Source organism: Streptomyces sp. NPDC001714, assembly GCF_042892755.1.
In the GTDB taxonomy this organism is placed as follows: Bacteria; Actinomycetota; Actinomycetes; order Streptomycetales; family Streptomycetaceae; genus Streptomyces.
Window position 1 is genome coordinate 173,015 of sequence record NZ_JBIAUL010000007.1, and the last position, 57,671, is coordinate 230,685.

46 protein-coding genes and 3 pseudogenes (2 of these 49 running past the window's edge) are annotated in these 57,671 nt (G+C 70.4%); 38 read left to right on the top strand and 11 right to left on the bottom strand.

What is annotated here, in order from left to right; translation table 11 throughout:
- A protein-coding gene (locus ACFY0P_RS20115) for an inositol monophosphatase family protein (protein ID WP_388915368.1) crosses the window boundary here: on the top strand, positions 1 to 259 show its end. Its footprint begins 557 nt before the window's first position; the window shows 259 of its 816 coding nt (coding positions 558–816); the start codon falls outside the window, past its left edge; it ends in the stop codon at positions 257 to 259.
- Positions 260 to 834: 575 nt separating this feature from the next.
- Here the strand turns inward: ACFY0P_RS20115 and ACFY0P_RS20120 are convergent.
- Positions 835 to 1,008: a hypothetical protein gene (locus ACFY0P_RS20120; RefSeq protein ID WP_167450044.1), complete on the bottom strand. Its 174-nt coding sequence runs from the start codon at positions 1,006 to 1,008 to the stop codon at positions 835 to 837.
- Between the two features lie 419 nt (positions 1,009 to 1,427).
- On the opposite strand from ACFY0P_RS20120, the gene ACFY0P_RS20125 reads away from it, so the two are divergent.
- The 4 genes from ACFY0P_RS20125 (at position 1,428) to ACFY0P_RS20140 (ending at position 5,002) form a co-directional block, all read left to right on the top strand.
- Complete coding sequence (locus ACFY0P_RS20125) at positions 1,428 to 2,081, top strand: response regulator transcription factor (protein WP_003993508.1); 654 nt, start codon at positions 1,428 to 1,430, stop codon at positions 2,079 to 2,081.
- 5 nt (positions 2,082 to 2,086) lie between these two features.
- Positions 2,087 to 3,337 carry a sensor histidine kinase gene (locus ACFY0P_RS20130; protein ID WP_388915371.1) on the top strand — a complete coding sequence of 417 codons (1,251 nt, stop codon included), beginning with the start codon at positions 2,087 to 2,089 and terminating at the stop codon, positions 3,335 to 3,337.
- 401 nt (positions 3,338 to 3,738) lie between these two features.
- Complete coding sequence (locus ACFY0P_RS20135; RefSeq protein ID WP_003997302.1) at positions 3,739 to 4,035, top strand: DUF4193 domain-containing protein; 297 nt, start codon at positions 3,739 to 3,741, stop codon at positions 4,033 to 4,035.
- Between the two features lie 13 nt (positions 4,036 to 4,048).
- Positions 4,049 to 5,002, top strand: coding sequence for a hypothetical protein (locus ACFY0P_RS20140; RefSeq protein ID WP_388914515.1), 954 nt, complete (start codon positions 4,049 to 4,051; stop codon positions 5,000 to 5,002).
- 145 nt (positions 5,003 to 5,147) lie between these two features.
- Here the strand turns inward: ACFY0P_RS20140 and ACFY0P_RS20145 are convergent, their stop codons facing one another.
- Positions 5,148 to 5,615: a DUF3093 domain-containing protein gene (locus ACFY0P_RS20145; RefSeq protein WP_388914518.1), complete on the bottom strand. Its 468-nt coding sequence runs from the start codon at positions 5,613 to 5,615 to the stop codon at positions 5,148 to 5,150.
- Positions 5,616 to 5,673: 58 nt separating this feature from the next.
- Here ACFY0P_RS20145 and ACFY0P_RS20150 point away from each other — a divergent pair, with 58 nt between their 5' ends.
- The 8 genes from ACFY0P_RS20150 to ACFY0P_RS20185 all read left to right on the top strand — a co-directional run bounded on the left by ACFY0P_RS20150 (position 5,674) and on the right by ACFY0P_RS20185 (position 13,614).
- Complete coding sequence (locus ACFY0P_RS20150) at positions 5,674 to 6,258, top strand: PaaI family thioesterase (RefSeq protein WP_388914522.1); 585 nt, start codon at positions 5,674 to 5,676, stop codon at positions 6,256 to 6,258.
- A complete protein-coding gene (dut, locus tag ACFY0P_RS20155; protein ID WP_388914525.1) occupies positions 6,255 to 6,836 on the top strand; it encodes a dUTP diphosphatase in 582 nt (193 codons plus the stop codon). The genes ACFY0P_RS20150 and dut overlap by 4 nt, the downstream gene beginning before the upstream one ends.
- Position 6,837: 1 nt before the next feature.
- Positions 6,838 to 7,599, top strand: a complete 762-nt coding sequence (locus ACFY0P_RS20160) for a DUF3710 domain-containing protein (protein WP_388914528.1) — start codon at positions 6,838 to 6,840, stop codon at positions 7,597 to 7,599.
- Positions 7,600 to 7,798: 199 nt separating this feature from the next.
- The gene (locus ACFY0P_RS20165; RefSeq protein WP_388914530.1) at positions 7,799 to 8,968 is read left to right on the top strand and encodes an alginate lyase family protein; all 1,170 of its coding nucleotides are present in this window, start codon (positions 7,799 to 7,801) and stop codon (positions 8,966 to 8,968) included.
- Positions 8,969 to 9,119: 151 nt separating this feature from the next.
- Entirely contained in the window at positions 9,120 to 11,678 is a 2,559-nt protein-coding gene (locus ACFY0P_RS20170) for an ATP-binding protein (RefSeq protein WP_388914533.1), read from the top strand.
- Complete coding sequence (locus ACFY0P_RS20175; RefSeq protein ID WP_388914536.1) at positions 11,675 to 12,361, top strand: response regulator; 687 nt, start codon at positions 11,675 to 11,677, stop codon at positions 12,359 to 12,361. Before ACFY0P_RS20170 ends, ACFY0P_RS20175 begins: the two co-directional genes overlap by 4 nt.
- Positions 12,362 to 12,438: 77 nt before the next feature.
- Positions 12,439 to 12,837 carry an OB-fold nucleic acid binding domain-containing protein gene (locus ACFY0P_RS20180; RefSeq protein ID WP_388914539.1) on the top strand — a complete coding sequence of 133 codons (399 nt, stop codon included), beginning with the start codon at positions 12,439 to 12,441 and terminating at the stop codon, positions 12,835 to 12,837.
- 3 nt (positions 12,838 to 12,840) lie between these two features.
- Complete coding sequence (locus ACFY0P_RS20185) at positions 12,841 to 13,614, top strand: DUF3159 domain-containing protein (protein WP_388914542.1); 774 nt, start codon at positions 12,841 to 12,843, stop codon at positions 13,612 to 13,614.
- 95 nt (positions 13,615 to 13,709) lie between these two features.
- On the opposite strand, the gene ACFY0P_RS20190 is transcribed toward ACFY0P_RS20185, so the two are convergent.
- Both ACFY0P_RS20190 and ACFY0P_RS20195 read right to left on the bottom strand, forming a co-directional pair.
- Positions 13,710 to 14,381 (bottom strand): TrkA family potassium uptake protein, encoded by a 672-nt coding sequence (locus ACFY0P_RS20190; RefSeq protein WP_351491936.1) that lies wholly within the window; start codon positions 14,379 to 14,381, stop codon positions 13,710 to 13,712.
- A complete protein-coding gene (locus ACFY0P_RS20195) occupies positions 14,381 to 15,052 on the bottom strand; it encodes a TrkA family potassium uptake protein (RefSeq protein WP_293992737.1) in 672 nt (223 codons plus the stop codon). The genes ACFY0P_RS20190 and ACFY0P_RS20195 overlap by 1 nt, the downstream gene beginning before the upstream one ends.
- Positions 15,053 to 15,415: 363 nt before the next feature.
- Here ACFY0P_RS20195 and ACFY0P_RS20200 point away from each other — a divergent pair, with 363 nt between their 5' ends.
- Together ACFY0P_RS20200 and ACFY0P_RS20205 are read left to right on the top strand one after the other, a co-directional pair.
- Complete coding sequence (locus ACFY0P_RS20200) at positions 15,416 to 17,461, top strand: APC family permease (protein ID WP_388914546.1); 2,046 nt, start codon at positions 15,416 to 15,418, stop codon at positions 17,459 to 17,461.
- 198 nt (positions 17,462 to 17,659) lie between these two features.
- Positions 17,660 to 18,988 (top strand): class I SAM-dependent RNA methyltransferase, encoded by a 1,329-nt coding sequence (locus tag ACFY0P_RS20205; RefSeq protein ID WP_388914549.1) that lies wholly within the window; start codon positions 17,660 to 17,662, stop codon positions 18,986 to 18,988.
- A 587-nt stretch (positions 18,989 to 19,575) separates the two neighbouring features.
- On the opposite strand, the gene ACFY0P_RS20210 is transcribed toward ACFY0P_RS20205, so the two are convergent.
- Positions 19,576 to 21,009, bottom strand: coding sequence for an endo-1,4-beta-xylanase (locus tag ACFY0P_RS20210; protein WP_388914552.1), 1,434 nt, complete (start codon positions 21,007 to 21,009; stop codon positions 19,576 to 19,578).
- Positions 21,010 to 22,086: 1,077 nt separating this feature from the next.
- Here ACFY0P_RS20210 and ACFY0P_RS20215 point away from each other — a divergent pair.
- From ACFY0P_RS20215 to ACFY0P_RS20245, 7 genes are all read left to right on the top strand, one after another.
- Complete coding sequence (locus tag ACFY0P_RS20215) at positions 22,087 to 23,511, top strand: non-reducing end alpha-L-arabinofuranosidase family hydrolase (protein WP_388914555.1); 1,425 nt, start codon at positions 22,087 to 22,089, stop codon at positions 23,509 to 23,511.
- 121 nt (positions 23,512 to 23,632) lie between these two features.
- On the top strand, positions 23,633 to 24,205 hold the full coding sequence (locus ACFY0P_RS20220) for a CHAT domain-containing protein (RefSeq protein WP_388914558.1): 573 nt from the start codon (positions 23,633 to 23,635) through the stop codon (positions 24,203 to 24,205).
- A gap of 994 nt (positions 24,206 to 25,199) precedes the next feature.
- Positions 25,200 to 25,808 carry a hypothetical protein gene (locus ACFY0P_RS20225; RefSeq protein WP_388914561.1) on the top strand — a complete coding sequence of 203 codons (609 nt, stop codon included), beginning with the start codon at positions 25,200 to 25,202 and terminating at the stop codon, positions 25,806 to 25,808.
- A 13-nt stretch (positions 25,809 to 25,821) separates the two neighbouring features.
- A complete protein-coding gene (locus ACFY0P_RS20230; RefSeq protein WP_388914564.1) occupies positions 25,822 to 27,162 on the top strand; it encodes a Dyp-type peroxidase in 1,341 nt (446 codons plus the stop codon).
- 25 nt (positions 27,163 to 27,187) lie between these two features.
- Positions 27,188 to 28,276: a catalase family protein gene (locus ACFY0P_RS20235; RefSeq protein WP_388914567.1), complete on the top strand. Its 1,089-nt coding sequence runs from the start codon at positions 27,188 to 27,190 to the stop codon at positions 28,274 to 28,276.
- Positions 28,277 to 28,387: 111 nt separating this feature from the next.
- On the top strand, positions 28,388 to 29,014 hold the full coding sequence (locus ACFY0P_RS20240; protein WP_388914570.1) for a TetR/AcrR family transcriptional regulator: 627 nt from the start codon (positions 28,388 to 28,390) through the stop codon (positions 29,012 to 29,014).
- Positions 29,015 to 29,116: 102 nt separating this feature from the next.
- A complete protein-coding gene (locus tag ACFY0P_RS20245; RefSeq protein WP_388914573.1) occupies positions 29,117 to 31,036 on the top strand; it encodes a PASTA domain-containing protein in 1,920 nt (639 codons plus the stop codon).
- Positions 31,037 to 31,121: 85 nt separating this feature from the next.
- Here the strand turns inward: ACFY0P_RS20245 and ACFY0P_RS20250 are convergent, their stop codons facing one another.
- Together ACFY0P_RS20250 and ACFY0P_RS20255 are read right to left on the bottom strand one after the other, a co-directional pair.
- Entirely contained in the window at positions 31,122 to 31,898 is a 777-nt protein-coding gene (locus ACFY0P_RS20250; protein ID WP_388914576.1) for a hypothetical protein, read from the bottom strand.
- A gap of 474 nt (positions 31,899 to 32,372) precedes the next feature.
- On the bottom strand, positions 32,373 to 33,986 hold the full coding sequence (locus tag ACFY0P_RS20255; protein WP_388914579.1) for an MFS transporter: 1,614 nt from the start codon (positions 33,984 to 33,986) through the stop codon (positions 32,373 to 32,375).
- 186 nt (positions 33,987 to 34,172) lie between these two features.
- On the opposite strand from ACFY0P_RS20255, the gene ACFY0P_RS20260 reads away from it, so the two are divergent.
- Both ACFY0P_RS20260 and ACFY0P_RS20265 read left to right on the top strand, forming a co-directional pair.
- Entirely contained in the window at positions 34,173 to 34,811 is a 639-nt protein-coding gene (locus tag ACFY0P_RS20260) for a TetR/AcrR family transcriptional regulator (protein ID WP_388914582.1), read from the top strand.
- Positions 34,812 to 34,848: 37 nt separating this feature from the next.
- Positions 34,849 to 35,631, top strand: a complete 783-nt coding sequence (locus ACFY0P_RS20265) for a DUF2993 domain-containing protein (protein ID WP_388914585.1) — start codon at positions 34,849 to 34,851, stop codon at positions 35,629 to 35,631.
- A gap of 2 nt (positions 35,632 to 35,633) precedes the next feature.
- On the opposite strand, the gene ACFY0P_RS20270 is transcribed toward ACFY0P_RS20265, so the two are convergent.
- On the bottom strand, positions 35,634 to 36,269 hold the full coding sequence (locus ACFY0P_RS20270; RefSeq protein ID WP_388914587.1) for a TetR/AcrR family transcriptional regulator: 636 nt from the start codon (positions 36,267 to 36,269) through the stop codon (positions 35,634 to 35,636).
- Between the two features lie 135 nt (positions 36,270 to 36,404).
- Here ACFY0P_RS20270 and ACFY0P_RS20275 point away from each other — a divergent pair, with 135 nt between their 5' ends.
- From ACFY0P_RS20275 to ACFY0P_RS20305, 7 genes and pseudogenes are all read left to right on the top strand, one after another.
- Positions 36,405 to 37,547, top strand: coding sequence for a VOC family protein (locus ACFY0P_RS20275; RefSeq protein WP_388914590.1), 1,143 nt, complete (start codon positions 36,405 to 36,407; stop codon positions 37,545 to 37,547).
- A 35-nt stretch (positions 37,548 to 37,582) separates the two neighbouring features.
- Entirely contained in the window at positions 37,583 to 38,521 is a 939-nt protein-coding gene (locus tag ACFY0P_RS20280) for a fumarylacetoacetate hydrolase family protein (RefSeq protein ID WP_388914593.1), read from the top strand.
- Between the two features lie 19 nt (positions 38,522 to 38,540).
- Complete coding sequence (locus ACFY0P_RS20285; protein WP_388914596.1) at positions 38,541 to 40,121, top strand: bifunctional 3-(3-hydroxy-phenyl)propionate/3-hydroxycinnamic acid hydroxylase; 1,581 nt, start codon at positions 38,541 to 38,543, stop codon at positions 40,119 to 40,121.
- A complete protein-coding gene (locus ACFY0P_RS20290; RefSeq protein WP_388914599.1) occupies positions 40,118 to 42,085 on the top strand; it encodes an acetoacetate--CoA ligase in 1,968 nt (655 codons plus the stop codon). The genes ACFY0P_RS20285 and ACFY0P_RS20290 overlap by 4 nt, the downstream gene beginning before the upstream one ends.
- Positions 42,082 to 42,426 carry a DoxX family protein gene (locus ACFY0P_RS20295; RefSeq protein ID WP_388914602.1) on the top strand — a complete coding sequence of 115 codons (345 nt, stop codon included), beginning with the start codon at positions 42,082 to 42,084 and terminating at the stop codon, positions 42,424 to 42,426. The genes ACFY0P_RS20290 and ACFY0P_RS20295 overlap by 4 nt, the downstream gene beginning before the upstream one ends.
- Before the next feature lie 179 nt (positions 42,427 to 42,605).
- Positions 42,606 to 42,909, top strand: a pseudogene (locus tag ACFY0P_RS20300) (CBS domain-containing protein).
- A gap of 49 nt (positions 42,910 to 42,958) precedes the next feature.
- Positions 42,959 to 43,265 (top strand): annotated as a pseudogene (locus tag ACFY0P_RS20305) (SCO5918 family protein).
- 107 nt (positions 43,266 to 43,372) lie between these two features.
- Here ACFY0P_RS20305 and ACFY0P_RS20310 read toward each other — a convergent pair.
- Both ACFY0P_RS20310 and ACFY0P_RS20315 read right to left on the bottom strand, forming a co-directional pair.
- Complete coding sequence (locus tag ACFY0P_RS20310; RefSeq protein ID WP_388914605.1) at positions 43,373 to 43,732, bottom strand: hypothetical protein; 360 nt, start codon at positions 43,730 to 43,732, stop codon at positions 43,373 to 43,375.
- A gap of 105 nt (positions 43,733 to 43,837) precedes the next feature.
- Positions 43,838 to 43,960 (bottom strand): annotated as a pseudogene (locus ACFY0P_RS20315) (fumarylacetoacetase); the annotation flags it as partial.
- 985 nt (positions 43,961 to 44,945) lie between these two features.
- On the opposite strand from ACFY0P_RS20315, the gene ACFY0P_RS20320 reads away from it, so the two are divergent.
- From ACFY0P_RS20320 to ACFY0P_RS20350, 7 genes are all read left to right on the top strand, one after another.
- Positions 44,946 to 45,290 (top strand): MerR family transcriptional regulator, encoded by a 345-nt coding sequence (locus ACFY0P_RS20320; RefSeq protein WP_388914608.1) that lies wholly within the window; start codon positions 44,946 to 44,948, stop codon positions 45,288 to 45,290.
- Between the two features lie 940 nt (positions 45,291 to 46,230).
- Positions 46,231 to 47,772 carry a TIGR02677 family protein gene (locus ACFY0P_RS20325; RefSeq protein ID WP_388914611.1) on the top strand — a complete coding sequence of 514 codons (1,542 nt, stop codon included), beginning with the start codon at positions 46,231 to 46,233 and terminating at the stop codon, positions 47,770 to 47,772.
- The gene (locus ACFY0P_RS20330; protein ID WP_388914614.1) at positions 47,769 to 48,992 is read left to right on the top strand and encodes a TIGR02678 family protein; all 1,224 of its coding nucleotides are present in this window, start codon (positions 47,769 to 47,771) and stop codon (positions 48,990 to 48,992) included. Before ACFY0P_RS20325 ends, ACFY0P_RS20330 begins: the two co-directional genes overlap by 4 nt.
- 8 nt (positions 48,993 to 49,000) lie before the next feature.
- Positions 49,001 to 53,164, top strand: coding sequence for a TIGR02680 family protein (locus ACFY0P_RS20335; protein ID WP_388914617.1), 4,164 nt, complete (start codon positions 49,001 to 49,003; stop codon positions 53,162 to 53,164).
- Positions 53,155 to 54,414, top strand: a complete 1,260-nt coding sequence (locus tag ACFY0P_RS20340; protein WP_388914620.1) for a TIGR02679 family protein — start codon at positions 53,155 to 53,157, stop codon at positions 54,412 to 54,414. Before ACFY0P_RS20335 ends, ACFY0P_RS20340 begins: the two co-directional genes overlap by 10 nt.
- A 157-nt stretch (positions 54,415 to 54,571) precedes the next feature.
- Positions 54,572 to 54,790 (top strand): hypothetical protein, encoded by a 219-nt coding sequence (locus ACFY0P_RS20345; RefSeq protein WP_388914623.1) that lies wholly within the window; start codon positions 54,572 to 54,574, stop codon positions 54,788 to 54,790.
- Positions 54,791 to 55,005: 215 nt separating this feature from the next.
- The gene (locus tag ACFY0P_RS20350) at positions 55,006 to 56,367 is read left to right on the top strand and encodes a mycothione reductase (protein ID WP_388914625.1); all 1,362 of its coding nucleotides are present in this window, start codon (positions 55,006 to 55,008) and stop codon (positions 56,365 to 56,367) included.
- A 611-nt stretch (positions 56,368 to 56,978) separates the two neighbouring features.
- On the opposite strand, the gene ACFY0P_RS20355 is transcribed toward ACFY0P_RS20350, so the two are convergent.
- Positions 56,979 to 57,671 carry the 3' portion of an alpha/beta fold hydrolase gene (locus ACFY0P_RS20355; protein ID WP_388914628.1) on the bottom strand. The gene runs 78 nt beyond the window's last position, so only the last 693 of its 771 coding nucleotides appear in the window; its start codon lies off the right edge, out of view; it ends in the stop codon at positions 56,979 to 56,981.

Below are 57,671 nucleotides of genomic sequence, written 5' to 3' on the forward strand. Positions count from 1 at the left end.
GCTCCGCGACATCCGGCGCAGCGGGTCGGCCGCGATCGACCTGTGCGACCTGGCCTGCGGCCGGCTGGACGGCTACTACGAGCGCGGCCTCAACGCCTGGGACTGGGGAGCGGGCGACCTCATCGCCCGTGAGGCCGGCGCCCTGACCGGTGGCCGCCCCGGAGAGCGCCCCGCACGCGACCTGACGGTCGCCGGCTCCCCGGGCGTCTTCGAGCCCCTCCAGCGCCTCCTGGAGGACTTCGGAGCCTGGCACGACTGAAACCCGCCGCCCGCCGCGGCCGAGCGCCGCGGCGGTGGGGGAAGTGGTCGGTGACGTGGAAGGAACGGCGGCCCGAAGACCGCGACCGCCGAGTGCTGTCGGGCACCGCCGGACACCACCGTCGTGGCGCGCCGCCGCGGCGGCGCGAAAGGATTCCGGGCACCGGCCTTGCTGAGCGGGTCCGGCGAAGTCCCCTGCGTGGTCCGCGCCCCGCAGGGGCGCTGGGGGTCGGTCCCCCCGGCCGAAGGCTGGGGGAGGAACTGCGCGATCAGCCACGACGGCGCCGTGGTCGACCGAAGCGCGTCTCGCGGCATCTCCAGCGGAGCGCTCAGAGCTCTGGGCATCGGTCTCGCAGCTCAGAGCTCTGGGCATCGGTCTCGCAAGGGTCCGGGAGTCCGGAACACCCGTGCCCGAGAGGTCCGGGCGCCCGGACAGCCGGTCCCGGGAAAAAGATCCCGGGGCTTGGCGGTCGGCAGGAATCGAACGCCGATGCGGGGGAAAGGATCAGGCAAGGGCAGGGCCCCGGCGCTGGATTCGCCGGGGCCCTGTTCTCGCGGTGCTGTGCTGCGGGACTGTCAGACGCTGGTCGCGCCGACTTCCACACCGTGTTCGGCTGCGAGGCGGCGCAGGTCGTCGAGCTCGGCCTGCTCCACTTCGACGAGGAAGTCGTCACCCTCGTCACGAGCCCGGGTGATGTCGGACTCGGTCGCCTTTATGCGCTGCAGAAGTCCTGCGGTGAATGCGTCCATGCTGCGCCCCCTCGTCCTGGGTCGTGGGTCGGTGGCACGGGGGTGTGCCGTTCGGAAGGGGCGATCACGTCTCTCGCGGGTGCCCAGCGCTGCCCTGCTGGGCGGCGACGGCGCCGGACACCCCCATCGTCCACTCTGCTGTAGCGGCGGTGTACGTACCGCATGGTGCTGCGGCACATGCAGAGCGTGATCGCGGGGTGTACATGCCGTCCTCCCCCCGCTCCTCTCCGTGGAAACCTCAACCGCAGGAGAAAATCTCGCATTCCCGCCCCGCGGCCTCGGATCCGGCTGCCCGGCCCCCTGTCTTACTGCCGACTTATGGCCGAAAAGGGCAGGATGGATGTCACACACCCCAAGGAGACCCCTGCCCGGGTGCGCCGGTGCGCGCTACGCGGGTGGACAGAGGAAGGACAAGCGACGTGCGCGTACTCGTCGTCGAGGACGAGCAACTGCTCGCCGATGCGGTGGCCACCGGACTGCGCCGGGAGGCCATGGCCGTCGACGTCGTGTACGACGGCGCGGCCGCCCTGGAGCGCATCGGCGTCAACGACTACGACGTGGTCGTCCTCGACCGTGACCTCCCCCTCGTGCACGGCGACGACGTCTGCCGCAAGATCGTCGAGCTCGGCATGCCCACCCGCGTGCTGATGCTGACGGCCTCCGGTGACGTCAGCGACCGCGTCGAGGGCCTGGAGATCGGCGCCGACGACTACCTCCCCAAGCCCTTCGCGTTCAGCGAGCTCATCGCGCGCGTCCGTGCCCTCGGCCGCCGTACCAGCGTGCCGCTGCCGCCGGTCCTGGAGCGCGCCGGGATCAAGCTGGACCCGAACCGCCGCGAGGTCTTCCGCGACGGCAAGGAGGTCCAGCTCGCGCCGAAGGAGTTCGCGGTGCTGGAGGTGCTGATGCGCAGCGAGGGCGCGGTGGTCTCCGCCGAGCAGCTCCTGGAGAAGGCGTGGGACGAGAACACCGACCCCTTCACCAACGTCGTGCGTGTGACCGTGATGACCCTGCGCCGCAAGCTGGGCGAGCCCCCGGTGATCGTCACCGTCCCCGGCTCGGGTTACCGGATCTGATGACCGTGGCCACCACCCCCGCACCCCCGCAGGCACCCCCCAAGCCCACCTGGGACCCGAGAAGACCACAGCCGGTCCTGCCGTGGCTGCGCCCGACCATCCGGATACGGCTCACCCTGCTGTACGGCGGCATGTTCCTGATCGCCGGCATCCTGCTGCTGTCGATCATCTACCTGCTGGCCGCCCAGGCGATCAGCACCGGCAACCAGCCGTTTTTCAAGATCATCGACGGTGCGAACATCCGGGTCTCCAGCGACAACTGCCCGGCGATCACCGGGACCAACAACCTGCAGATCTCGGACTTCAACGCCGCGATCGCCCAGTGCGTGGACCGCCAGCGCCAGGCGGCCCTGGACAACCTGCTCAGCCGTTCGCTCCTCGCCCTGCTGGGCCTGGCCGTGATCGCCTTCGCGTTCGGTTACGCGATGGCCGGCCGGGTGCTGTCCCCGCTCGGCCGGATCACCCGCACCGCCCGCGCGGTGGCCGGCTCGGACCTGTCCCGCCGGATCGAGCTGGACGGCCCGGACGACGAGCTCAAGGAACTCGCGGACACCTTCGACGACATGCTGGAGCGATTGCAGCGGGCGTTCACGGCCCAGCAGCGCTTCGTCGGCAACGCCTCGCACGAACTGCGCACACCTCTGGCGATCAACCGCACGCTCCTGGAGGTGCACCTCTCGGACCCGGGCGCGCCCGTGGAGCTGCAGCAGCTCGGCAAGACCCTGCTGGCCACCAACGAGCGCAGCGAGCAGCTCGTGGAGGGCCTGCTGCTGCTCGCCCGCAGCGACAACCAGATCGTCGAGCGCAAACCGGTCGACCTGGCCGAGGTGGCCTCCCAGGCCGTCGACCAGGTGCACGCCGAGGCGGAGGCCAAGGGTGTGACGATCCGGGGTGTACGGAACCCCGCCGTGGTCCAGGGCAACGGTGTGCTCCTGGAGCGGATCGCCCTGAACCTGCTGCAGAACGCCGTGCGCTACAACGTGCCCGAGGAAGGATGGGTCGAGGTCAACACCGAGATCCAGCACGGGCAGGCGGTGCTCTACGTCGCGAACACCGGGCCGGTGGTCCCGGCGTATGAGATCGACAACCTCTTCGAGCCCTTCAGACGGCTGCGTACCGAGCGAACGGGCAGCGACAAGGGTGTGGGCCTCGGTCTGTCCATCGTGCGGTCGGTGGCCCGGGCACACGGCGGGCACATCGTGGCCCAGCCCCGGGAGGGCGGCGGACTCGTGATGCGGGTCACGTTGCCGGTCTGATGTCGTTACAAGATCGCGACACACGCGGGGGGTGTTCGCTTTGCGCTGAATTTTCCAGCGGCGCGGCACATTCCCCTCTGTGTGATCGATCACAAGGGCGGATTTCCGGCCATCTACTCTCCGTGATCATGGCTAGGGGAATAAAGCCGGGAAAATCCCTGTTTTCAGGGGTCTTGATCACGGGAAGTACAGGGTGAGGCGCCTTTGGAGTGCCTCGACGGGACCGTGTACGGTCCCCATCGCCATTCAACCCGATCACTCTCGAGGGGTCCGGTTGGGTGTCGATTGAGTAACAGACCTTGATGTGAGGCAAAATCTCCGCCTCGGGTCGGGCACAAGTCCGGCCTCTCACGCGTTACGTGCGCTGGAGACACCGCAGACACCCAGAGGGGGAGAGCGACATGGCAACCGATTACGACACTCCACGCAAGACCGACGACGACGTCGACTCGGACAGCCTTGAAGAGCTGAAGGCACGGCGGAACGACAAGTCCACGTCCTCGGTGGACGTTGACGAGTTCGAGGCCGCCGAGGGCCTGGAGCTGCCCGGCGCGGACCTCTCGAACGAGGAGCTGGCCGTCCGGGTGCTGCCCAAGCAGCAGGACGAGTTCACCTGCATGAGCTGCTTCCTGGTGCACCACCGCAGCCAGCTGGCCCGCGAGAAGAACGGTCAGCCGATCTGCCGCGACTGCGACTGAGGGCGGGTCGGGCATGACTGGCTCGACCCCACCTCGGAAGCGCCGCTTCCCCATGCGGGGAGCGGACTCGGGGCCGTCCGACGGCCCACGTGCGCGTGATGACGAGCGGGGCTCACCCGACCCGGGAGCCTCGCTCGAACCGGCGGCCGGCCGGGGTGACCTCCCGGCGCCGACGGACAGGCCCGCGGGCGTCGCCCGGCTGGGGGTCCCCCCGCTCGAGCGAAGTCGAGAGCGGGGGAGGGCCTCGGCCATCCGCGACAAGGCCGTGGACATGGCCCGGGAAGGCGCCCGTAAGGGCGGCAGCCGGGCGAAAGCGGGGCTGGCGTACCTCGCCGACCGGATCATCGAGATCGCCCCTCGTGTCCCCGTACGTGACCTCGGGACCCTGCGCCGTCAGTTCCCGGGCCTCGGGCCCGAGCAGCTCGCCGACAAGCTGGTGGCGGGCGCGGCGGGCGCGACCTCGGCGGTCGGGGCCGGTGTCGGGGCGGCGGCGATGCTGCCGGTGCCACCGGCGATGCCGACCGAGCTGGCCGCGGAGATCACCGGAGTCGCGGCGATCGAGCTGAAGCTGATCGCCGAGCTCCACGAGGTGTACGGCGTGCGGCCGCCGGGGAACCTGAAAGCCCGCAGCACCGCGTATCTGTCCTCCTGGTCGGGGGAGCGCGGGATCGACGTGATGAAGCCGTCGACGATCAACACGGCCCTCGGGGGCCAGATGAAGCGCGAGCTGCGCCAGCAGATCATGAAGCGGGTGGTGCGGGACCTGCCCAACCTGATGCCGTTCATGGTGGGCGCCGCGGTGGGGGCGGTCATGAACCGCCGGGACACCAGAAAGCTCGCGTCGCGGATCCGGACGGACCTGAGAAAGATCCAGGTGCCGTGGGAGGAACTGCCGGAGCTGCCACCGCTGGAGAAGCCGGCCGAGCCGCTGCCGATCGCCGAGTTGCCGGAGGACTTCGGAGGCTGACGGGGCCGTCCCGGGCGCGCGGGAGGTTCGACACCGCCGGACTCCGCCGCCGTGGCCGAGCGCCGTCACGGCGGACACCGAGCTCCCCGGAGGCCGGCAAGGCCCCCAAAGCCCGACGAGACCCCGTGGCGGGGCGGGTTCGGCGCTATGCCTTCGTGCTGGTCTTCGCCGCCTCGATCGCCGCCGCCAGGGCCTCCGGCTCCCGGGTCGACAGGTACAGGTACGGGGTCGGGTCCTCCGGGTCCGTGACCTCCACGCGAAGGGCCCTCGGGATGTAGGAGCGCAGCAGCAGGAAGGCGCGGACGTCGGCCTTGTACGTGCGCCAGGCGCGCGCCTCGTCCGGGTCCAGGATCTCCGCCGGGCCGAGGGCCGACACCGGGATCTTCGCCTCCCCCGCGATCAGCGAGTCGCCGACGACCCGGATGCGCGGGGAGCCGTACGAGCTGGCCACCACCGCGGCCGCAGCGGTGCCGCCGGCCAGGCCGCCCAGCATCGGCAGGGTGCCGAACGGGAGCAGGATCAGGGCGAACGAGACGCCGACCAGGAAGCTGATGAACCACCAGGACCGGGGGGCGGTGAGGCGTTCTTCGTACGGGGTGGCGGAGAGCTGCATGGAGCCAAGCTTGGCACGGTGTCCGGATTCACCGGACGCGCGGGTAAGGTCTGCGGCTGTGAGTGGTAGTTCCGCAGCTCTTCAGCCCCCTGCCAGTGCCCGGAAACCGGAGCGGCACCCCGACGCGCCCGCGCCCGGTGAGCTCATCGGTGCACACTACGAACACTGTTTCGGGTGTGGGCACGAGCAGTCCCACGGGCTGCACCTGGAGGTACGGGCCGGCGAGGGCGTCTCCCTCACCGCGGAGTTCACCGTGCGCCCCGCCCACCAGGGCGCTCCGGGCCTCGCGCACGGCGGGGTGCTCGCCAGCGCCCTGGACGAGACGCTGGGCTCGCTCAACTGGCTGCTGCGGAAGATCGCCGTGACGGGACGGCTGGAGACCGACTTCGTGCGGCCCGTGCCCGTGGGCGCCACACTCCATCTGGAGGCCGAGGTGGTCGCCGTGGCCGGCCGGAAGATCTACTCGACCGTCACCGGGCGCATGGACGGCCCCGCGGGGCCCGTCGCCGTCCGCGCCGACGCCCTCTTCGTGGAGGTCCCGGTCGAGCACTTCGTCGACCACGGACGCGAGGAAGAGATCCAGGCCGCCATGAAGGACCCCGACCAGGCCCGGCGCGCCCGCGCCTTCGAGGTGAATCCGTGAACCCTGCGAACCCTCTCTCCCCCGCCCGTGCGGCAAGCCCGCTCGGCGTCCTCGTCCGCCGCGTCGACCCGGACGTACCGCTTCCGGCGTACGAGCACCCCGGTGACGCGGGAGCCGATCTGCGCACCACCGAGGCGTGCGAGCTGAGGCCCGGGGAACGGGCCGTACTGCCCACGGGGGTGTCGATCGCCCTCCCGGAGGGGTACGCGGCCTTCGTACACCCTCGATCGGGGCTCGCCGCCCGGTGCGGTGTGGCCCTCGTGAATGCCCCGGGGACGATTGATGCCGGGTACCGTGGAGAGATCAAGGTGATCGTGGTGAATCTCGACCCGCGCGAGGCGGTGCGGTTCGAGCGCTTCGACCGGATCGCCCAACTGGTCGTCCAGCAGGTCGAGAGGGTCCGTTTCCACGAGGTGGCGGAACTTCCCGGCTCGGCGCGGGCCGAGGGGGGCTTGGGGTCCACCGGCGGTCATGCCGCGGTGGGCGATGTGAGCGGCACAAGCGGTCAGGCCGCCGAGGGCGGTCGGACGGGTGGGAATCGATACGCTTCGGTCGTATCCGACCGGGAAGGACAGTGACGTGTTCGGACGTCGCAAGAAGAAGGGTGCCGCCGAGGACGCGGCCGGCGAGGCCGAGCAGGTCGTCGACAGCGTCGACACCGAGGCGGACGGGGAAGAGGGCGAGCGCGAGCGCGTTCGTCTGGAGCCGGAGCCACGGCCCGACGGGCCGTGGGACGACACCGAGGTGCGCGAGGCCGGCGAGGGCCGGGTGGACCTGGGCGGTCTGTTCGTGCCCGGCGTGGACGGCATGGAGCTCCGGGTCGAGGTCGCGGGCGACGCGATCGTCGCGGCGACCGTCGTGCTGCGCGACAGCGCCATCCAGCTGCAGGCCTTCGCCGCGCCCAAGCGCGAGGGCATCTGGGGCGAGGTCCGCGAGGAGATCGCGACCGGCATCACCCAGCAGGGTGGCATCGTCGACGAGGTCGAGGGTCCGCTGGGCTGGGAGCTGCGCGCCCAGGTGCCGGTGCAGCTGCCGGACGGCACGGGCGGCTTCCAGGTCGTGCGGTTCGTCGGTGTGGACGGTCCGCGCTGGTTCCTGCGCGGTGTGATCTCGGGGCAGGGCGCGGTGCAGCCGCAGGCCGCCGGGCTCCTCGAGCAGATCTTCCGGGACACCGTCGTGGTCCGCGGCGAGGGCCCGATGGCGCCCCGCGACCCGATCGTCCTGAAGCTGCCCAACGACGCTCAGATGGTCCCCGAGGGCGTCCAGCAGGAGGAGTCCTCGCGCTTCTCCGGCGGCATGGGCCAGCTCCAGCGCGGACCGGAGATCACCGAGGTCCGATAAGCAGGCAGGCAAGGCGACGAGGGCCGCATCCCGCGCGGGATGCGGCCCTTTCACATGCGCTCGGACCCCGGTGTGAACGGCTCTCGCTTACTTCACACCTTGACGGAAGTCTGGTCCGTACCTACGGTCTCCGTTCAACGCCTATGTTCACAGAGGCGCTCCATGTTCACATACGAGAACGTACGAGAACGGAGTCGCTGTGCGTCGCATCCCCCTGCTCGCGGCCGTGGGAGCACTGCTCCTGGGCGTCTTCACGGCCCCCGCCGCACACTCCGCCCCCAGCACCTTCGTGCATCCCGGAGTCACCGTCTCCAAGAGCCAGCTGGACTTCGCCCGCACCGAGGTGCTGGCCGGCGCCCAGCCCTGGAAGGCGGCCTACGACCAGATGATGGCGAGCAAGTACGCCGACCTGAACCGCACGCCGACCCCCTGGGCGACGGTCGAGTGCGGCTCGTACTCGAACCCCAACTACGGCTGCACCGACGAGCGCGAGGACGCGATCGCCGCCTATACGGACGCCCTGGCCTGGTACATCACCAAGGACGCCCGCTACGCGCAGAAGGCCATCCAGATCATGGACGCCTGGTCGGCCACCATCACCAGCCACACCAACAGCAACGCGCCCCTGCAGACCGGCTGGGCGGGCTCCTCCTGGCCCAAGGCCGCCGAGATCATCAGGTACACGTACACCGGCACCTGGGCCAACGAGGCCCGCTTCGCCACCATGCTGCGCAACGTGTACCTCCCCACCGTCATCAAGGGCTCCAACTCCAACGGCAACTGGGAGCTGTCGATGATGGAGGCCGCCGTCGGCATCTCCGTCTTCCTGGAGGACAGGACGTCGTACGACACGGCCATGGCGAAGTTCCGCACCCGCACCGCCGCCTACGTCTACCTGTCCTCCGACGGATCGGTGCCCAAGACCGTGCCCAGCCAGAACCTGGACACCACGGCCAAGATCGTCTCCTACTGGCAGGGCCAGTCCACCTTCGTCACCGGCCTCACCCAGGAGACCTGCCGGGACTTCACGCACACCGGGTACGGCATCTCCGCGATCTCGCACGTCGCCGAGACCAGCCGGATCCAGGGCGAGGACCTGTACGGCACGGACGTCGGCGAGCGGCTGCGGCAGGCGCTCGGCTTCCAGGCCAAGTACCAGCTGGGTACCACCGTCCCCAGCTGGCTCTGCGGCGGCTCCCTGAACCTGGGGCTCGGGCCCGTCACCGAGGTCGGCTACAACGCGCTCCACAACCGCCTCGGCATCGCCATGACCAACACCCAGACGCTGACCCTGAACAACCGCCCCGCGGGCACCAACAACCTCTTCGTCGCCTGGGAGACCCTCACCCACGGCGACAACCCCAACTGAACCGACGGCACGGGCGCCGGAGCCGCGGCACCGGCGCCCATCAGGGTTGCGTCAAAGATGCCCGCTGCCGGGGTCCGTGCGCCATTCGCCTGGATTGTTGGCCGTAAGGTCGACGCTGCGTTGACGGCAGTTGCAGGAAGACAATAGGACCATGGCACGCGGCAAGCTTCGGATCTATCTCGGTGCGGCACCGGGCGTGGGCAAGACCTACGCCATGCTCTCCGAGGCGCACCGGCGCGTGGAGCGGGGCACCGACTGCGTGGTCGCCTTCGTCGAGCACCACGCCCGGCAGCGCACCGAGGTGATGCTGCACGGCCTGGAGCAGATCCGGCGCAAGGAACTGGACTACCGGGGTGCCGTGTTCACGGAGATGGACGTGGACGCCGTACTGCACCGGGCCCCCGCCGTCGCCCTCGTGGACGAACTCGCCCACACCAACATCCCCGGCTCCCGCAACGCCAAGCGCTGGCAGGACGTGGAAGAGCTGCTGGCGGCCGGGATCGACGTGATCTCCACCGTCAACATCCAGCACCTCGAATCGCTCGGCGACGTCGTCGAGTCCATCACCGGCGTGCGCCAGCGCGAGACGGTGCCCGACGAGGTGGTACGGCGCGCGGACCAGATCGAGCTGGTCGACATGTCGCCCCAGGCGCTGCGCCGGCGCATGGCGCACGGCAACATCTACCAGTCGGACAAGGTCGACGCGGCCCTGTCCAACTACTTCCGGCCGGGCAACCTCACCGCCCTGCGCGAGCTGGCGCTGCTGTGGGTCGCCGACCGGGTCGACGAGTACCTGAAGCAGTACCGCAACGAGCACCGGGTCTCGGCGATCTGGGGCTCGCGGGAGCGGATCGTCGTCGGGCTCACGGGCGGACCGGAGGGACGGACGCTGATCCGGCGGGCCGCGCGGCTCGCCGAGAAGGGCGCAGGCGGCGAGGTGCTCGCCGTCTACATCTCCCGCAGCGACGGCCTGACCTCGGCCTCCCCGAAGGAACTCGCCGTCCAGCGCACCCTGGTCGAGGAGCTCGGCGGCACCTTCCACCACGTCGTCGGCGAGGACATCCCCGCCGCCCTGCTCGACTTCGCACGCGGCGTCAACGCCACCCAGATCGTGCTCGGCTCCTCGCGCCGCAAGGCCTGGCAGTACGTCCTCGGACCGGGCGTCGGCGCCACCGTCGCCCGCGAGTCCGGACCCGACCTGGACGTCCACATCGTCACCCACGGCGAGGCCGGCAAGGGACGCGGGCTGCCGGTGGCCCGGGGCGCCCGGCTCGGAAGGGGCCGGATCATCGCCGGCTGGCTGGTCGGCCTGGTCGGCCCGGCCGTCATGGCGGTGCTGCTCAACACCGTCGACCTCGGCCTCGCCAACGACATGCTGCTCTTCCTGACCCTGACGGTCGCGGCGGCGCTGCTCGGCGGGCTCTTCCCGGCGCTGGCCTCGGCGGCCTTCGGGTCGCTGCTGCTGAACTACTTCTACACCCCGCCCCTGCACCGGCTGACCATCGCCGACCCGAAGAACATCGTGGCCATCGTGATCTTCTTCGGGGTCGCGCTGTCCGTCGCCTCGGTCGTGGACCTCGCCGCCCGCCGCACCCACCAGGCGGCCCGGCTGCGCGCCGAGTCGGAGATCCTCTCCTTCCTGGCCGGCAACGTGCTGCGCGGCGAGACCAGCCTTGAGGAACTGCTCGAACGGGTCCGGGAGACCTTCGGCATGGAGTCCGCCGCCCTCCTGGAGCGGGCGAGCGACGTCGAGCCGTGGAGCTGTGCCGGGCGCGCGGGCTTCGGGCCCGCCCTGGAGCGGCCCGAGGACGGCGACGTGGACATGCCGATAGGCGACCACATGGCCCTCGCCCTGACCGGCCGGGTGCTGCCCGCCGAGGACCGCAGGGTGCTCGCCGCCTTCGCCGCCCAGGCGGTCGTCGTCCTGGACCGCAGGCGCCTCCAGGAGGAGGCCGAGCAGGCCCGCGCGCTCGCCGAGGGCAACCGGATCCGTACCGCCCTGCTGGCCGCCGTCAGCCATGATCTGCGCACCCCGCTCGCCGGCATCAAGGCGGCGGTGTCGTCGCTGCGCTCGGACGACGTGGAGTGGTCCGAGGAGGACCGGGCGGAGCTGCTGGAGGGCATCGAGGAGGGCGCCGACCGGCTGGACCACCTCGTCGGCAACCTGCTCGACATGTCCCGGCTCCAGACCGGCACCGTCACCCCGATCGTCCGCGAGACCGACCTCGACGAGGTGGTCCCGATGGCGCTGGTCGGGGTGCCGGACGCCAGCGTGGACCTCGACGTCCCCGAGACCCTGCCGATGGTCGAGGCCGACGCCGGGCTCCTGGAGCGGTCGGTGGCCAACCTGGTCGAGAACGCCGTCAAGTACAGCCCGGCCGACCGGCCCGTCCTGGTCTCCGCCAGCGCCATCGCGGACCGCGTGGAGGTCCGGATCGTGGACCGCGGGCCCGGCGTGCCCGACGAGGCCAAGGAACGCATATTCGAGCCCTTCCAGCGCTACGGCGACGCTCCGCGCGGCGCCGGGGTCGGCCTCGGGCTCGCGGTCGCCCGGGGCTTCGCGGAGGCGATGGGCGGCACCCTGAACGCCGAGGACACGCCCGGCGGCGGGCTCACCATGGTCCTCAGCCTCCGCGCGGCAGGATCGGTCACCGAAGCGGCGCAGGCCGTGGCAGAACCCTTGGCAGAACCGGAAAGGCAGGCCTCATGACCCGTGTGCTCGTGGTCGACGACGAGCCGCAGATCGTGCGCGCCCTCGTGATCAACCTCAAGGCGCGCAAGTACGAGGTCGACGCGGCCCCCGACGGCCGTACCGCCCTCGAACTGGCCGCCTCCCGCCACCCCGACGTGGTCGTCCTCGACCTCGGCCTGCCCGACATGGACGGCGTCGAGGTGATCAGGGGGCTGCGCGGCTGGACCCGGGTGCCCATCCTGGTCCTCTCCGCCCGGCACTCCTCCGACGAGAAGGTCGAGGCGCTCGACGCGGGCGCCGACGACTACGTCACCAAGCCCTTCGGCATGGACGAGCTGCTGGCCCGGCTGCGGGCCTCCGTACGCCGCGCCGAGCCCGTCGCGGGGGGCGGTGAGGACGACGTCCTGGTGGAGACCGAGGGGTTCGCCGTCGACCTGGCCGCGAAGAAGGTCAACCGGGCCGGCCGGGACGTCCGGCTCACCCCGACCGAGTGGCACCTGCTCGAGGTGCTGGTCCGCAACACCGGGCGGCTGGTCAGCCAGAAGCAGCTGCTGCAGGAGGTGTGGGGACCGTCGTACGGGACGGAGACCAACTACCTGCGCGTGTACATGGCACAGCTGCGCAGGAAGCTGGAGGCGGATCCCTCGCACCCGAAGCACTTCATCACGGAACCCGGAATGGGGTACCGGTTCGAGAAGTGAGCCGGTTCGACAAGTGAGGCGGGTCGCGAAGTGAGCTGGACTACGGCGGTGTCGGTGCGCCCCGGTACGCTTCAGACATGAGTGCTGTTCCTCGTTCCGAGAAGCCGGTCGGCCGGTTCCGGCGCATGCTCGACCGGCTCTCCTCGTCCCAGGAGGACCTGGAGTCGGAGGAGCTGCGCGAGGACGCCGACACCGCGGGCTGCATCCGGATCGGCGACTGCCACGACCGGCAGATCGTCACGGTAACTGGTACCTTGCGCACGGTCACTCTGCGGCCCCGCGCCGGAGTCCCGGCCCTGGAGGCCGAGCTGTTCGACGGCTCCGCCGCGCTGGACGTGGTGTGGCTCGGCAGGCGTTCCATCGTGGGCATAGAACCGGGACGCAGGCTGATCGCATCGGGCCGGATCTCGCTGAGCCGGGGCCGCCGGGTGCTGTTCAATCCCAAGTACGAACTGAGACCCCTCGGTAGGGAGTAGCCGGTGACGTCGCTCGACAAGCCGACCGAAGACACGCAGGCGGAGGACGCCCGGGCGGAGGACGCGCGGGCGGTGACCGAGGCCGCGCTCTTCGAGGCGTTCGGCGGTGTCCGGGGCATGGTCGAGACGGTCCTGCCCGGCCTGCTCTTCGTCACGATCTTCACCATCAACAAGGACCTGCACTGGTCGGCGATCGCCGCCCTCGCGGTCTCCGTGGTGCTGGTCGTGGTCCGCCTCGCCATGCGGGACACCGTCAAGCACGCCTTCAGCGGTGTCTTCGGCGTCGCCTTCGGTGTCGTCTTCGCGATGATGACCGGCAACGCCAAGGACTTCTACCTCCCCGGCATGCTCTACACGCTGGGCCTGGCGCTGGCGTACATCGTCACGACCCTGTGCGGGGTCCCGCTGATCGGCCTGATCCTCGGCCCGGTCTTCAAGGAGAACCTCTCCTGGCGCACCCGCAACCCCGGCCGCAAGAAGGCGTACGCCAAGGCCAGCTGGGCCTGGGGCCTGATCCTGCTCGCCAAGTGCGCGATCCTCTTCCCGCTGTACTGGTGGGCCAACACCGCCCAACTCGGCTGGGTGCTCGTCGCGTTGAAGATCCCGCCGTTCCTGCTCGCGGTCTGGCTCACCTGGGTGTTCCTGGCGAAGGCGCCGGCGCCGATCGACGTGTTCGCGGAGATGGAGGCGGCCGAGAAGGCGGCGGAGGAGAAGGCCGCCGGGGAAAAGGAAGCCGCGGCTGAGACTGCGGGTGCGCGGCACCGCCGCGAGGGGTGACCGCCCCCGGGGTTGTGCCCCCGGACCCTAAGACCTCGCCCGCCCACCACCCGACTCGGTGAGTCGAGAGGCGGGCGGGTTCGTTCCTGTCCGCGTCAGCTGTCCTCGCGCCGTACCGACAGCAGGTCCTCCAGCTGCTCCTCGCGGGCCTGGGCCGCCACGAACAGCAGCTCGTCGCCCGCTTCCAGGGAGTCCTCCTTGGAGGGGGTGAGGACCCGGGTGCCGCGGATGATCGTGACCAGGGAGGTGTCCTCGGGCCACTCCACGTCGCCGACCTGGGTGCCGGCCAGGGCCGACTCCTCGGGCAGCGTCAGCTCCACCAGGTTCGCGTCGCCGTGACTGAAGCGCAGCAGCCGGACCAGGTCGCCGACCGACACCGCCTCCTCCACCAGGGCCGACATCAGGCGCGGGGTGGAGACGGCGACGTCCACGCCCCAGGCCTCGTTGAACAGCCACTCGTTCTTGGGGTTGTTGACCCGGGCGACGACGCGCGGAACGCCGTACTCCGTCTTCGCGAGCAGCGAGACGACCAGGTTCACCTTGTCGTCGCCGGTCGCGGCGATCACGACGTTGCAGCGTTGCAGCGCCGCCTCGTCGAGGGAGGTGATCTCACAGGCGTCGGCCAGCAGCCACTCCGCCTGCGGGACCCGTTCCACCGAGATGGCGGTCGGGGCCTTGTCGATCAGCAGGACCTCGTGGCCGTTCTCCAGCAGCTCGCCCGCGATGGAGCGGCCGACGGCACCGGCCCCGGCAATGGCGACCCTCATCAGTGACCGCCCTCCTCTTCAGGACCCCCGGCGAAGGCGGCCTCGACCTTGTCGACGTCGTCCGTCCGCATCATCACGTGCACCAGGTCGCCCTCCTGCAGGACCGTCTGCGAGGTGGGCAGCATCGCCTCGCCGAGGCGGGTCAGGAACGCGACCCGGACCCCGGTCTCCTCCTGGAGCCTGCTGATCTTGTGGCCGACCCACTTCGGGGAGGCGTGCACCTCGGCGAGCTGGACCCCGCCGGTGGGGTCGCGCCACAGCGGCTCGGCGCCCGAGGGCAGCAGCCGGCGCAGCATCTGGTCGGCGGTCCAGCGGACCGTCGCCACGGTCGGGATGCCGAGGCGCTGGTAGACCTCGGCACGCCGGGGGTCGTAGATCCGGGCCGCCACGTTCTCCACCCCGAACATCTCGCGGGCGACCCGGGCGGAGATGATGTTCGAGTTGTCACCGCTGGAGACGGCGGCGAATGCGCCGGCCTCCTCGATGCCCGCCTCGCGCAGGGTGTCCTGGTCGAAGCCGACTCCGGTGACGCGGCGGCCGCCGAAGCCCGGGCCCAGCCTGCGGAAGGCGGTGGGGTCCTGGTCGATCACGGCGACCGTGTGCCCCTGTTGCTCCAGGGTCTGGGCGAGAGCGGAACCCACTCTGCCGCAGCCCATGATGACGATGTGCACGACCGTCCTTCCGGTGTTCAAAAGTTACTGCTCAGCCCCATCAGGTTCTCAGACCGAGGCCCAAGCTACACACGCACCGTCCCCGCCGGGCACCCCCGTGCCGCGCTCATCGCCGAGTGATGCTGCGCACGCTCCAGGCGGTGAGGATTCCGAGGCCGACGAGGGCGACCGTGGCACCGATCAGCTCTGCGGTCGCGGGCATGGGACCTCCGAAGTGCGAAGACAGGCGGGGTCTGCCATCTAGGCACGGATCGGGCGTAAGCTGCGGAATCCGCAGTTCCAGCCGTCACCTTTTTCACTCGGGAGGCAGATCCCGCACTGCGGCTGGAGACCTGCCAGGTGGAAGGCCTACGATCCTCTCTCGTGTCCAAACTGACCGACGTGCCCAAACGGATTCTGATCGGGCGCGCTCTGCGCAGTGACCGGCTGGGCGAAACGCTCCTGCCGAAGCGCATCGCACTCCCCGTCTTCGCCTCCGACCCGCTGTCCTCCGTCGCCTACGCGCCGGGGGAGGTCCTGCTGGTCCTGTCCATCGCGGGCGTGTCGGCGTACCACTTCAGCCCCTGGATCGCGGTCGCGGTCGTCGTGCTGATGTTCACGGTGGTCGCCTCCTACCGGCAGAACGTGCACGCCTACCCGAGCGGCGGCGGCGACTACGAGGTCGCCACCACCAACCTCGGCCCCAAGGCCGGCCTGACCGTCGCCAGCGCCCTGCTCGTCGACTACGTCCTGACCGTCGCCGTCTCCATCGCCTCCGGCATCGAGAACCTCGGCTCCGCGGTCCCCTTCGTCGTCGAGCACAAGGTGTTCTGCGCGGTCACCGTGATCGTGCTGCTGACGCTGATGAACCTGCGCGGCGTGAAGGAGTCCGGCAAGCTCTTCGCGATCCCGACGTACGTGTTCGTCGGCGGCGTCTTCATCATGATCGCGTGGGGTGCGTTCCGGGGCCTGGCCCTCGGGGACACGATGCGCGCCCCGACCGCGGACTACCACATCAAGGCCGAGCACCAGGGCCTGGCGGGCTTCGCCCTGGTCTTCCTCCTCCTGCGCGCCTTCTCCTCCGGCTGTGCCGCGCTCACCGGTGTCGAGGCGATCTCCAACGGCGTCCCGGCCTTCCGCAAGCCGAAGTCGAAGAACGCGGCGACCACGCTGGCCATGATGGGCCTGCTGGCCGTCACGATGTTCTGCGGCATCATCGCGCTCGCCGCGGTCACCAAGGTCCGCATGGCCGAGAACCCGGCCACCGACCTGCTCCACAACGGCGTCCCGATCGGGTCCGGCTACGTCCAGAACCCGGTGATCTCCCAGGTCGCCGAGGCGGTCTTCGGCAAGGGCAGCTTCCTGTTCATCGTGCTCGCCGCGGCCACCGCGCTCGTCCTCTTCCTGGCCGCGAACACGGCGTACAACGGCTTCCCGCTGCTCGGCTCGATCCTCGCCCAGGACCGCTACCTGCCACGCCAGCTGCACACCCGCGGCGACCGGCTGGCCTTCTCGAACGGCATCGTGCTCCTCGCCGGCGCCGCCGCCCTGCTGACGGTCATCTACGGCGCGGACTCGACCCGCCTGATCCAGCTGTACATCGTCGGCGTGTTCGTGTCCTTCACGCTCAGCCAGACCGGCATGGTCCGGCACTGGAACCGCCACCTTGCGGTGGAGAAGGACCAGGCCAAGCGCAGCCACATGATCCGCTCCCGCGCGATCAACGCGTTCGGCGCGTTCTTCACCGGCCTGGTGCTGGTCGTCGTGCTGGTCACGAAGTTCACCCACGGCGCCTGGGTGGCGCTGCTCGGCATGTGCATCTTCTACGCCACCATGACCGCGATCCGTAAGCACTACGACCGCGTCTCCGAGGAGATCTCCGCCCCCGAGGAGCCCGACGACGACCTCGTCCGTCCCTCCCGGGTCCACTCGGTCGTCCTGATCTCCAAGATCCACCGCCCCACCCTGCGCGCCCTGGCCTACGCCAGGCTGATGCGCTCGGACACCCTGGAGGCGCTCACCGTCAACGTCGACCCGGCCGAGACCAAGGCGCTGCGCGAGGAGTGGGAGCGGCGCGGGATAGACGTACCGCTGAAGGTCCTCGACTCGCCGTACCGCGAGATCACCCGGCCGATCATCGAGTACGTCAAGGGCCTGCGCGCCCAGTCCCCGCGGGACGCGGTCTCCGTGATCATCCCGGAGTACGTGGTCGGCCACTGGTACGAGCACATCCTGCACAACCAGAGCGCACTGCGGCTCAAGGGCCGGCTGCTCTTCACACCCGGCGTGATGGTGACGTCCGTGCCCTACCAGCTGGCCTCCTCCGAGGTGGCGAAGAACCGGGCCCGCAAGCGCCAGGAGTGGAACGCACCGGGTGCGGTCCGGCGTGGTCCGGCCGAGCACCGGCCCAAGGAGCACAGCGGGGGCTGACGGGTCGGGGGAGCGCGGGCGCACGGACGGGGAGGGTGCCGGTCTCCCTGCCCCCTCCGTGCGGCTCCTCCCGTGCGGGCCCCCCTTGCGGACCCCCCGTGTGGACACGGCAGGCATCGGCGACCCCGTAGACTGGTGGGCTGTCGTCGGCCCTCGCCCGGGCCGTTTCCCTCCCCGTTGATCTGGAGTCACCCCGCCATGCAGGCAGAACCGAAGAAATCGCTGGTGGGGACGGAGTACGAGGTCGAGGTCGGCCCGGTCGCGCACGGCGGGCACTGCATCGCCAGGACCGCCGAGGGCCAGGTGCTCTTCGTCCGGCACACGCTGCCCGGCGAGCGGGTCGTGGCCAAGGTGACCGAGGGCGAGGAGGGCGCCCGCTTCCTGCGCGCCGACGCGGTCGAGATCCTCGACGCGTCCAAGGACCGCGTCGAGGCCCCCTGCCCCTACGCCGGCCCCGGCCGCTGCGGCGGCTGCGACTGGCAGCACGCCAAGCCGGGCGCCCAGCGCCGCCTCAAGGGCGAGGTGATCGCCGAACAGCTCCAGCGACTCGCGGGCCTCACTCCCGAGGAGGCCGGCTGGGACGGCACGGTGATGCCCGCCGAGGGCGACAAGCTGCCGGCGGGCGAGGTGCCGCAGTGGCGGACGCGGGTGCAGTACGCCGTCGACGCCGACGGCAACGCGGGACTGCGCCGGCACCGCTCCCACGAGGTGGAGCCGATCGAGCACTGCATGATCGCGGCGCCGGGCGTCAGCGAGCTGGGCATCGAGGAGCGGGACTGGTCCGGCATGGCCGCGGTGGAGGCGATCGCCGCGACGGGCTCCCAGGACCGCATGGTCATCCTGGAACCGCGCCCGGGCGCCCGCCTCCCCCTGGTCGAGCTCGACAGGCCCGTCTCGGTCATGCGCGTCGACGAGCACGACGGGGGCATCCACCGCGTCCACGGCCGCGCCTTCGTCCGCGAGCGCGCCGACGGCCGCACCCACCGGGTCGGCAGCGGCGGCTTCTGGCAGGTCCACCCGAAGGCGGCGGACACCCTGGTCACGGCGGTCATGCAGGGCCTCCTCCCGCGCAAGGGCGAGATGGCGCTGGACCTCTACTGCGGCGTCGGCCTCTTCGCCGGCGCCCTCGCCGACCGCCTCGGCGAGAAGGGCGCGGTCCTCGGCATCGAGTCCGGCAAGCGCGCGGTGGAGGACGCCCGCCACAACCTCGCCGACTTCCCGCGGGTCCGCATCGAGCAGGGCAAGGTCGAGTCGGTCCTCCCGCGCACCGGCATCACGGAGGTCGACCTCATCGTCCTCGACCCACCCCGCGCGGGCGCCGGCCGCAGGACGGTGGAACACCTGGCCTCCCTGGACGCGCGGAGGATCGCCTACGTGGCCTGCGACCCCGCCGCACTGGCACGGGACCTGGCGTACTTCCGGGACGGGGGGTACCGGGTGCGGACGCTGCGGGCGTTCGACCTGTTTCCGATGACGTCGCACGTGGAGTGCGTGGCTATTCTGGAGCCCGCAGCAAAGGGTGTCTGACCTGCTGTTCTTCTGGTTTCCCAGGTTGCGTGCGGGTCGTGCCGACATGTTTCCGTAGGTCCACCGCGTGGAGCATGGTGCAGGTTCCTGCCGCATGTCTCACCTGCGGTTTCGCAGCGGGGGCGCGGGTCGGGAACGCTCTGCCTCAACTCCCTGAGGGCCGGGTTCGGCAAATGTCCTGACGCTCGTTCGACGCTGATTGTGACGGAGCGTGACGGTGTTGTCCCGGATCAGACAGCGCGGGTCAATCGCCAGCCGGCACGTCCTGTCGGGGAAAGGCGACGCGCCCCCGCACTCCGGGATGGCGGCAGCCGAGTGCGAGCCGGTGTCCGAAGCGAGCGAGGGCGGATCCCCGGGTGAGCTGGTTGCCGCAGTCTGCTCAGCCCTGAGCAGGACGGACTCTCGGCCACGGGGTTCGCTCACGCCGCCTCGGCGGGCGTGGGATACACCGCGGCGAGCATCCCGATCGCGAGGTCGCCGCCACCACGGCGGCGACCCGGGACCGTCAACGATGTCCTTGTGGAGGGGCGGGAGAAGCCGCACCGTGGGCTGTCGCGGCTTCACCCCTTCGTTTGTGGCAGGCCCCCTCAGGTACGGGTCCAGCGTTGGTTGTTGCCGTTCGAGCAGGAGTAGAGCTGGATCAGGGTGCCGTTGGCGGTGCCGCCCGAGACGGCGTCGAGGCAGAGGCCGGACTGGACGCCGACGATGGATCCGTCGGAGTTGAGGCGCCATTTCTGGTTGTCGCCGCCCCAGCAGCTGTAGATCTGGACTTTGGAACCGTTGCCTGTGCCGGCGGCGTCCAGGCATTTGTTGCCGTAGACCCTGAGCTCGCCGGCGTCGGTGTACGTCCACTGCTGGTTGGTGCCGCTGTGGCAGTCCCACAGCTGGAGCTGTGTGCCGTCGGTGGTGCCGGCTCCGGGCACGTCCAGGCAACGGCCCGAACCGACGCCCTTGATCTGTCCGCCATCCGCAGGGGGCGTCGTGGAGCCGCCGCCGTTGAGTGCGTTGAGGACGGCCGTGTAGGCAGGCTTCTTGCTGCCGTCGCCGTTGAACAGCAGCGGCGTGTCCCCCGATCGCCAGGAGTCGGTGTCGCGCACACCCCAGACGGTGATGCCGAGGCAGCGCGGGACGGCCAGGCAGTCGTTGGTCACGTTGGCGTAGGTCGAGGCCGAGGCGCCCTGGATGTCGAGTTCGGTGATGGCCACGTCGACGCCGAGGGCGGCGAAATTCTGCAGGGTGGTGCGGAAGTTGCTGTTGTAGGGGCTGCCGCTGTTGAAGTGCGACTGGAACCCGACGCAGTCGATCGGCACGCCGCGCTGCTTGAAGTCCCGGACCATGGCGTACACGGCCTGGGTCTTGGCCCAGGTCCAGTTCTCGATGTTGTAGTCGTTGTAGCAGAGCTTGGCCGCCGGGTCGGCGGCGCGCGCGGTGCGGAAGGCGACCTCGATCCAGTCGTTGCCCGTGCGTTGCAGGTTGGAGTCCCGCCGACCTCCCGAATCGCCGTCGGCGAAGGCCTCGTTCACGACGTCCCACTGGGCGATCTTGCCCTTGTAGTGGCCCATGACGCCGTTGATGTGGTCGATCATCGCTTGGCGCAGTGAGCTGCCGCTGAGGCTCTGCATCCAGCCGGGCTGCTGGGCGTACCAGGCCAGTGTGTGGCCACGCACCCGCTTGCCGTTCTGCACCGCCCAGTTGTAGACGCGGTCGCCGGCGCTGAAGTTGAACTGGCCCCGCTGTGGTTCGGTGGCGTCGATCTTCATCTCGTTCTCGGCCGTCACCATGTTGAACTCACGGCTTGCGATCGTCGTGTACGCCGAGTCGCCCAGCCTGCCTGAGGCGATGGCGGTGCCGAAGTAGCGGCCGCTCTGTGCCGCCGCGGCGCCAAGCGTGTTCTCGGCGGCGTGTGCGGTCGGCGGTGCGGCCAGTGTGGTGACCGCACCGAGGACGCCGACGAACAGCGCCAGCAGCAGGCTGCGGAGCTTCCGGCGGGTAACGGATCTGGGAAGGGCGTACGAGCCCATGACTGTGCCTCCGAGGTAGAAATCGCTGATCGACTGAAGCGCAGGGGATTGCGTCGTCCGGCCTCGTCCGGCAGACGGACGGGGCAGGTCGGAGCCCGGGCAGCACGGAATCACCGGACACCGCAGTCATGGGGACCGGGATGACGCCAACGGCGCGGGCGCCGCACCCGGTCGGCCGTCGGGCGACGTACGGCGGGCGGCGGGCGTGTTCCACGTCCCGATACGGGCATGGGGTTACTCCAGCGCGGCTCAGCCGGGGGACCGTCACACGGCGTCGCATGCCTCTCCAACTGCGGGAAGAGCCAGGATGCGCGGGTGCGAACCTCACCGGAACGAAACGGGATGGCGCGGGTGATCTGGTGCGCGGGTCTGCCGTGCAGCTGGTCGCTGATCTGCCGTGCAACATGGATTGCCCAGGCCCGTGCAGCTCGGAATCTCGAACCAGGTCCGGTTTCTCAGACAGGGATGATTGAGGCGTGACCGTGGATCGTCAATACCCCGAACCGAAGTAATTTCCGACTGTTCCACGAAACTTTCGGTTATCCGGTAAGCGGACGACGGCCCCCGGTGGTGGCGTCGGCGCGCGGATTTCGTTGTCAGGGACGTTTCAGTCAGGGTCGACCGAGTGTCTGCATCGTCCGCACGTCGCTCCCTTCCGGGGGCAAGTCGCTTACGAGCCGGCCATTTGATGATGTGGCGTGCACTGGTCGGCGCGCGGTGGTTGCGAATGTTTCGGCGTTTGAGGCGATGCATGCGAGAGGTATTGACGACGTTCACCGGTTCTCTATCATCGGGTTGCTCGATCGTTCGACCTTTGTTCGGCATGACGAACACTTGGAGCCGCTCCATCGCGCAGTAGGGCCATGCCGGGCTGCACCGCCTGAAGTCGGAATCGCAAGGGCCATGCCGCATGTGCAGGTAACGGTTGCATATGTAACGGTTGCATATGTCATGGACTAATCAACTTCCCGTCCGCTGCGGTGCGCGTGGACTGCTGCACACCGCACCACGCCGACAGTCCGGCCAGCCTCTGGCGAGGCAAACCGGAACCGCCTACTCAGGGTCTAGGGAGTATCCATGCGCAGAGGAAGTTCCAGCCGCAGGCATACGTCAGTGGTGCTCGCCGCCGTGGTCGCGGCCCTGGCCGCGTTGGCGGCGATGCTCGTCGCCGCCCCGGCTCAGGCGGCCTCCAGCGGCGCCTTGCGCGGTGTTGGTTCCGGCCGGTGTCTCGATGTGCCGGGCGCCAGCCAGACCGACGGCACGTATCTGCAGATCTATGACTGCTGGGGCGGGACCAACCAGCAGTGGACGTTGACTGACAGCAACCAGCTCACCGTGTACGGCAACAAGTGCCTGGATGTTCCGGGCCACGCCACCACGGCCGGTACCCGGGTGCAGATCTGGACCTGCTCCGGCGGCGCGAACCAGCAGTGGCGGGTGAACTCCGACGGCACTGTCGTCGGCGTGGAGTCCGGGCTGTGCCTGGAGGTCACGGGCTCCGGTACGGCCAACGGCACAGCGGCGCAGATCTGGACGTGCAACGGGGGCAGCAACCAGAAGTGGACCGGCCTGTCCGGGACGACCCCGCCGGGGGGCGGCACGTGTTCTCTGCCGTCGACGTACCGGTGGACGTCGACGGGTGCGCTGGCGCAGCCGGCGAACGGGTGGGTCTCGCTGAAGGACTTCACCGACGTGACGTACAACGGCAAGCACCTGGTCTACGCGTCGAACGTGTCGGGGTCGTCGTACGGCTCGATGATGTTCAGCCCCTTCACGAACTGGTCGGACATGGCGTCGGCCGGCCAGACCGGGATGAGCCAGTCCGCGGTGGCTCCCACGCTGTTCTACTTCGCACCCAAGAAGATCTGGGTGCTGGCGTACCAGTGGGGTGCATGGCCCTTCATCTACCGCACGTCGAGCGACCCCACCAACCCCAACGGCTGGTCCGCGCCGCAGCCGCTGTTCACCGGCAGCATCCCGGGCGCCGCCCCGATCGACCAGACCCTGATCGCCGACGACCAGAACATGTACCTGTTCTTCGCCGGTGACAACGGCAACATCTATCGGGCGAGCATGCCGATCGGGAACTTCCCGGGCAGCTTCGGCTCGTCGTACACGACGGTCATGAGCGACACAGTGAAGAACCTGTTCGAGGCGCCACAGGTCTACAAGGTCCAGGGCCAGAACCAGTACCTCATGATCGTCGAGGCTCGGGGCGCGAACGAGCAGCGCTACTTCCGCTCCTTCACGGCCTCCAGCCTGAACGGTTCGTGGACCCCGCAGGCGGCCACTGAGAGCAACCCCTTCGCGGGCAAGGCCAACAGCGGCGCCACCTGGACCAACGACATCAGCCACGGTGACCTGGTCCGCAACAACCCCGACCAGACCATGACCATCGACCCCTGCAACCTGCAGCTCCTCTACCAGGGCAAGTCCCCCACCGCGACCGGCCCTTACGACCAACTGCCCTGGCGGCCGGCTGTCCTCACCCTGCAGCGCTGAACCGGCCTGTGTACCTCGCCGACGGCCGGCCTCACCCAGATCGGGCCGGCCGTCGCCTTTGCCGCCATGAAGCAGCGCCGGGGAAGCCGATGAACCGCCAACGAGCGCCGAGCCGGACACGGTGCTCTGCTGGAGGCTCTATGCGTCGACTCCAGCCGGCGGTCCGGGCTGGTGTCGAGCATGTCACCCGCCGCCGTGCTCCGTCTCCACCCATGATGCCGGACTCGCTCTGCACGGCGATTCACCCGGTGCGGCCATGCTCACTTCCAGCGGGGTCCTCGCTGACGGGGTCTTTTCCAGCGTCGACCTGATCATCCTTGACGCTTGCAGAACGGGCACGCATGAAGGCACCGGCCGTACCGTGCAGACCTTGCGCAGCATCGAGTCCGCCTTTCTCGCCCGCGGCGCAAAAGCGGTCATCTCCCCTCTGTGGGAAAACACTGACCTGCAAGGCGTCGTGTTCTCCGCTGTGCTCCACGCACACCTCGGCGTGGGCGCGGACTCCCACACCGCTTACGCCGCCACCATCCGCTGCCCAAGTGAACACCGGTGGCGAGTGTCCTGGGAGGCAGGTCCGGTGCGCGCCGCCGAATCAGCAATCGACGCGATGCTTCCGGACTGGCGAAGCCACTTTGACCAACAGGTCACCGAAAGCCCGCTGTTCTGGGCTGCATTCAAGATCACCGGAGTCTGAGAGAGTCCCGTGGATTGCTCGGCTCACTACCTCGGACCCGCCTCGTCGATGCTGTAGCGCCACCGCGGTTTACGCTCGTCTGACGCTCCGGGGCCGGACGAGCCGTTCAGAGCGCCCCCTGAAACTACGCTGACCTGCAGATATCCAGTTTCCGCGTGCTGGCACGTCTTTCCGATGACGTACCACGTGGAGTACGTCGCGATCCTGGAGCCTGCTGAAAAGGGCCGCTGACCTGCCTTTCTTCGATTTCTTTGGTCTGCTCGACCTGTTTTGCGGCGTGGGAACAGGTGAAACCGCATGACGGCCCGTGACCTGTGCTTTCGTCGGGGTGGCGGCTGCGCGGTGGGAAATGGGGCACCGTTCGTCTTCGCGGAGTGACGCACGAATGACGCACGAGCTGATGTTCCGTCAGGTACTCGTGTGGGTCTGCACCAGCGGTGCTGCGAGGCAAGCGGCCCGGGGAGGAGGAACAAGGAGGCGCTGCTTGCCCCTCCCGGGACGGCAGCGAGTACTGCCCCCGCCTGGGGGTCGTCGAGGCGGGTGCCGCGCCGGCTCAGGTAGTGGACCACTTCGGCACGCGGCGAGGCGCCGGACGCGGTGCGTACCTTCTCCGGAGCAGAGCAGGCGACAGGGGAGGGGCCCGTCTCCAGTGCCGCGAGGCGCAGCTTCTGCGTGGCGTCGGCGGCCAGAACGCCTGCGAGGTCGATGAAGAACGGGTCGAGTCGTGGTCCGGCGAAGATCCTCAGCCCTTCGGCCTCGGCGGGTGTGTCGCCGCCGACGCAGAGATGTTGCGGGTCAATCTGTCCCATAGTTGCGTGCGCCATGTGACTACCTGCGAGTAGCGCGTTGACAAGCTGAAGCGGCTAACTGATGATGTAATCAGTTATGCGGAAGTGGTCAGGAATTGGGTTTCGTCCCGTTTGTCCACCACCCTGCAATGGCCTGTTTGTGGCGGTATGTGAAGTGTTGCCGCCCACGCCCAAGGAGAGGCGCCATGAGCGAGAACGCCCTGCATGCGAAGTTCCAGCAGTTCCCCGATGCGGTCCGTGAGAAGGTCGAGACCGCACTGTCGGACGCCAAGATCGCCCTCAAGCTCAAGGCCGCCGAGATCCTCGCCGACAAGGAGGAGATGGCCGAACACGCCGTCACCACCGCCGGCCGGATCGGCGCCAAGAGCGGTGAGGTGTCCGAGCTGACGACGATCCTGCCGCTGAAGCCGAACGGCGCCGAGCGGCTGCGGAAATTCTTCGGCCTGGTCGGCGGGAACCTGGCGGGCGCCGGCCAGGTCGGCACCCTTCACAACATGCGGTTCGTGTTCCTCGACAACGACACGAAGCTGCTGTTCGCGACCGCCTTCGACGGCGAGTGGGATCCCTACATCGACGACTTCGCCACCAAGATTCCCGAGTTCATGGACTACCTGTTCAGCAACGTCGAGGGCTGGCCCGGCATCACCTCGCCGGACGTGAAGGACTTCATCGTCAAGTACCAGATCCCGGCCGAGGCGTGGTTCGTCGCCCACCCGGGCCTCACCGTCGCGGAGGGCCACCGGCTCAAGCGGCAGGAGGCCGCCGTGCAGCGTTTCCTGTCGGACCTCAACTGAAGGCAGGCACGCCATGCCTTCCCCGCTGTTCCGGTGGCTGCGTCGCCCGCCCACCCTGGACCTCGACGACATCCAGGCGACCCTGCTGCGGGCCCGGCCCGAGCCCTACTTCGGCACCCACGCGATCCTGGAGATCACCGAACCGGCCGCGGGCAGGGAACTGCTGCGCCGACTGGCGCCGAGGGTGACCTCGGCGGCGCGCTGGGACAAACCGCAGCCGTCCTGGCTGGCCCTCGCCCTCAGCTACCAGGGTCTGGTCGCACTGGGGCTGCCGGAAGCCTCACTTGCCTCCTTCCCGGCCAACTTCCGCGCCGGGATGGCCGCCCGCGCCGAGCGGCTGCGGGACACCGGCGTGAACGCGCCGGACCGCTGGGAGTTCCCCTTCGGCACCCCGCGGGTGCATGTCGCCGTCACGGTGTTTGCCGCGAGCGAGGACGACTGGCGGGCCGAAGTCGCCGCCTACGAGAAGGAACTGGGTGAGGTACCGGGCGTCCGGCTGCTGTCGCACCAGGACTTCGCGGCCGACGGGTTCAACGTCTTCGGATACCGGGACGGCTTCAGCCAGCCGGCGGTCGAGGGCAGTGGCGCCGAACCTCTGCCGGGCGACGGACGGCCCATCAAGGCCGGTGAGTTCGTCCTCGGCTACCCGAGCGAGACCGGTGTGCCGCTGCCCGTGCCGGCTCCGGATGTCCTGGGCCGCAACGGCACGTACGTCGTCTTCCGCAAGTACCACTCCCACGTCGCCGCCTTCAACAAGTGGCTGCACGACAACGCCTCCACCGAGGCCGAACGCGAGCTGCTGGCCGCCAAGCTGGTCGGCCGCTGGCGCAGCGGCGCACCTCTCGCCCTCTCGCCCGACCGCGACACCCCGGCCATCGGCGAAGACCCGAACCGAATCAACGACTTCGACTACTCCGCCGACCCGCGCGGACTGCGCACCCCGCTCGGCTCCCACATCCGCCGGATGAACCCGCGCGACACCAAGCTGACGGTCCTCAGCGACGTCAACATCCGCCGCATCATCCGGCGCGGCACCTCCTACGGCACCCCGCTGCCCCCGGACCGCCTCAAGGACGACGGCACACCGCGCGGCCTGGACTTCATCGCCCTCGGCGCCCGAGCCATCGACAACGTCGAGTTCCTCCAGAGCGAATGGGTCGGCTCCGGCAACTTCATGGGCCTGGGCAAGGAGAAGGACCCGATGATCTCGCTCCAGGACAAGGGCGCCTACTTCACCGTGCCCGGGACCCCGCCTCGCCGGGTGCAGAACATCCAGTCCTTCAACACCCTCCTCGGCGGCGAGTACTTCTTCATGCCCAGCCTGTCCGCCATCCGCTGGCTCGGCAGCAACTGACCCCCACCTCGCGCGGAGATCCCCCATGACCTCGTACGTCCGCTACAGCCCCGACCTCGAACAGCCCTTTCCGAACGAGGACGAACTCGTCCGCCAGGTCGTCGCGGCCATGGGCAAGGCCAACCAGCAGGTCGCCGACAAACACCGCCACGGCCTGCGCGACGCCCACGCCAAGAGCCACGGCGTCCTCGCCGGCGAGCTGCGCATCCAGCCCGGCCTCCCGGCCCACCTCGCCCAGGGCCTCTTCGCCGAACCGGTCACCTACCCGGTGATCGTCCGCTTCTCCTCCGCCCCCGGCGACCTGCGCTCCGACCAGGTACCCGTCCAGCGCGGCCTCGCGATGAAGGTGATCGGCGCCCCCGGGTCCCGTGCCCTCGACGACGGCTTCACCACCCAGGACTTCCTCCTCGTCAACCACCCCACCCTGCCCTTCGGCAACATCGCCGAATACGCCAAACTCCAGGGCCTCCTGGAGAAACAGCCCCGGCAGAGCGACCAGCAGCTCCAGCTCACCGGCGCGGCCGCCCGAGTGGCCGCCAAGGCCCTCACCCGGGTCGGACGCCCGCTTCCGCCCGCCGTCGAGACCCTGGCCGCCGCCAACGACCACATCCTCGGCGAGACGTTCCACTCCATGGCCGCGCTGCGCTACGGCGACCACGTCGCGAAGATGTCCGCCGCGCCCCGCTCGGCGAACGTCAGGGCCCTCACGGGCAGCCACGTCGACAAGAAGGCCGGCGAGTCGGCCCTGCGCGACCTCGTCATCGACTTCTTCGCACACAACAGCGCCGAGTACGACATCCGTGCCCAGCTCTGCACGGACATCGACCGGATGCCGGTGGAGGACGCCTCGGTCCTGTGGCTCGAGGAACTGTCACCGCACCAGACCGTGGCCGTGCTGCATCTGCCCGCCCAGGACGCCTACAGCGACGCCCGCCGCCGCTACGCCGACGACGTCCTTTCCTTCAGCCCCTGGCACGCCCTGGAGGCCCACCGGCCGCTGGGCTCGATCATGCGCTCCCGCCGCGCCGCGTACCCCGCCTCCAGTGACTTCCGGCACCACTTCAACGGAATCGAGCCGCAGGAGCCCTCCGACATCAAGGAACTGCCCGCCTGATTCCCGCCTGTCCAGGCCGACCGATCCCGGATGCAGCCGCGGATCGGTCGGGGCCTGCATGCCAGAATGGAGAAGTCCGTTCTCCGTTCCGGCTTCTTCGAGGTTCCTTTCGTGTCCCAGCCCGTCGGCCGCGTGCCCCAGCGACGCAACGCACGGTCCAACCGGGCGCGCATCCTGGCCACCGCGCGTCAGGAGCTGGGGCGGAATCCCGACATCACCCTGGAGGAGCTGGCGCGCGCCTCCGGTGTCGTACGGCGCACTCTGTTCGGGCACTTCCCCGGGCGGACGGCACTGCTGGACGCGCTGGCCGAGGAGGCTGCGGAGACGCTCCAGGCCGCCGTTGCGGTCGGAGCGGGCACAACGGAACCTGCCGATCGGGCGCTCGCACACTTCACGTTGTCGCTGTGGCCCGTGGGCGATCGTTACCGGATGCTCCTGGCGCTGGCCCGACGGGACCTCGGCATGGACCGTGTCGCCGGGATCCTGGAGCCCGCTCGGGTCAGAGTCACGGCCATCGTGGAGCGGGGGCAGCGGGACGGCGTCTTCCACTCCCACCTACCGGCCCCGGTGCTGAGCGCCGGTCTTGAAGCGATGACGGTCGCCCTGCTGGAAGAGGTCAACACCGGCGCGCTGGAGGACGACGGCACCCGGGTGGCCGTCACCACGCTCATCGCGGCCGGTGTGCCGGAGAAGCGGGCACAGATCGTCGTCGACGAGGTGGCCGCCGCCGAGGGGTGAGATCGCCCCCGCAGTCCGACGTGACCCCGGTGCGAAGCGCCGGGGTCTTTCCGTGTCCGCCCCGACCTCTTTAGTTACCCCTAGATGTGCAATTATCTTGGCATGAACTTCGGCGGACCAGACGATCTGGCCTTCTCCCACCCCGCGCCGGTGGCGGTCCTCGGCGACAGGTACGAACTGCGGCTACTGCTCGGCTCCGGAGGCATGGCCGAGGTGCATCTCGCGCACGATCTCCGGCTCGACCGCATCGTCGCGGTGAAGACTCCGCGCATCGACCTCGCCCACGATCCAGCACTCCAGGAGCGGTTCCGGCGGGAGGCCCAGTCCACCGCCTCGCTCAACCACCCGGCCATCGCCGCCGTCTACGACACGGGCGAGCACTTCTCGTACGGGGCGCAGTTGCCGTACCTCGTGATGGAGTACGTCGACGGCACGACCTTGCGCGAGGCCCTGTACTCCGGACCGCCGCTGACCGTCGAACGCGCCTTGGAGATGACGGCCGGCGTCCTGGAGGCGCTCGCCCATTCCCACCAGCACGGCATCGTGCACCGGGACATCAAGCCGGCCAACGTCATGGTGACCTGGTCCGGTCAGGTCAAGGTCATGGACTTCGGCATCGCCCGTGACGCACGGGACGTCGGCATGACCCAGACCTCCCTGGTGATCGGCACCGCGCAATACCTCTCCCCGGAGCAGGCGATGGGACACGCCGTCGACGCCCGTTCCGACCTGTACTCGGTGGGCTGTCTTCTGTACGAACTCCTCACCCTGCGCACGCCGTTCACCGGTGATTCGCCGATGGCGGTGATGTACCAGCACGTCCAGGAGGAACCACGGCCGCCAAGTCTCTACAACCCCGAGGTCGGACCGCGGGTCGACACCATCGTCCTGCGGGCCCTCACGAAGGACCCCGCGTACCGCTACCAATCCGCGCGGGAGATGCTCGCCGACGTCGAGGCTAGCCTCCAGGCGCAGACCGTCCCGGACCGGGGGTTCGACGGCGGCGACGAGGAGCCCGGCGGCGATGACGCGGCGGAGAGCGGTCGCCGCAGAGGCAGAGCCGCGCTGATCGGGATGGGTGTCGCGGTCGTCGTCGCGGCACTCGTGCTCGGCTGGCTCATGTTCGGGCGCGGCACGGCCGACGACGGCAAGGCGGGCGTACCCGATCTCGTCGGCCAGACCCTGGAGGAGGCGCGGCGCACGGTGGACAACGTCGGGCTCACGCTCACCGTCACCAAGAAGGAGCCCTGCGCGGACCAGCCCAAGGGGCGCATCTGCGAGCAGACCCCACTGGACGGCCGCCTCGACAAGGGGGAGGCGGTGTCGGTCACCGTCTCCACCGGCGCGCCGAAGGTCGAGGTGCCGGACGTCACGGACAAGGACGAGGAGGACGCGTCCCGCATTCTGGAGGACAAGGGCTTCAAGGTGAAGCTCCGGCACAAGGTGTCCACCGAGGACGCGGGGACCGTCCTGGAGCAGGACCCGGCAGGCGGCGAGAGCGTCGAGAAGGGTACCGAGATCACCCTCACGGTGGCCAAAGCGGCCGAGAAGGCCACAGTTCCCGACCTCACCGGCAGCACCCTGGGCGAGGCCCGCAAGCTGCTCGCCGAGCACGACCTCAAGCTGGGCGACACCACTGAGGTGGACAGCAGCGCCGCGGCCGGGACCGTCGTCGAACAGAGCGCCGCCGCGGGAGATGAGGTCGAGCCCGGCTCGTCGGTCGACGTCCAGATCGCCAAGTCGGTGCAGACCGTGCAGATCCCGGCGGACATCGTCGGCAAGACCCTTGCCGAGGTCCAGAACGAACTGGGTGACCTCGGCCTGCAGACGGCCGTCGCCTCCGGGTACTCCCAGGCCTCCGACGCCGTGGTCACCTCCAGCACCCCGGCGGCCGGGAGCGAGGTCGAGGCGGGCAGCACGGTGGTCGTCGTCACCGAGGAGGCCCAGGACACGTCGTCGGACGACGGGACACCCGCCGACGACACGGCGACGACGCCGGGGGCGACGAACGGCGGCCAGTGAGACGTCACTGCCACCCGACAGCATCAAGCCCTCAACCGGTCATGCGCGGTTGAGGGTCCTTTGCTGTCTTCCTTGGGAAGGTCACTCAGTCGATGACCGGGTCCAGGGTGCCGGGGAATGAACACTCGAAGGGCTCCCGGTCAGGATGGCTTCCTACCCCGTCTGGGTCCAAGGCCCCTTCCCATTCCGGCAGTTCAGGGATGGGCCGAGCCTTGACCAGGGTTTCGATCTGTTTCTCCCAGGTCCCGAAGGTCGCACCGCCCGCGAGGGATCTGTTCTTGCGAGGAGTGTCGACGTAGCCCTGGTCCCGGTCGATCTGAACCGCGACGGCAAGCACGCCGGCACAGCGAGCCACGCCTTCCGCCAGTTTCGGAAGAGCATCCTTGCGCCGCGCCGGTGTCGTGGCGATGCGGCACTGCCCGGCCCGCGCCGCCACGTCATAGGGGTAAATCCACTCCGCCCGCTGGACCGGTCTCCGAGCGGCTGGACCAGGTCTTCGATGATGCGAGCCTCGTACGCGAAAGACCTGGCCGTCGGCGCATTTCGTCGAGGCGGGCCTGCATGCCGCCTGCATGCCTTGGAACACATTCGGCAGAATTTTGGAGGTCGTGACGGCAAGCGCCGCCTTGCCGTGGTTGAGGTCATCCAGATGCGCGTTGGACTCTCGTTCCTTGTCGTCTTCAAGACGAGCCGCAGGCCCGTGGAACTGCAAGGGCACGGACGCGGCAAATCGGCCGGCCACCCGCATGGCCAGACGCCGCCGGGCACGCGCTTCCACCGCCTCGGCCTGCACCATCGCGACCCGGTTGAGGATCACCAGGGCCAACGGAACGCCGGACGAAGCGGTCGTCACGGAAGACATGGGTGAGGAACGCCTTGTCCGCCCAGAATCCCGCGTGATCTCGCCACCAGCCCAGGCCGAGCAGCACCACGCCAACCATCCACAGCGCCACACCCGGCACTCAACCGCGCGGCGTCTCTTCCCAGATCCCCCCCCCCGCACCTGCCCAGCCCCTCCCCGAACGGCTTGATCACCAGCTCCCCGACGCTGCACCGCCCAACTCGGCGTCAAGTCAGTGGTCCCGAATCAAGCCGCCCCCGAAGCCACCCCACAGGCGCCTGATCTTCGACAATCATCCTAGAACCGGGCCGGGTTGGGGTCGCCTCGGAGGTCCGCTGGACGCCACCCCAGCCACCCGGGACGGACAGCAAAAAAGGGGGACGGTGCCGGGTGTCCCCTCCCGGCACCGTCCCGGGGCCGTGCGCCGCTCAGGCACAGCCCGTCCTGGGGGTGGAGGAGGCCGGAATCGGGGTTCCGGCCTCCGGTGTACGGGGCTCAGGCGCCCACGGTCTCGGTCTGCTCCTCGGTAGCCGGTGCTGCATCTTCCTCACCGTGCTTGGGGGTGTGCCCCCGGCCGGGCAGGACGGCGATGACGATCAGTGTTCCGGCGGCCATGATGATGCCGCCGATGAGGCTGGTGTGGGCGATGGCGTGGGCGAAGGACTCGTGGACCGCTCCCAGCAGGGTGTGGGCCTGCTGGGCGCCGCCCTGGGGGTTCTTGGCGACCTGTTCGGCGACTGCGATGCTGCCGCCGACGGAGTCCTTGGCGGTGTCCATGGCCTCGGCCGGGAGGTGGCCGCCGACCATGTCGGTCAGCTTGTCCTTGTAGGAGGTGGCGAGCAGCGAGCCGAGGATGGCGATGCCCAGGGCGCAGCCGAGTTCCAGGGCGGTGTCGTTGGCGCCGCCGCCGACGCCCAGCTCGTCCTCCGGGAAGGAGCCCATGATGGTGTCGGTGGCCGGGGACAGGCTCAGGCCGATGGCGAAGCCGAGCAGCAGCAGGGGCGCCAGGAAGTCGGTATACGTCGATCCCGACTCGATCCGCGTGAGCAGGAAGACGCCCGCCGTGCCGATGACCATGCCGGTGCCGACCACGGTCTTCACGCCGAGCTTCGGGGCGAGCTTGCCGGTGACCGCGGCGCCGACGAAGACCGCGCCGGCCAGCGGCAGCAGGCGGACACCGGTCTCCAGGGCGTCGTAGCCGAGGACGAACTGCAGGAACTGGGTGGAGTAGTAGATCGAGCCGAAGGTGCCGAAGAAGAAGAACAGCACAGCCATCATCGAGCCGCCGAAGGGACGCTCGGTGAACTTGCGTACGTTCAGCATGGGGTTGGGGTGCTTCAACTCCCAGGCCACGAAGGCCAGCAGGCCCACGCCGGCGACGACGGCCGCGGTGATGGGGCCGACGCCCCAGCCGAAGTGCGGGCCCTCGATGGTCGCGTACACCAGAGAGCCGACCGAGGCGATCGACAGCAGACCGCCGACGTAGTCGATCCGGCCCATGCCCTCCGCCTTCGACGGCGGGACCAGGAGCAGCGCGCCGACGACGGCGAGGACGGCGATCGGGACGTTCATCAGGAACGTCGAGCCCCAGGCGTGGTTCTCCAGCAGCCAGCCGGCGGCGAGGGGACCGGCGGCGATGGCGAGGCCGGAGGTGGCGGACCAGGCGGTGATGGCCTTGGCGCGCTCCGCCCTCGGGAAGATCGCGACCAGCAGCGAGAGCGTGGCCGGCATGACGACGGCGGCACCGACGCCCATGATCGCGCGGGCTGTGATGACGAGGTTCGTCTCATCGACCAGGCCGCCCATCACCGAACCTCCGGCGAAGATCAGCAGGCCGAGGACGAGGGCGCCGCGGCGGCTGTACTTGTCGCCGATCGCGCCCAGCACCAGCATCAGCGCGGCGTAGGGGACGGTGTAGCCGTCGATGACCCACTGCAGGTCACTGCTGGACAGCCCCAGGTCCTTGGTCATGTCGGGGGCGGCCACGATCAGTGACGTGTTCGCCATGACGACGATCAGCAGGCTCAGGCACAGGACCAGCAGGGCCCACCAGCGGCGGTGGTAGGGCTCCGTCATCTTCTCGACGGGTGTGTTCGGAAAGAGCGGCATGGTCAGGCTCCTCGGCAGGAGGTGAAGCGGAGGCTTCGGGGTGCGGAATCGATGGGATCGGTGCATGCGGGGCCGAGAGGGGCCCGGCACCAGGGACAGCTAATTGCCCGTTGATGTGCAGACTAGTTTATTGCTCATCGATGTGCAACTATCGAGTCGCCCTCCCCCGTCCACTGGAGGTTCGACATGATCCACGCACACCTGACAGCCGCCTCGGAACGCAGCCGCACTCTGCTCACGCGGGCCCGCATCCTGGAGGCGGCCCGGCAGGAACTCGGGCGTGACCCCGACAGCAGCCTCGGTGACATCGCCGAGGCGGCAGGGGTGGTGCGCCGTACGGTCTATGGCCACTTCAACGGCCGGGCCGCACTGGTGGAGGGGCTGGTGGAGGAGGCCACGTGGGCCTTGCGGCAGGCGCTCGCGGTCCCGCGCGCACCGGCGGCGGATGCCGTCACGGAGTTGGCGCGCTTCGTCCTCGCGGTGTGGCCCGTCGGAGATCGCTACCGCATCCTGCTCCGCCTCGCTCCCCAGGACCTCGGGGCCGATCGGCTGGCAGAAGTCCTGGCTCCCGCGCGGGACATGGCGGAGGCGATCATCGGCCGGGGGCAACGGCAGGGCGCCTTCCAGACCGGCGTCCCCCCGCTCGTCCTGACCCGGGCGCTGGAGGGGCACCTGCTGGGGCTTCTCGACTGCGTGAACAGCGGGGTCTGGAGCGATGACGGAACCGCCACCGCGACCGCCGCCCTGATCGCGATGGGCGTGGCCGGAGACAGCGCTGCGGCGTGCGTCCACGGGCTTGTCCGCCCCGCGGGCGACGCCGCGTAGGCGCGCACCTCCCAAGCATCACTCGAAGAGGAGAACCATGTACCAGTCCCACCGCGACGAGAAGTACGTCGGCGAGCCCTACTACGGCGACGGCTCCGTGTATGCGAGCCCCCCGACCCGGACCAGACGGCGCATGATCATCGCCGCAGCGTCCCTGGTGGCCGTGCTGGTCGGCGGAGTCGCGGTCGACCGGATCGCCGCTGTCCGCGCGGAGAGCCGTACGGCCAAGGCGTTCCAGGACGGCATGGGAACCGCCGATCGGCCGTCGGTGCACGTCAGGGGCTTTCCCGTACTGAACCAACTGGCTGCGGGCAGCCTGGACCATGTCGACCTGACCGCCCACGACATTCCGGCCGACGGCACGACCCGGCCGCTCCCGGTGACGAAGCTGACGGTCGGGATGGACGGGCTGAAGACCTCGGGGAGCGCCGACGAGGCTCACGCGGACGGCGTCACAGCGACCGCGTTCCTGTCGTACGCGGACGTGTCGAGCGCGCTCGGCGTGCAGGTGTCACAAGGGGACGAGCCCGGCCGGGTCGACGCGACCGCGAGTCTGCCGCTCGTCGGCGACGTGACCGTGAGCGCGGCCGTCTCGGCGGCCGGCGGCAACCGCATCGCCTTCACGGATGTACGCGCGGAGCAGGGTGAACTGCTCCCTCCGCTGAAATCACTGCTCGACAAGGCCCTGGACGAGCCCATTCCGCTGCAGAACGTGCCCGAAGGGCTCCGGCTGCGGTCGGTCACCACCGGCGAGGACGGAATCGACGCCCGCTTCACGGGCCGCTCGGTCACGTTCCGCCCGCACTCGTCGTCCGCGTGAGGTCAGGGGGCGTCGGGCAAGGGGCGTCGGGCGACCTCGTACGCATCGTCCGCGGGCAGGCCCAGCATCCGCAGGACCATCTCGGCGAGGTTGACCGCGGCCTCGTCGCCGTCCACCTCGGGGCGGGCGAACCGCAGTTCCACCAGGGACAGCAGGGTGCCGCCGAGCGCGGTCAGGGCGACCACAGGGTCGAGGGTCGTGAAGCGGCCGGAGGCGATGCCGACCTGGAGATCACGCAGGGCGCGTCGGGCCAGTCCGTTGCCCGAGTGGATGTGCCCGAGGCCACGGCGGCGCAGGACCTGCATCAGCTCCGGGTGGGAGTCGGCCATGCGGGCACTGAGCCGGAAGCCGGCCGCGAGCAGCTCCGCCGGGTCGTCGATCCCCGTCAGACGCTCGTCGAAGGCCTGCCCGAACTCCTCGAAGGCGTCGATCACTGCCGTCTCGAACAACTCCGCCTTGGAGTCGAAATGGTTGTAGAAGGAGCCGAAGCCCACATCCGCGCGCTCGGCGATCGCCTGGATGCTCGCGCTGGTGTCGCCGCTCTCGGCGAGTATCTGCCGGGCCGCTCGCACGAGAGCTCCACGGGTCTCTGCGCGACGTCGCTCGAACCGGTTGCTGGGCGGGGCTGACGTAGACATGCGCAGAGTCTAACTGGTTTCACTATGACGATCGCAGTCCTGATGAATTCATCATTTCCTGCGGCGAACGTCTTGACGACAGAACTGTCACAGTTGATTATTTCCTCATTACGGCAGTGTTGCTCGGAGGGCACCATGTCTGAAACACGCGTCAACGGGGACGTCATCACGGCCCACCAGGACCTCCACAGTGAGCAGGGCGCCCTGCGCGGCGAACACCCCGGCCGATCCCGGAACCCCGTGATCAAGGTGGCGGACCTGGCCTGGCTGGAGTTCGAGAAGCCCGATCTGGACCGGGCGGAGGTCTTCGCCCGCGACTTCGGCTTCGGCGTCGCCGCCCGCACCGAGAGCGAGCTGTGGCTGCGGGGTACCTTCGCGGGCTCGCCCTGCATGGTGATCCGGCGCGGTCGTACGTCCCGCTTCATCGGTCCGGCGTTCCGCGCCGCCGAGCGGGGCGACCTGGACCGGCTGGCCCGCGCCACCGGATCGTCCGTACGGGACTCCGACGTTCCCGGCGGCGGAAAGGTGATCGACCTGCTCGACCCGTCGGGCTTCCCGGTCCGGGTCGTGCACTGCGGCGAACAGCTCGCCGCACTGCCGGAACAGCAGCCGCTGCTCCTCAATTTCGGCACGGATCACCGTCGTACCAACGCCACCCAGCGGCCGGCGCGCGAGCCGTCCCGCATCCAGCGGCTCGGCCACGTGGTGCTGGAGACGCGGGTGTTCGGCCGGGCCCTGGACTGGTACCTGGACACACTCGGCATGATCGTGTCCGACTTCCTGTTCCTGGACGGGCAGCGCGATCGCGGCCCGACGATGGCGTTCATCCGCTGCGACCTGGGCGGCGTACCGGCCGACCACCACACCCTGGCCATGCACCTCGGGCCGGGCACCGGATACGTCCACTCCGCCTACCAGGTCACCGACCTCGACTCCATCGCCGTCGGCGGCGAATACCTCAAGGAGCGCGGATACACGCGCAGTTGGGGCATCGGACGGCACATCCAGGGCAGCCAGCTCTTCGACTACTGGCGCGACCCCGACCACTTCATGCTGGAGCACTTCGCCGACGGCGACCTGTTCTCCTGCGACGTCGAACCCGGCTGGGCGCCGATGTCGACCAGCGGCCTCGCCCAGTGGGGCCCGCCGGCCACCCGCGACTTCCTCGGCGCGAGCCCCTCCCCGCAGCGGGTCCGCGACGTGATCGAGGCCCTGCGCGGCGACAACGAGATGGACCCGGCACGACTGTTCGGCCTGCTCAAGGCCGCCAAATCCTGAACCCCCACACGCGAATCCCTCACAAAGGCACTGACATGAGCACCAATGTCCTGCGCACCGCCGACGGCTGGTGGGTCGTCCGAGGCGACCGGGCCGTCCCCGTCGACACCAAGGCCGTGACCACCGCTGAGCTGCTGGCCGACCGGCCGGCTGTCCGCGAGGCCGCCGCCTCCGGCGAACCGGGCACGCCCGTCGCCGACCTGGTGGCGCTTTCGCCGGTCACCACGCCCTGCCGGGTGGTCGCCCAGATGGTCAACTACCGCAGCCACGCCCGCGATTCGGGCTTCAAGGGCGACATCCCGCCCGCATTCTTCCGCAAGGCGTCCGGCTCGGTCAGCGGCCCCGGCGACGCCGTCGTCCGGCCGTCGCACGTGAAATTCCTCGACTACGAGATCGAGTTGGGCCTCGTCATGGGCGCGCCCCTGCCCGTCGGCACCGTCGTCGAGGAGCGGGACCTGCCGTCGTACGTCGCCGCACTGGTGATCACCAACGACATCAGCGCCCGCGAGGTGCAGCTGACCAAGACGCAGTTCTACGAGAGCAAGTCGTACCCCACCTTCACGCCGACCGGTCCGTACCTGTCGTTGCTGGAGCCGGAGGACTTCACCCATCTCCTCGACCTGCGGCTGAAGCTCAGCGTCAACGGCGAGCTGCGCCAGGACCGCACCCTGGCCGACATGATCGTCCGCCCGGCACAGGCACTCACCCTGCTCGCCCGCTTCCAGACCCTGGACGCCGGCGACCTGCTGCTCACCGGCACTCCCGGCGGCACCGCCCTGAAGGCCCCGCCGAAGGCCGTCGAGAAGATCGGCGCGCTGCTGCCGCCCGCCCTGAAATGGAAGGCCTTCTTCAAGAGCCAGGCCAAGAACCCGCACTACCTGAGTCCGGGTGACGTGATCACGGCGACGATCGCGACCCCCGACGGCCGCATCGACCTCGGCGAGCAGCGTACGCCCGTCGCGGCCGCGAACTGATACCCGAGGTGAGCCGCACATGACCGTCGATGAAGCCGCACGTGTGCCCGTCGTGATCGTCGGGGCCGGGCCGGTGGGCGTGACCGCCGCCCTTCTCCTGGCCCGGCGCGGAGTCCGCAGTGTCGTCCTCGAACGCCACCGGGACATCTACCCGCTGCCGCGCGCCGTCGCAGGTGACGACGAGATCCACCGGATCCTTCAGGCTGCGGGCGTCGGTGAGGAGTTCGCCGCGATCGCCCGCCCGGCGAAGGGGCTGCGGCTGCTGGACGCCCGGCACCGGGTGATGGCCGAGTTCCGGCGCACCGAGCACGGCCACCACGGCTATCCGCAGACCAGCATGTTCGACCAGCCCGAGCTGGAACGTGTACTGCGCGACGCCCTGGCCCGGCGCCCCGAGTGCGAACTGCGCGGTGGCGTGGAGGTCACCGGCGTCGGCCCGGACTCCACCGGCCCCGTCCGTGTCACCTACCGCGACGAGGAGGGTGAGCACGAACTGTGGGCCGACGCGGTCCTCGGCTGCGACGGCGCCAACAGCCTCACCCGCGAAGCCATCGGCGGCGCCTGGGAGGACCTGCGCTTCGAGGAACGCTGGAAGGTCATCGACGTCGACACGACGGGCCCCGTCCGCTGCTGGGAAGGCGTCGACCAGATCTGCGACCCGGCCCGGCCGGCCACCTTCATGCGCGTGAGCGAGAACCGCTACCGCTGGGAGTTCCGGCTCGGGGAAGGACAGGAGTCGGTCCGCGAGCTTATCGCCCCCTGGCTGCCGCCCTCGTACGACCGGGACTTCGAGGTCGTCCGTGAGACCCAGTACACCTTCCGGGCACGCGTCGCCGACCGCTGGCGCAGCGGACGGGTCTTCCTGCTCGGCGACGCCGCCCACCTCACCCCGCCGTTCGTCGGACAGGGACTGTGCTCGGGACTGCGGGACGCCTGCAACCTCACTTGGAAACTCGCCCGCGTCCTCCAGCAGGGCGGCGACGAACGGCTGTTGGACACCTACGAGAGCGAACGCAAGCCGCACGCCCGGCATGTGGTCCGCCTCGCGGTCGCCATGGGCTGGGCCATGACCGGCGGCCAGGACGGCGCCGCCGCGCTCCGCCGCAGGGCACTGGCCGCCGCCTGCCGCATACCCGGCCTGACCGAGCTGGCCGGCCGCGACCTCAGCCCACCCCTGACCGCCGGACCGCTCGTGCGGCGCAGTGTCCGCCGACGGCTGGCGGGCACCCACTGCCCCCAACCATGGGTGAGTGTCGGTGGACGGCACACCCGGCTCGACGAGGTGCTCGGCGACTCCTTCGCCGTACTGACCGCCACCGAGCCCGGCCCTTCCCTGACCGCGCTCGCCCACAGTCTCGGCGTTCACACCGTCCCGGTGACCGACCTCGGCGACGACGGCACCCTCGCCGCCTGGCTGCGCGCAGGACACGCAGATGCGGTCCTGCTACGACCCGACCGGGTCGTCATGGACATCGTCCCGGCAGACGGCCGCGACTTCACCTCGACCGCCGCCTGGGCAACCCTCCTGCACACCACACGAAGCCCTGACCCTTCCGAACGGACCGCGGCGAAAAGCCTGCTGAGGAGCACGACGCGATGAGTACGCCCTTCTTCACACCCGCCCCGGAGACGGCGGCCGCCAGTCGCATCGCGGAGTTCGCCCGGCTCCACGGCGTCGCCCCCGACGACTACGCCACCCTGCACCGCTGGTCGGTCACCGACCTGGAAGGCTTCTGGGGCGCGGTGTGGGAGTACTTCGACATCGACGCGGACACCCCGTACGAGCAGGTGCTGGCCGAGGAACGGATGCCCGGCGCCCGCTGGTTCACCGGCGCCACCCTCAACTACGCCCACCACGCCTTGCGTAACCTCGCCAGTGACCGGCCCGCGATCATTGCACTGGACGAGAACGGATCCGGCTACCAGCTGACGGGGGAGAGACTGCGCCTCCTGGTCGCCTCCGTCGCCGCGACCCTGCGCGACCTCGGTGTGGGACAGGGCGACCGGGTGGTCGGCTACCTGCCCAACACCCCGCACGCCGTCGTCGCGTTCCTCGCCGCGGCGAGCCTCGGCGCCGTGTGGTCGGTGTGCGGCCAGGACTACGCCCCCAAGGCCGCCGCCGACCGATTCGCCCAACTCGAACCCACCGTGCTGATCGCCGCCGACGGCTACCTCTTCAACGGCACCACCCACGACCGCCGCGACGCCACCCTCGAACTCGCCCACGCCCTTCCCACGTTGAAGGCGACCCTGCGGGTGGACCACATGGGCCTGCCCTGGCCGTCGCAGACCTACCCGTCGCTGGTCATCCCCTGGGAGGACGCCTCCACCCGCACCGAGGAACTCACCTGCGTACCGGTCCCGTTCGACCATCCGCTGTGGGTCGTGTTCTCCTCCGGCACCACCGGCCTGCCCAAGGGCATCGTCCACGGCCACGGCGGCGTGTTGGTGGAGCACCTCAAGACCCTGGGCCTGCACTCCGACCTCGGCCCCGGCGACCGCCTCCTCTGGTACACCACCACCCACTGGATGATGTGGAACCTCGTCGTCTCCAGCCTCCTGACCGGCGCCACGACCTGCACGTACGACGGCAGCCCGGCCCCCTTCGCCAAGCTCGACGTGCTGTGGGAGCTGGCCGCCCGTCACCGGGTCACCGTCTTCGGCACCAGCCCCCAATACCTGCTGGGCATGGCCAAGTTCGGCATCGACCCGTCCGTCCACGACCTGTCGGCTGTCCGCGTCGTCGGCTGCACGGGCTCGGCCCTGCCCGCCTCCGCCTACCCCTGGGTCCGCGACCACGTCGGCGACCACGTTCTGCTGGCCTCCATCAGCGGCGGCACCGACATCGTCTCCGGGTTCGCGGGCAGCGCACCCAACACCCCGGTCTGGGCAGGGGAGTTGTCGGCCCCCCACCTGGGCGTGGCACTGGCTGCGTACGACAGCGAAGGGTTCCCGGTCACCGACCAGGTCGGCGAACTGGTGGTGACTCGCCCGATGCCGTCGATGCCGCTGTACTTCTGGAACGACCCCGACGGCAGCCGCTACCGAGACGCCTACTTCTCCTCCTACCCCGGCGTGTGGCGACACGGAGACTGGATCACGGTCACGGGACACGGCTCGGTGATCGTCCACGGCCGCTCCGACTCGACGCTGAACCGCAACGGCGTCCGCCTGGGCAGCGCCGACATCCACGACGCCGTCGAACGCCTCCCCGAGATCGCCGAAGCCCTGGTCATCGGTGCGGAGGAGCCGGACGGCGGCTACTGGATGCCGCTGTTCGTGGTCCCGGCGGCCGGGGTGACCCTGGACGACACCCTGCGCGAGAAGATCCGCGACGCCGTCCGCACCGGCGCCTCACCGCGCCACGTCCCCGACGAGATCCTCGAAGTGCCGGGCATCCCGCACACCCGCACCGGCAAAAAGCTGGAGGTCCCGATCAAGCGACTGCTCCAGGGCGCCCCGGTCGAGCAGGTCGTCAACCCCGCCACCGTGGACAGCCCCGACCTCATCGACTACTACGCCCGGCTGGGCGAGGAGCGCCGCAGGGGCAGGTCCGCCTCATGACCGCCGTGCTGGCCGTCGCCCTGTCCCTGGTCTTCCTTCCGCTGGGGCTGGCGAAGCTGGCCGCGGTGCCGTTCATGCGCCAGGCGGCGGCCCATCTCGGCATGTCGGTACGGCTCTATCGCGTTGTCGGCGCGCTGGAGGTGGCCGGGGTTGCCGGTCTGCTGACGGGGCTGACCTGGATGCCGCTGGGCGTGGCCGCCGCGACATGCCTCGCCCTGCTGACGGCCGCGGCGGCAGTGGTCCACCTGCGCCACGGCGATCCGCCGCCCCGGGCCGTTCCGGCCGCCGTAATGGCCCTGATCTCCTTGACGTACGTGGCAACGGCGATGGCCGCCGGCTGACGCGTCCTGTACGGCCGGGCACGGGCAGCTCCCTGTGAGGGTGGCGGCCGCCCCTCCCCGGCTCCGCGCGGGCTGTCGTCGCACACCGGCCTTCCCCTCCCCCCGAGGCCGGGCGGCCCGCGCCGACGTCCGGGGCCTGCGAGACGGCCGACGCGGCCGGACCGCAGGTCTGTGACGACATGAGCGTCGAGGTCGCGCTGTCCGTCATGGCCGCCGCCCGCACGGGCCGACTGGTCGTCTGCGACCAGGACGACCAGTGCACCGGACTGGTCACCCGGATGGAACTCACCGCCGTCCGCGACAGCTCGGCCTACACGGACCGCGTCCGCCTGCGCGACATCCTCGGCGACCACAGGTCGTTCACCTCACCCGTGACCACGATGGCCGAAGCCGAGCACGCGATGCGCTCCCGTCGGCTCGGTGCCCTGCCGGTGGTCGACGGGCAAAGGCAGCCCCCTGGGCGTCCTCGCCCTCTCCGGTTGAACCGCCTCACCCTGGTCGGACCGTTCTCTCCTTCTCCCTGTGAGGCCACATGGGCTGCGTCATCGCGCTTCCCCTTCGAGCTCACCGAGAACGGCGTGCTGGAATCGATGAAGGGCATCAAGCCCGAACCCGGCACCGGCGTGTCCGTGATCATCGGCCGCCGCCACTACCCCGTCAAGCAAGTCGGCCAGGTCATCACCCGCCAGGACCGCCGTGACCTCAGCGCCGCCGAAGTCCTCCGGGCCATGACTCGGCTCGGCTTCACGTGCCGCACCCTCCCCACGGCCGCACCCGTACGCATCCTCAGCTCGCTCCAGCAAGCTTCCGCGATGCTCGGTACCCCCGTGTCCGTCTGACCGACGGGACAGGCAACGAGCCGACGCCGGAACAGCAGTGTGGGCCCGACCTGCGAGCGCCGGTCGGGCCCACACTGCCTGTGACGGGGTTCCGTCGCAGTGGTCGCTCAGTGGTCGGAATAGCTGAAGTCGCCCATGGACCAGGCGCTGACGTCGGCGATCGCCACACGGTACATCCCGCCTGTCTCCGGGATACCGACCGTGCCCTGCAGGATCCGGGCGACATGGAAGTGCAGATGAGCGGGGGGCCCGGCCTTCTTCGCGGGGGTGTCGAAGACGGCTGAGAACTCTCCCAAGCGGGCGGAATCCGTCAGCACGTCCGACACCCTCTGCCTCCACACTGCTTCGGGAGCCAGCCGACCGGTGATGACAGCACCACCGGTGACCACGGTCAGGGACATCTGGTTGCTCTGCCCGGACTCCACCAGGGCGGCGATGTCAACGAGCAGCTCATCAGGCTTCGACATGCGGCGGATTATATTTACTCGCCATCCAGCTCTCTGAGCGATGGCGACAGCGGGCGCGAAGGGCGTTCACGGACTTGGCGCCGAAGGCCCCGATGGTGACCGGGGCAGCGCCACCAGGTCGGCGACAGGCGTGCCGCTCGCGCCGGAGGCGGCGGCCTCCGGGACGGCGGCCCGGTCTGCGAGCAGTTCGGCGGTGGTGACCGCCTTGGTCTCGATGTGGACGGCGCGCTAGTTGATCACCCTGCCGCGCTGGGCGGTGGACGAGGTCTGCGGTCGGCACGAGGCCCTTCTACAGCGGATAGCGGCAGCCTGAATGCGCCTACGGCCTGGGGTCGGAGGCGGACGGGGCCTTCACGTCCCGGACGGTCTGCCGTCTGCGCATGCGGCGCACGGGCACTCGGCGGCTGCACCGCTGGGAGTACGGTCCAGCCGGATGGGCGGTCCCGCAGGCTTTACAGGGCCATGCGGGCTGCGGAGGCGCCGGGGACTGGGGGACGACCGGTCCGACCGCCCGTCTTGTCATCCTGCTGCCGTGGCGGAAGCCGGCCGCCCGCGGCGCGTCAGCACCGCACCACCGGCTCCTCGAACAGCTCACGGACACTCATCCCGAAGGTCACGCCCGGCCACGGACACCACCGCGAGGGTCACGGTGGTCACCGCGACGGCGACTACCACCGCCCGCTCCGCGTCTTCGGCCGGAGTCTCCGCGCGCCCGCTCGGTGACACAGCTGTGGAGCACTCTTGCAGAGGTACTCAAGGCAGAACTTCCCACCCGAACCACGGAGGAAATCTGTCATGACTGAGGTAGACATTCGCCATCCATGGGGCTACCGTTTCTGTTGTACGCAGGAAGTCGAAGTAGGCACGGCAGACATGAACTGCCGTGCATGCAGGTCAAGCAGGACACGACCCGAAGGGGTCGCGAGCAGCACCCGCGTTATCCAGCAGTACAACCGAGTAACCGAAGGTAAGGAGCAGAACGCCATCAGGATCGCCCGGGCGAGGAGGCAGTCCGCCCGGGTACCGCAAGGCCTCGGATTGGAAGGTGGTCCCCGGTCACGCATCTGCGATCCCCGCAGCCCAGCCCTCCCAGGCGGAACCTGCGGAAAAAGAAGGCCGACGCAGTCGGCCGGTAGATGGTGTTGAAAGCTCGGGGCCCGGGTGCCGGTACGGCACCCGGGCCCCCCGACGCATCCCCCGAAAGAAGAGGTCTATGCCCCCTCGCAGTACCCGGCCCGCCGACTCCCTCGACGACGACGACTACCCCGCCTACACCATGGGCCGGGCCGCCGAGATGCTCGGCACCACCCCAGCCTTCCTCCGCGCCCTCGGCGAACACCGTCTGGTCACCCCCTTGCGCTCCGAAGGCGGCCACCGCCGCTACTCCCGCTACCAGCTCCGCATCGCCGCCCGCGCCCGCGAACTCGTCGACCAGGGCACCGCCATAGAGGCCGCCTGCCGCATCGTCATCCTTGAAGACCAGCTCGAAGAAGCTCAGCGCATCAACGAGCAACTGCGCGCCCAAGGCGGCCAGTCGCAGTCGGAAACCCCAGCCTGACAAGGACGCAGGGTGCGGCCCCGACGCCGACCGGCCAGGACCACACCAAGGACCCCGACACAATTACCCGCTGGGCGTCACCATGACACTGGAGACCGGCGGCGCCTCTCGGTTCCGTGCCAGGACACTCACGGGTGCGGAGCCGCTGCCGGGCGGGAGCCCGGTCTGCTGCTGTTGGACGGCCGGCAGCGCCTGACCTCGCTGTTCCAGGCCGTCTACGTCGCGGACGCGCCGGTGAAGACGGTGGACAGCCGGGGCAAGCCCGTACGCCGCTGTTACTACGTCGACACAGCGAAGCCGACCGGTTCGCCGTCCGACCGTGACGAGTCGATCGTGTCGGTGCCGGAGGACCGGATCCTCCGCACGGACTTCGGCCGCAAGGTCGTGCACGACCTCAGTGACACCTCCGGCGAATGCGGGGCAGGGCTGTTCCCGTTGCGCATCGTCTTCGACACGCAGCGGGTCGCACGGCGCGGGGGCGCTGCTGCAGCGCCTCCTGCTGGGGCACCCCGCGCGGCGCCCGGCCGCCCACCGGCTGGACGCCTGGGGGATCCCGTACGGCGGCGGCCCGCACGAGGCGGTCGCGCTGGTCGTCGGCGAACTGGCCGTCAACGCGGTGCGGCACGGGCACGTGTCCGGCCCGGACTTCCATCTGCACCTTTACGAGACCGGAGCCGCCGGTACCGTGGTCCGGATCGAGGTCTCCGACACCCCCGCCGAACGCACACCGCCCCGCCCAAGATCGCTTCGCGCGGCGGACCCCGAGGACGTAGGGGGCTGGTCATCGTCGCGGGGCCGGCGTCCCGCCGGGGCTGGCTCGCCCGGTCCGAGGGGCCGGGTAGGGCGGTGTGGGCCGAGTACGCGGCCACGCCCCCGGCGTGAGACGAAAACCGGACATCGTGCTCCGGCGAGGGCGGCGGTCGGGGACAATGGACCCACGATGACCTCGCAGGACTACAGCCCGTTCGCGCACCTCACCGTGCCCAACTCCGCCCTCTACCGACAGGTGATGCGGGCGTTCCTCGCCGCCAAGGAGCGGTTCGCGGTGCATCTGCGGCCGGAGGACGTGTTCGCGGCGCTGGACGTGGATGCGCGGCCCGGTGACGTCGAGGCGGTGGTGACGGCGCTGGACAGGCTTGTGGGGTGGGGGAACCTGCGGGCCGATCCGGACCATGCCCGGGTGACGGCCGTCGAGGACTTCTACCGCAGGCGGTTCATCTACCAGCTCACCCGGGCCGGCGAGGCGGCCGAGGCGGCGCTCGGGACGTACGACGCGACGCTCGGGCGGCGCGGGGAACTTCAGGCGGTCGCGCTGCACGACATCGTCACGCAGTTGCGGGCGCTTCTGGTGATCGCCCAGGAGGATGAGCCGGATCCGGCGAAGGCGTATATCGCTCTGTCCGTCCTCACGGCTCGTTTCACCGACCTCGCGGACAACGCGCGTGCCTTCATGGGCTCGTTGCAGCGCACCATCGACCTGCACGACATCGAGGTCGAGGCGTTCCTCGCGTACAAGGACCGGCTGATCCAGTACCTGGAGCGGTTCATCCAGGATCTGATCACGCTCGGCGGGCGGATCGCCCTGCTCATCGGCGAGTTGGAGGAACAGGGGAGGGTGGGGCCGCTGCTGGCCCTCGCCGCCGGGCGGGAGGCCGCCGACGCCGCTCCCGAGGAGGCCGAGCAGGCGGAGGCGGTGGCGTACGAGAGGTGGGCAGCGCGCTGGTCCGGGCTCGCCCAGTGGTTCGTGTCGGAGGAGGGGCGGGAGTCACAGGCTCGGCTGCTGCGCGGGCGTGCCCTCGGAGCCATTCCGCAACTACTGTCTGTTGTACGCCAGTTGAACGAACGACGGGCCGGGCGCTCGGACCGCTCCGCGGACTTCCGCACGCTGGCCCGCTGGTTCGCCCAGGCACCGGACGACGAGACGCGGCACCGGTTGTGGCGGGTGGCGTTCGGGCTCCACTCGTCCCGGCACCTCACCGTCGACGCCGACACCCTCGCCGAACGCGCCGCCGCCCCGGAGCCCGCCGCGACGCCCTGGGCCAAGGCGCGCCCCCTGCGGATCAGCCCCCAGCTGCGCCGTACCGGAAGCTACGAACGCCGGGGCAGGCCGCGCCGGGTGGCCGACCGGAGCGAGGCGAAGCGGCGGCTCGCCGAACTCGCCGCCCGGCAGACAGCTGAGGCCCGACAGGCCCGTGACCGGCTTGCGACGGGTGGGCCGGTACGGCTGTCCCGGCTCGGTGAACTCGACGCCCTCGCCTTCCAGTTGTTCCTGCGCCTGCTCGGCGACGCCCTCGCCACCTGGCGGCCGGGCATGACGACCACCACGGTGACCAGCTCGGACGGTTCGATGGAGATACGGCTGACCGCGCTCGACGACGGAACCATCGCCCAAGTGCACACCCCCGACGGTGTGTTCAGCGGCCCCGACCATGTGATCGACATCGTCGACCTCACCGTGACCGGGACGGGGGACGGCCGGTGACCGACCCCGCCGGATCCTCCGGCCCGCTGGCGGAGGTCCTCGAAGGCCAGCGCGAGGCCGAGATCCAGCGTGCCGCACGCGCGTTGCTGAAGGAGCCGCTGCTGACCGCCGACGGGCCGTACGCCGAAGAGTTCCGGCTGGTCCGCCGACACGCCACCGCCCTGCGCGACTGGTTCGAACGCAACGTCGGCTGGACACTGCGCACCGACGCCGACGCGGCCCGGCTGCGCAAGACACCCGGCACCCTCACCGACGCCACCCACCCCGCCCGCGAGACGGCCCGTACCGCCCTGCCCTTCACCCGCCGCCGCTATGTCCTGCTCTGCCTGACCCTCGCCGCCCTGGAGCGCGGCGAGGCCCAGGTCGCCCTCGGGCGTCTCGCCGAACAGGTCGTCCTGGCCGCCGCCGACCCGGAACTCGTCGCCGCCGGGATCGAGTTCACCCTGGAACGGCGCGACGAACGCCTCGACCTCGCCGCCGTCGTACGTCTGCTGCTCCGGATCGGCGTGCTGCGGCGGGTCGCCGGTGACGAGGAGGCGTACGTCAGCGGCTCCGGCGACGTGCTGTACGACGTACGCCGGCGTGTTCTCGCCGGGATGCCCGCCGCCCTGCGCGGTCCCTCCCTGATCGAGGCCGAGGACTTCACCGAACGCCTGACTCAGATGACGGCACGCACCGCCCTCGACAGCGACGAACTGCGCTTCCGGGCCATCCGCTGGAAACTGACCCGCCGCCTCCTCGACGACCCCGTGCTCTACTACGACGACCTCACCGACGACGAACTCGGCTACCTCACCCGGCAACGCGGCTTCATCACCGCCCGCATCACCGAACTGACCGGACTGGTCGCCGAGGTCCGGGCCGAGGGCATCGCCATGGTCGATCCGCTGGACGACCTCACCGACGTACGCATGCCGGAACAGGGCACCCACGGCCACGTCACCCTGCTCCTCGCCCAGCACCTGGCACAGGCCGACGGGCCGGTCACGGTTGCCGAACTGGCCGCGCACGTGCGTGAACTCGCGGTGGAACACGGCAACTTCTGGTCGAAGACAGCCCGTGAGCCCGGAGCCGAACCCGAGCTCGTGGCACAGGCCCTGACCAAGCTCCAGGCCCTCGGGCTCGCCGAGCAGACCCCGCGAGGCGTCGTGCCCCGCCCCGCCCTCGCGCGGTACGCGGTCGGCGACGCCGTCATCAGAACGACCGGCGACGAAAGGTGACCCGCGCCGTGACCACGCCGACCGTACGGACCGCGCCGACCGCGCCTCCGGGCCTCGTCCTCCCCGCCCCCGCGCCCGGCCGCTGGCGGCCGCTGCGGATCGGGCTCGTCGACCTCTTCCACTACGACGTCGAGGAGTTCTGGTTCCGCGACGGCCGGCTGCTGCTGCGCGGCAACAACGGCACCGGCAAGTCGAAGGTGCTCGCCCTCACCCTGCCGTTCCTGCTGGACGGCGACCTCTCCGCGCGCCGTGTCGAGCCCGACGGCGACCCCGGCAAGCGCATGGAGTGGAACCTGCTCCTGGGCGGCGAACACCCCCACCCGGAACGGCTCGGCTACACCTGGATCGAGTTCGGCCGGCTCGACGACACCACCGGCGAGGCCCACTTCCGCACCCTGCTGTGCGGCCTGAAGGCCGTCGCCGGACGCGGTATCGCCCGCCACTGGTTCGCCGTCACCAGCCAGCGGATCGCCGCCGGACTCGACCTGCTCGACGCCACCGGCACCGCCTTGTCCCGGGACCGGCTCGCCGAGGCCATCGGCGCACACGGCATGGTGTACGACACCGCCAGGGCCTACCGCCGCGCGGTCGACGAGGCCCTGTTCGGGCTGGGGGAGCGGCGCTATGGCGCGCTGGTCGACCTCCTCATCCAGCTGCGCCAGCCCCAGCTGTCCAAGCGGCCCAACGAGGCCGCCCTGTCGCGGGCCCTGACGGAGGCGCTGCCGCCGATGGACCAGGCGGTCATCGCCGACGCCGCGGAGGCGTTCCGGTCGCTGGACGAGGAGAAGGAGGAACTGCGGGCCGCCCGCGAGGCCGAGCAGGCGTCGTCGGCGTTCCTCGACCACTACCGGCGCTACGCCCGCATCGCCGCCCGCCGCCGGGCCCGTCTGCCCCGCGCCGAACACGCCCGCTACGAACACCTCCAGCGCGAGCTGGCACGGGCACAGGCCGATCACGACCGGGCCGTGACCGACCGGACCGAGGCGCGGGACCGGGCGGCCGCGCTCGCCGAGCGGGCGGCACGGCTCAGCGCCCAGGACGCGGCACTGCGGTCCGGGCCCGAGATGCGCGACGCCCGCGCCCTCGACCAGGCGGCGGCCGACGCCTCCCGCACGGCCGGGGACGCCGTCCGCTCCGAGGCGGACCGGCGGCAGGCCGCCGAAGCACACACCCGGGCCCTCGGCCGGCTCGCCACCGCCACGAACCGCCTGACCGCCGCCCAGGAGGCCCTGGACGCCATCGAGGGCCGGGTCGCCGACAGCGCGGCGGCGGCGGGGATCGAGGTGCCTCGGATGACCGGAGCCCCCGCCCCGGTCCTGCGCCGTGCCGCCGACGAGGCCACGGCGAGCAGGCGGCGGGCCGTGGACCATGTGGAGACCCTCGTGACGGCGGCCGAACGCTCGGAGGGCGCCCGGAAGGCCGCCCGGCTGCGCGCCGACGAGGCCGACGAGGAGGCCGGGCACAGCGCGGAGCTGCTGGCCGAGGCCGAGGAGACGGTCAAGGAGGCGGGGCACGCCCTGGTCGCGGCTGTACGGGAGAAGCTGTCGGGCTTCGTGGAACTGCGTGTCGACGGGCTGCCCGGCGTGCTCGACGCCGTGCAGAGCTGGACGGGCAGCCTGGACGGGCCCCATCCGGCCCGACTCGCCGCCACCGCCGCCCACCGCGTACTCGGCGCCCGACTGGCCGACCGGGCGGCGGCGTTGGCCCAGTCGGAGGCGGCGACGGCCGAACGCCTGCGTCTCGGGGCCGAGGAACTGGCCGCCCTGGAGACCGGCGGGCAACGCGGCCCCACCGCCCCTCACACCCGCACCGCAGATCTCCGCAGCCGTGCCCTCGGCGCCCCGCTGTGGCGTCTCGTCGACTTCCGCCCGCACGTGACGGAGGCGCAACGGGCGGGCCTCGAAGCCGCGTTGGAGGCCTCCGGGCTCCTCGACGCCTGGGTGCGGCCGGACGGTGCGGCGGTGCGGGCGGACGGCCACGACGTACTCCTCGACCCGCTCGACCTGCCCACCGGAAACGGGCTCGACCGCGCCCTGTGCCCGGCCGTCGACCACGCCGACGCCGGGGCCGCGGCCGTCGGCGAGCACACCGTCCAGCGCCTGCTGGCCGCCATCGCGCTCGTGGACGGCGACAAGGACGGTGACAGCCGTACCTGGGTCTCCACCGACGGCCGCTTCCGGGTCGGCGCCCTCACCGGCGGCTGGGCCAAGGACGGTGCCCAGTACGTGGGGGAGGGGGCCCGGGAACAGGCCCGCCGCAACCGGATCGGCGAACTGCGGCTCGAACAGCAGGCCTTGATAATCGAACGGGAACAACTCGCCGGGGAGCGCGGGACGGTGGCCGAGCGGCGCACCGTACTCGACGCCGAACTCGCCGCCGTGCCAGGCGAGGACGACCTGCGCCGCGCCCACGCCCGGCTCGGCGCGGCGGCCGAGGCCGTCCACCGGGCCCGTACCCGGCAGCGGGAACGGGCCGCCGAACTGGCCCGCGCGGCTGCCGACGCCGACCGTACGGCGAACGAACTCGGCGACACGGCGGGCGACCTGAACCTCCCCGTCGGCAGGGACGGTCTGGCCGCCGTACGGCAGGCGCTTGCCGACCACGCCGTGCACCTCGCCGTGCTCTGGCCCGCGTCGCGCGAGCGCGTGGACGCCGAGCAGGCGGTCGACGGGGAACGCGCCGAGACCGGCCGCGCCGAGCAGCTCGCCATCGAGCTCGCCGAACGCGCCACGGAGGCGGCCCGCCTCGCCGCGGCCGCCGACGAACACGTGCGCACCCTCCGCTCCACCGTCGGAGCGGCCGTCGCCGAACTCCAGCGGCGGCTGGAGGAGACCGGGGAAGCCGCACGCGCCTGCGAGCGCGAACAACAGCGAGCCCAGGAGGACATCCAGGCCGCCGACCGGCAGGCCGGCCACGCCGAGGGGCGCATCGAGCGGCTCGCGGAGGACGTCACCGACGCCACCGCCGCCCGCGAACGGGCCATCGCCGCGCTCCAGCGGTTCACGGCGACCGGACTGCTCACCGTGGCCCTGCCCGACCTGCCCGTACCGGACGAGGACGGCGGACCGTGGGCGGCCACCCCCGCCGTGACCCTCGCCCGCGCCGTCGAGTCCCGCCTGGCCACGACCGACGACTCCGACGCGGCCTGGGAACGCATCCAGAAACATCTCAGCGAGGAACTCGGCCGGCTCCAGGACGCGTTGTCCCGGCACGGCCACACCGCCACGGCCCGCCCAGGCGAGGACGGCATGCGCGTCGACATCGTCTACCAGGGCCGTGAACGCGCGGTACCCGAACTCGCCGAAGCCCTTGCCACCGAGGTCGCCGAACTGACCCGCATCCTCTCCGCGCACGAACGAGAGATCCTCCAGACCCACCTGATCACCGAGGTCGCCGGCACCCTCCAGGAACTGATCGGCGCGGCCGAACGCCACGTGCGCGCCATGAACCGGGAGCTGGAGGAGCGTCCGACGTCCACGGGCATGAAGCTGCGCCTGGTCTGGCGCGCCTCCCGCCGGGCGCCGCAGGGCCTGGCCCAGGCCCGGGACAGGCTGCGCCAGTCCGCCGACGCGTGGTCACCCGAGGACCGGGCCGCCGTCGGCACCTTCCTCCAGGAGCAGATCGCACGCCGGCAGGCCGACGACCGTACCGGCAGCTGGCAGGAAGACCTCACCGCCGCCCTCGACTACCGCGCCTGGCACGAGTTCGGTGTCGAACGCCACCAGCACGGCAAGTGGGTACCGGCCACCGGCCCCGCCTCCGGCGGCGAACGCGTCCTCGCCGCCTCCGTCCCGCTCTTCGCCGCCGCCTCCTCCCACTACGCGAGCGCGGGCGGCGCCCACGCCCCGCGCCTCGTCACCCTCGACGAGGCGTTCGCCGGAGTCGACGACGACTCCCGCGCCAAGTGCCTGGGCCTGCTCCGTGCCTTCGACCTCGACGTCGTCATGACCAGCGAACGCGAGTGGGCCTGCTACCCGCAGGTGCCCGGCATCGCCATCGCCCAGCTGTCCCGGGTCGACGACATCGACGCCGTCCTGGTGACCAGATGGGAGTGGGACGGCGGGGAACGGCGACGCGCTCCCGAGCCCGGCGCCACCGCGGGTCCGCCATCGGTTCCCGCCCAGGCCCACGCTCGCGACGCGTCGGTGGAACCGGGGGCCCCATGGACGTGAACTCCCCAGCGGCCGAAGCGAAGGTCGACGGCGAACGGCTCGCGCGGCTGCTCGGGGACCCGGGACTGGCCTGGCTTCTGGAACGCGTCCGGCAGCGGATCGCGGCGGGGCGGCCGCTCACCGGGACGGTCACCCTTGCGCACCCCGACGACCTCCAACGCCGCGCCGCCGAAAGGCTGCTGGGACGCCCTCCGAGTGCCGGCCGGTCCCTGACCCTACGCCTCGACACGGTGGACGAGATCCTGCGTCGCTCCGGCGTCAGCCCGGACGGCCTGGAGACCGCCGTCGTCGCCCTCACCGGGCCCGTCACACTGCGCGCGGAGACGAGGGACAGGCTGGCCGAGGCATGGGAGGAGGCACTGGCCCCGCTCGCCACTGTGCATGCCGAACTGGCCGCCTGGTCCGGCCGAATCCGTGAGGACGGTCTCGTACGGCGACTCGCCCGCACCCCCGAGGCCGCCGGCCCCCTCGTCTCCGCCGCCGTGCGGGCACTGCACGCACTGCCTGCCGACCCCCCGATGTCACGGGCGGCGTTCGCGGCCCTCCATCTGACCGGCGCCCACGCCCTGGACGAGGGCACCCCGCTCGCCACGCTCGTGCTGTCGGGGATCCGCGCGCTCACAGGCTTCCCCGACGGCGCCGGCGCCGGGTGGCGACGCGAGGCCTGGGCTTCGGCCGGACTGCTCAAGGACGACGTGTCGTCCACCGTCCTCACCCTCAACCTGCGCGGCACACCCGCCCTCGACTGGATGGCCGACGAGGGTGAGCCTGCCGTCCTGACGCTGCGTTCGCTCACCCGCCCGACCGCGAACCGGATCACGACGGCGACGGGAGACGTCCACGTGTGCGAGAACCCGGCCGTCCTGTCCGCCGCCGCCGACGCCCTGGGCCCGGCATGCCCGCCCATGGTGTGCCTCCAGGGGCAGCCCTCGGCGGCCGCACTCACCCTGCTGCGCGGCCTGTCCGTGTGCGGAGCGGCACTCCTCCACCATGCGGACTTCGACTGGGGTGGGGTACGCATCGCCACAGCGCTCGGGCGAGTGGCCCCGTGGCGCCCCTGGCGGTACGGGGCCGCCGACTACCTGGCGGCCGTGACCAGGGTGAACGAGCCGCAGGACCTGACGGGCACGCCTGCCGCGACCCATTGGGATCCGCGCCTGGCCGCCGCGATGATCGAGCTCCGAGTGCGTGTCGAAGAGGAGTCGCTCCTCGATACCCTGCTCTCGGATCTGCGGACAGCGGCTCACTGAGCCACGCGCGACGGCGCTGGAGGCTTCTCGACAGGCGGTTGACGGTGCCCGCACGGCCTACCCGCCGAGGACCGGCGGATAGGTGGAGCTGAGAGCGATCGGACCGGACCGGATCGGATCGGCGTCTGGGCGGGGTCGCGGTTGATCACTGGTTTTGGTGGTGGGAGCGGGTCGGGCACACCGTCGCCGGCGATGTCCGGCCCCCTCCGCCGCGACCGGCACCCAGCTGACCCTCACCGCGTGCGGCGGCACCGGCCAGACCTGGACCAGCGCCGACACCGGCGCCGTTCCGGCCGGCCAGAGCCAGACCTTCACCTACGACGGCGAGGGTGCGCGCCGCAGCCCGGACGACGCTGCTCTCTTCGGTATCCGGTGACGAAGCAGCACAGTCGCCTGATGCCGACATCCATGGCAGGCATGCCCACCGCCCATGCCGGACCGGCATGACGGAGAAGGAGATCGGCATTGGCGGTGCCGGAAGCCGCGGGCCCACCATGGGGTGGTCGGTGGAGCGTTGGGCCCGCGGCCGCTCCGGGACCGGCGTCGCCGACCGCGACCGCATCGGGGCTCGCGCCGGGAAGTTGGGAAGAGATGAAGCACTATGACCTCGTCGTGCTCGGAGCGGGCAGCGGAAACATGCTGCTCGGACCGGAGACGGCGCAGCTGCGGACCGCCATCGTGGAGCCCTCCCGGTTCGGGGGGACCTGCCTGAACCGCGGGTGCATCCCGTCGAAGATGTTCGTCGTGGCCGCCGACGCGGCAACCGCGGCCAGGTCGGCGAAGCGGCTGGGCGTACACGCCACGGTCGATCACGTCGACTGGAAGGCCATCCGCGACCGGGTGTTCGGCCGGATCGACCCGCTCCACGACAGCGCGGTCGCCTACCGCCGCCTCGCGACGGACGTCTACACCGAACCGGCGCGCTTCGTCTCGCCGACGGTGGTGGAGGTCGGATCGCAACGGATCAGCTCCGAAGCGTTCGTCGTCGCGGTGGGGGCACGTCCGGTGGTGCCGGCGATCCCGGGCCTGGAGGACGTCCCCTTCCATACCTCCGACACGATCATGCGGATCGACGAAGTCCCCGAGTCCCTGGTGATCGTCGGAGGCGGGTTCATCGCGGCCGAACTGGGTTACGTCTTCGGTGCGTTGGGATCTAGCGTCACGATCGTGCAGCGGGGTCCGCGGCTGCTGCCGCAGGAGGACGAGCAGGTGTCGGCCCGGTTCACCGAACTCGCCGCCGAGCGCCACCGGCTCCTGCTGAACACCGAGGTCATGTCCGTCGAGGCCCGGGGGCAGGGCGTCGCGGTCCACGTCGCCGGAGCCGCTGGGCGCGAACCGGGTGAGACGGTCGAAGCAGCCGCGCTGCTCGTCGCCGTGGGCCGCCGGCCCAACACCGACCGCCTCGACGCCGCGGCCGCCGGACTGGAACTCGACGAGCACGGCCACATCGTGACCGACGACGCCTACCGTACGTCGGTCCCGGGCATCTGGTCGCTCGGCGACGCCGCGAACCACTTCCAGCTCAAGCACATGGCCAACGCCGAAGTACGCGTGGTGCGTCACAACCTCCTGCACCCCGACGACATCCGCACGCTTGCCCCCCGCCTGGTTCCGCACGCCGTCTTTTCCAACCCCCAGGTGGCCAGTGTCGGCCTGACCGAACGGCAGGCGCGGAAGCGTGGAATCGACTGCCTGATCGGTGTTCGTGACTACGCCGACACCGCTTATGGATGGGCGCTGGAGGACACGACGGGCTTCGTCAAAGTGCTTGCGGACGCCCGCGAGCGGACACTGATCGGTGCGCACGTCATCGGCCCGCAGGCCGCGACACTGATCCAGCCCCTGATCCAGGCGATGACGCTGGGCCTGACCGTGGACCGGATCGCCCGTGAGGTCCTCTACATCCATCCCGCTCTCACCGAAGTGGTCGAACAGGCGCTGCTGGCGCTGTGACGGGCAGCCCACCGCGTCCGCGAGTCCTTCGCCGGTCGAGAACTGCGGTGGGGCGAGCACACCCGCACAGCACCGGGGTGCTCTGCTCCTGCTGCCCGCTCCATACCCGCATATCCTGACCGACCCCCTATCGAACCCGACCTGGATCACGTACCCGGGCGCGGGTGCTGTGCCGGTGACGGCGAAACAGGCGATCGGGCTGGGCCGGCGGCCGAAGCCGTCGGTCCATGAGGCGATCCACATTCCGCACGAGGCCGAACCGCTCTCAGCGCCGCCCTCGGCCGGGACGAGTTCATACAGTCGGGTCGAACCGATCAGTGCCTCGTCCGCCAGGAACTTGACCGTGAAGCACCGCCGGGCTCGGCCTGTCCCCAGCGATACCGCAGGTGCCGAAAACCCGATGTGAACGCCTTGGGCGCCCTCTTCGTCCCGACCAGGAAGTCGGGATGGTCGCGCTGGGTGTGCGGTGCGTCGGCCGTCACCACGGTCTCGGTCAGGTCGAACGGTTCCGACCGGGCCGCGAAGCACATCGAACGTCCGGGAGGCGGTAGCGGGGTGTGCGACGCCGAGGGCGGGGTGCCCCGAAACGGGCGCCCCGCCACAGGGATCGATCAGCGCACGGTGTTGGCGGCGGCGACGATGGCACGGTCGACGGCCCCGGGGCTGATCGACGGAACATCATGGCCCGAGCGGGTGTAGATGATGTGGGCTCCCACTCGGTTGGCCTCGAACTTCTGGGCGGCCGTCGGCACAGCGTGGTCCTCGGTCGAGATGACCGCCCACTTCGGCGTCTTCGCCGGCGGATTCACCGTGGCCTTGTCGGTGAAGGCCGAGAGGGCGACCGGCTCCTGAGTCACCGAGGCGACTCCGATGGCCGACTTCGACAGCCCGTTGCCGTACACGGTCCCGTACTTGTCGGCCTTGAGGTACACGTCGGTGTCACCGCCGGGCAGCGGAACGGTGCGGAAGTTCTCCGAGATGAGCTGCGACCCGGGGAACTGTCCGATCAGGGAGCCGGCGGTTTCTCCCGCCTTGGGGATGAGAGCCGCCACGTACACGAGGGCCTTGACCTTCGACGTCTTCGCGGCGACCTGGCTGACGACCTCTCCCGCGTAGGAGTGGCCGACCAGCACCACGGGCCCCTTGATGGTCTTGAGCTGAGCCTCGACATAGGCGCTGTCGAAGGCCAGGCCGCGCAGCGGGGTGTCGATCGCGTAGACCGGGTAGCCGTGCCGTCGCAGGTAGCCGATCTCGCTGTTCCAGCTGGAGGAGTCGGCGAACGCCCCGTGGACCAGGACCACCGT

Bases quoted from the DNA above. Each gene is read 5' to 3' on its own strand.
- ACFY0P_RS20120 (WP_167450044.1), bottom strand. From the start codon at position 1,008: ATGGACGCATTCACCGCAGGACTTCTGCAGCGCATAAAGGCGACCGAG.
- ACFY0P_RS20135 (WP_003997302.1), top strand. From the start codon at position 3,739: ATGGCAACCGATTACGACACTCCACGCAAGACCGACGACGACGTCGAC.
- ACFY0P_RS20140 (WP_388914515.1), top strand. From the start codon at position 4,049: ATGACTGGCTCGACCCCACCTCGGAAGCGCCGCTTCCCCATGCGGGGA.
- ACFY0P_RS20145 (WP_388914518.1), bottom strand. From the start codon at position 5,615: ATGCAGCTCTCCGCCACCCCGTACGAAGAACGCCTCACCGCCCCCCGG.
- ACFY0P_RS20170 (WP_388914533.1), top strand. From the start codon at position 9,120: ATGGCACGCGGCAAGCTTCGGATCTATCTCGGTGCGGCACCGGGCGTG.
- ACFY0P_RS20175 (WP_388914536.1), top strand. From the start codon at position 11,675: ATGACCCGTGTGCTCGTGGTCGACGACGAGCCGCAGATCGTGCGCGCC.
- ACFY0P_RS20180 (WP_388914539.1), top strand. From the start codon at position 12,439: ATGAGTGCTGTTCCTCGTTCCGAGAAGCCGGTCGGCCGGTTCCGGCGC.
- ACFY0P_RS20190 (WP_351491936.1), bottom strand. From the start codon at position 14,381: ATGAGGGTCGCCATTGCCGGGGCCGGTGCCGTCGGCCGCTCCATCGCG.
- ACFY0P_RS20205 (WP_388914549.1), top strand. From the start codon at position 17,660: ATGCAGGCAGAACCGAAGAAATCGCTGGTGGGGACGGAGTACGAGGTC.
- ACFY0P_RS20210 (WP_388914552.1), bottom strand. From the start codon at position 21,009: ATGGGCTCGTACGCCCTTCCCAGATCCGTTACCCGCCGGAAGCTCCGC.
- ACFY0P_RS20215 (WP_388914555.1), top strand. From the start codon at position 22,087: ATGCGCAGAGGAAGTTCCAGCCGCAGGCATACGTCAGTGGTGCTCGCC.
- ACFY0P_RS20225 (WP_388914561.1), top strand. From the start codon at position 25,200: ATGAGCGAGAACGCCCTGCATGCGAAGTTCCAGCAGTTCCCCGATGCG.
- ACFY0P_RS20230 (WP_388914564.1), top strand. From the start codon at position 25,822: ATGCCTTCCCCGCTGTTCCGGTGGCTGCGTCGCCCGCCCACCCTGGAC.
- ACFY0P_RS20235 (WP_388914567.1), top strand. From the start codon at position 27,188: ATGACCTCGTACGTCCGCTACAGCCCCGACCTCGAACAGCCCTTTCCG.
- ACFY0P_RS20245 (WP_388914573.1), top strand. From the start codon at position 29,117: ATGAACTTCGGCGGACCAGACGATCTGGCCTTCTCCCACCCCGCGCCG.
- ACFY0P_RS20250 (WP_388914576.1), bottom strand. From the start codon at position 31,898: ATGTCTTCCGTGACGACCGCTTCGTCCGGCGTTCCGTTGGCCCTGGTG.
- ACFY0P_RS20255 (WP_388914579.1), bottom strand. From the start codon at position 33,986: ATGCCGCTCTTTCCGAACACACCCGTCGAGAAGATGACGGAGCCCTAC.
- ACFY0P_RS20260 (WP_388914582.1), top strand. From the start codon at position 34,173: ATGATCCACGCACACCTGACAGCCGCCTCGGAACGCAGCCGCACTCTG.
- ACFY0P_RS20265 (WP_388914585.1), top strand. From the start codon at position 34,849: ATGTACCAGTCCCACCGCGACGAGAAGTACGTCGGCGAGCCCTACTAC.
- ACFY0P_RS20270 (WP_388914587.1), bottom strand. From the start codon at position 36,269: ATGTCTACGTCAGCCCCGCCCAGCAACCGGTTCGAGCGACGTCGCGCA.
- ACFY0P_RS20275 (WP_388914590.1), top strand. From the start codon at position 36,405: ATGTCTGAAACACGCGTCAACGGGGACGTCATCACGGCCCACCAGGAC.
- ACFY0P_RS20280 (WP_388914593.1), top strand. From the start codon at position 37,583: ATGAGCACCAATGTCCTGCGCACCGCCGACGGCTGGTGGGTCGTCCGA.
- ACFY0P_RS20285 (WP_388914596.1), top strand. From the start codon at position 38,541: ATGACCGTCGATGAAGCCGCACGTGTGCCCGTCGTGATCGTCGGGGCC.
- ACFY0P_RS20290 (WP_388914599.1), top strand. From the start codon at position 40,118: ATGAGTACGCCCTTCTTCACACCCGCCCCGGAGACGGCGGCCGCCAGT.
- ACFY0P_RS20295 (WP_388914602.1), top strand. From the start codon at position 42,082: ATGACCGCCGTGCTGGCCGTCGCCCTGTCCCTGGTCTTCCTTCCGCTG.
- ACFY0P_RS20310 (WP_388914605.1), bottom strand. From the start codon at position 43,732: ATGTCGAAGCCTGATGAGCTGCTCGTTGACATCGCCGCCCTGGTGGAG.
- ACFY0P_RS20320 (WP_388914608.1), top strand. From the start codon at position 44,946: ATGCCCCCTCGCAGTACCCGGCCCGCCGACTCCCTCGACGACGACGAC.
- ACFY0P_RS20325 (WP_388914611.1), top strand. From the start codon at position 46,231: ATGACCTCGCAGGACTACAGCCCGTTCGCGCACCTCACCGTGCCCAAC.
- ACFY0P_RS20340 (WP_388914620.1), top strand. From the start codon at position 53,155: ATGGACGTGAACTCCCCAGCGGCCGAAGCGAAGGTCGACGGCGAACGG.
- ACFY0P_RS20350 (WP_388914625.1), top strand. From the start codon at position 55,006: ATGAAGCACTATGACCTCGTCGTGCTCGGAGCGGGCAGCGGAAACATG.